The 55,609-nt window shown below is 72.2% G+C and carries 50 protein-coding genes (1 of these 50 cut by a window edge); 27 read left to right on the top strand and 23 right to left on the bottom strand.

Annotated elements, in window-relative coordinates; genetic code table 11:
• A protein-coding gene (gene paaB / locus ABZ951_RS05685; RefSeq protein WP_344085222.1) for a 1,2-phenylacetyl-CoA epoxidase subunit PaaB crosses the window boundary here: on the bottom strand, window positions 1-101 show its start. 187 nt of this gene lie to the left of the window's left edge; 101 of the gene's 288 nt are visible here — the first part of the coding sequence; its start codon is at window positions 99-101; its stop codon lies off the left edge, out of view.
• The gene (gene paaA, locus ABZ951_RS05680; RefSeq protein ID WP_344085225.1) at window positions 98-1,060 is read right to left on the bottom strand and encodes a 1,2-phenylacetyl-CoA epoxidase subunit PaaA; all 963 of its coding nucleotides are present in this window, start codon (window positions 1,058-1,060) and stop codon (window positions 98-100) included. Before paaA ends, paaB begins: the two co-directional genes overlap by 4 nt.
• A gap of 208 nt (window positions 1,061-1,268) precedes the next feature.
• Here paaA and ABZ951_RS05675 point away from each other — a divergent pair, with 208 nt between their 5' ends.
• From ABZ951_RS05675 to ABZ951_RS05665, 3 genes are read left to right on the top strand one after another with little or no spacing between them, the layout of a single operon-like run.
• Window positions 1,269-2,012, top strand: a complete 744-nt coding sequence (locus ABZ951_RS05675; RefSeq protein ID WP_344085228.1) for a DUF5819 family protein — start codon at window positions 1,269-1,271, stop codon at window positions 2,010-2,012.
• Window positions 2,013-2,020: 8 nt separating this feature from the next.
• The gene (locus ABZ951_RS05670; RefSeq protein WP_344085312.1) at window positions 2,021-3,244 is read left to right on the top strand and encodes an HTTM domain-containing protein; all 1,224 of its coding nucleotides are present in this window, start codon (window positions 2,021-2,023) and stop codon (window positions 3,242-3,244) included.
• Between the two features lie 4 nt (window positions 3,245-3,248).
• The gene (locus ABZ951_RS05665) at window positions 3,249-4,007 is read left to right on the top strand and encodes a TrmH family RNA methyltransferase (RefSeq protein WP_344085231.1); all 759 of its coding nucleotides are present in this window, start codon (window positions 3,249-3,251) and stop codon (window positions 4,005-4,007) included.
• 19 nt (window positions 4,008-4,026) lie between these two features.
• Here the strand turns inward: ABZ951_RS05665 and paaN are convergent, their stop codons facing one another.
• Complete coding sequence (paaN, locus tag ABZ951_RS05660) at window positions 4,027-5,724, bottom strand: phenylacetic acid degradation protein PaaN (RefSeq protein ID WP_344085234.1); 1,698 nt, start codon at window positions 5,722-5,724, stop codon at window positions 4,027-4,029.
• Between the two features lie 177 nt (window positions 5,725-5,901).
• Between paaN and ABZ951_RS05655 the strand changes: the two genes are divergently transcribed.
• Both ABZ951_RS05655 and ABZ951_RS05650 read left to right on the top strand, forming a co-directional pair.
• Complete coding sequence (locus ABZ951_RS05655; protein WP_344085237.1) at window positions 5,902-7,425, top strand: 3-hydroxyacyl-CoA dehydrogenase; 1,524 nt, start codon at window positions 5,902-5,904, stop codon at window positions 7,423-7,425.
• Between the two features lie 2 nt (window positions 7,426-7,427).
• The gene (locus tag ABZ951_RS05650; RefSeq protein ID WP_344085240.1) at window positions 7,428-8,015 is read left to right on the top strand and encodes a TetR/AcrR family transcriptional regulator; all 588 of its coding nucleotides are present in this window, start codon (window positions 7,428-7,430) and stop codon (window positions 8,013-8,015) included.
• Window positions 8,016-8,060: 45 nt separating this feature from the next.
• On the opposite strand, the gene ABZ951_RS05645 is transcribed toward ABZ951_RS05650, so the two are convergent.
• Entirely contained in the window at window positions 8,061-8,552 is a 492-nt protein-coding gene (locus ABZ951_RS05645) for an Lrp/AsnC family transcriptional regulator (protein ID WP_344085243.1), read from the bottom strand.
• 182 nt (window positions 8,553-8,734) lie between these two features.
• On the opposite strand from ABZ951_RS05645, the gene pdhA (ABZ951_RS05640) reads away from it, so the two are divergent.
• The 5 genes from pdhA (ABZ951_RS05640) to ABZ951_RS05620 all read left to right on the top strand — a co-directional run bounded on the left by pdhA (ABZ951_RS05640) (window position 8,735) and on the right by ABZ951_RS05620 (window position 15,102).
• Window positions 8,735-9,892, top strand: a complete 1,158-nt coding sequence (gene pdhA / locus ABZ951_RS05640; protein WP_344085246.1) for a pyruvate dehydrogenase (acetyl-transferring) E1 component subunit alpha — start codon at window positions 8,735-8,737, stop codon at window positions 9,890-9,892.
• The gene (locus ABZ951_RS05635; protein ID WP_344085249.1) at window positions 9,889-10,935 is read left to right on the top strand and encodes an alpha-ketoacid dehydrogenase subunit beta; all 1,047 of its coding nucleotides are present in this window, start codon (window positions 9,889-9,891) and stop codon (window positions 10,933-10,935) included. Before pdhA (ABZ951_RS05640) ends, ABZ951_RS05635 begins: the two co-directional genes overlap by 4 nt.
• Window positions 10,935-12,257 (top strand): dihydrolipoamide acetyltransferase family protein, encoded by a 1,323-nt coding sequence (locus tag ABZ951_RS05630; protein ID WP_344085252.1) that lies wholly within the window; start codon window positions 10,935-10,937, stop codon window positions 12,255-12,257. Before ABZ951_RS05635 ends, ABZ951_RS05630 begins: the two co-directional genes overlap by 1 nt.
• Before the next feature lie 44 nt (window positions 12,258-12,301).
• Window positions 12,302-13,189 (top strand): NTP transferase domain-containing protein, encoded by an 888-nt coding sequence (locus ABZ951_RS05625; protein WP_344085255.1) that lies wholly within the window; start codon window positions 12,302-12,304, stop codon window positions 13,187-13,189.
• Window positions 13,190-13,632: 443 nt separating this feature from the next.
• A complete protein-coding gene (locus ABZ951_RS05620) occupies window positions 13,633-15,102 on the top strand; it encodes a molybdopterin molybdotransferase MoeA (RefSeq protein WP_344085315.1) in 1,470 nt (489 codons plus the stop codon).
• A gap of 20 nt (window positions 15,103-15,122) precedes the next feature.
• Here the strand turns inward: ABZ951_RS05620 and ABZ951_RS05615 are convergent, their stop codons facing one another.
• The gene (locus ABZ951_RS05615; protein WP_344085258.1) at window positions 15,123-16,223 is read right to left on the bottom strand and encodes a potassium channel family protein; all 1,101 of its coding nucleotides are present in this window, start codon (window positions 16,221-16,223) and stop codon (window positions 15,123-15,125) included.
• A 51-nt stretch (window positions 16,224-16,274) separates the two neighbouring features.
• On the opposite strand from ABZ951_RS05615, the gene ABZ951_RS05610 reads away from it, so the two are divergent.
• The 3 genes from ABZ951_RS05610 (at window position 16,275) to ABZ951_RS05600 (ending at window position 18,606) form a co-directional block, all read left to right on the top strand.
• The gene (locus ABZ951_RS05610; protein WP_344085261.1) at window positions 16,275-17,252 is read left to right on the top strand and encodes an NAD(P)H-quinone oxidoreductase; all 978 of its coding nucleotides are present in this window, start codon (window positions 16,275-16,277) and stop codon (window positions 17,250-17,252) included.
• A gap of 115 nt (window positions 17,253-17,367) precedes the next feature.
• Entirely contained in the window at window positions 17,368-17,952 is a 585-nt protein-coding gene (locus tag ABZ951_RS05605) for a hypothetical protein (RefSeq protein WP_361279094.1), read from the top strand.
• 93 nt (window positions 17,953-18,045) lie between these two features.
• Window positions 18,046-18,606 carry a bacterial proteasome activator family protein gene (locus ABZ951_RS05600; RefSeq protein ID WP_344085267.1) on the top strand — a complete coding sequence of 187 codons (561 nt, stop codon included), beginning with the start codon at window positions 18,046-18,048 and terminating at the stop codon, window positions 18,604-18,606.
• 106 nt (window positions 18,607-18,712) lie between these two features.
• Here the strand turns inward: ABZ951_RS05600 and ABZ951_RS05595 are convergent, their stop codons facing one another.
• Window positions 18,713-20,410: a protein kinase gene (locus ABZ951_RS05595; RefSeq protein WP_344085270.1), complete on the bottom strand. Its 1,698-nt coding sequence runs from the start codon at window positions 20,408-20,410 to the stop codon at window positions 18,713-18,715.
• 299 nt (window positions 20,411-20,709) lie between these two features.
• Between ABZ951_RS05595 and ABZ951_RS05590 the strand changes: the two genes are divergently transcribed.
• Window positions 20,710-22,338 carry a protein kinase gene (locus ABZ951_RS05590; RefSeq protein ID WP_344085273.1) on the top strand — a complete coding sequence of 543 codons (1,629 nt, stop codon included), beginning with the start codon at window positions 20,710-20,712 and terminating at the stop codon, window positions 22,336-22,338.
• 23 nt (window positions 22,339-22,361) lie between these two features.
• On the opposite strand, the gene ABZ951_RS05585 is transcribed toward ABZ951_RS05590, so the two are convergent.
• The 3 genes from ABZ951_RS05585 to ABZ951_RS05575 form a co-directional block, all read right to left on the bottom strand.
• Window positions 22,362-23,396: a phosphotransferase gene (locus ABZ951_RS05585; RefSeq protein ID WP_344085319.1), complete on the bottom strand. Its 1,035-nt coding sequence runs from the start codon at window positions 23,394-23,396 to the stop codon at window positions 22,362-22,364.
• A 72-nt stretch (window positions 23,397-23,468) separates the two neighbouring features.
• On the bottom strand, window positions 23,469-23,921 hold the full coding sequence (locus ABZ951_RS05580; RefSeq protein WP_344085322.1) for a pyridoxamine 5'-phosphate oxidase family protein: 453 nt from the start codon (window positions 23,919-23,921) through the stop codon (window positions 23,469-23,471).
• Window positions 23,922-24,076: 155 nt separating this feature from the next.
• Complete coding sequence (locus ABZ951_RS05575; RefSeq protein WP_344085277.1) at window positions 24,077-24,736, bottom strand: response regulator transcription factor; 660 nt, start codon at window positions 24,734-24,736, stop codon at window positions 24,077-24,079.
• Between the two features lie 364 nt (window positions 24,737-25,100).
• Here ABZ951_RS05575 and pdhA (ABZ951_RS05570) point away from each other — a divergent pair, with 364 nt between their 5' ends.
• The 6 genes from pdhA (ABZ951_RS05570) to ABZ951_RS05545 all read left to right on the top strand — a co-directional run bounded on the left by pdhA (ABZ951_RS05570) (window position 25,101) and on the right by ABZ951_RS05545 (window position 31,930).
• Window positions 25,101-26,252, top strand: a complete 1,152-nt coding sequence (pdhA, locus tag ABZ951_RS05570; RefSeq protein WP_344085280.1) for a pyruvate dehydrogenase (acetyl-transferring) E1 component subunit alpha — start codon at window positions 25,101-25,103, stop codon at window positions 26,250-26,252.
• Complete coding sequence (locus ABZ951_RS05565; RefSeq protein ID WP_344085283.1) at window positions 26,252-27,232, top strand: alpha-ketoacid dehydrogenase subunit beta; 981 nt, start codon at window positions 26,252-26,254, stop codon at window positions 27,230-27,232. Before pdhA (ABZ951_RS05570) ends, ABZ951_RS05565 begins: the two co-directional genes overlap by 1 nt.
• A 21-nt stretch (window positions 27,233-27,253) precedes the next feature.
• Window positions 27,254-28,705, top strand: coding sequence for a dihydrolipoamide acetyltransferase family protein (locus tag ABZ951_RS05560; RefSeq protein ID WP_361279087.1), 1,452 nt, complete (start codon window positions 27,254-27,256; stop codon window positions 28,703-28,705).
• Window positions 28,706-28,982: 277 nt separating this feature from the next.
• Window positions 28,983-29,822: a helix-turn-helix transcriptional regulator gene (locus ABZ951_RS05555; protein WP_344095907.1), complete on the top strand. Its 840-nt coding sequence runs from the start codon at window positions 28,983-28,985 to the stop codon at window positions 29,820-29,822.
• A gap of 138 nt (window positions 29,823-29,960) precedes the next feature.
• Entirely contained in the window at window positions 29,961-30,623 is a 663-nt protein-coding gene (locus tag ABZ951_RS05550; RefSeq protein ID WP_344095909.1) for a GntR family transcriptional regulator, read from the top strand.
• A 59-nt stretch (window positions 30,624-30,682) separates the two neighbouring features.
• Window positions 30,683-31,930 carry an MFS transporter gene (locus ABZ951_RS05545; RefSeq protein WP_344095947.1) on the top strand — a complete coding sequence of 416 codons (1,248 nt, stop codon included), beginning with the start codon at window positions 30,683-30,685 and terminating at the stop codon, window positions 31,928-31,930.
• 99 nt (window positions 31,931-32,029) lie between these two features.
• On the opposite strand, the gene ABZ951_RS05540 is transcribed toward ABZ951_RS05545, so the two are convergent.
• Window positions 32,030-32,860, bottom strand: a complete 831-nt coding sequence (locus ABZ951_RS05540; RefSeq protein ID WP_344095911.1) for a maleylpyruvate isomerase family mycothiol-dependent enzyme — start codon at window positions 32,858-32,860, stop codon at window positions 32,030-32,032.
• Window positions 32,861-33,018: 158 nt separating this feature from the next.
• Between ABZ951_RS05540 and ABZ951_RS05535 the strand changes: the two genes are divergently transcribed.
• Together ABZ951_RS05535 and ABZ951_RS05530 are read left to right on the top strand one after the other, a co-directional pair.
• Window positions 33,019-33,798 carry a carbon-nitrogen family hydrolase gene (locus ABZ951_RS05535; RefSeq protein WP_344095913.1) on the top strand — a complete coding sequence of 260 codons (780 nt, stop codon included), beginning with the start codon at window positions 33,019-33,021 and terminating at the stop codon, window positions 33,796-33,798.
• Between the two features lie 55 nt (window positions 33,799-33,853).
• Window positions 33,854-35,656: an NHL domain-containing thioredoxin family protein gene (locus tag ABZ951_RS05530; protein WP_344095915.1), complete on the top strand. Its 1,803-nt coding sequence runs from the start codon at window positions 33,854-33,856 to the stop codon at window positions 35,654-35,656.
• Window positions 35,657-35,722: 66 nt separating this feature from the next.
• Here the strand turns inward: ABZ951_RS05530 and ABZ951_RS05525 are convergent, their stop codons facing one another.
• The 4 genes from ABZ951_RS05525 to ABZ951_RS05510 form a co-directional block, all read right to left on the bottom strand.
• Entirely contained in the window at window positions 35,723-35,947 is a 225-nt protein-coding gene (locus tag ABZ951_RS05525) for a hypothetical protein (RefSeq protein WP_344095917.1), read from the bottom strand.
• 98 nt (window positions 35,948-36,045) lie between these two features.
• Window positions 36,046-36,708, bottom strand: coding sequence for a DUF4232 domain-containing protein (locus ABZ951_RS05520; protein WP_344095919.1), 663 nt, complete (start codon window positions 36,706-36,708; stop codon window positions 36,046-36,048).
• A 6-nt stretch (window positions 36,709-36,714) separates the two neighbouring features.
• Complete coding sequence (locus ABZ951_RS05515) at window positions 36,715-38,001, bottom strand: M18 family aminopeptidase (protein ID WP_344095921.1); 1,287 nt, start codon at window positions 37,999-38,001, stop codon at window positions 36,715-36,717.
• 89 nt (window positions 38,002-38,090) lie between these two features.
• Complete coding sequence (locus ABZ951_RS05510; RefSeq protein ID WP_344095923.1) at window positions 38,091-39,917, bottom strand: acyl-CoA dehydrogenase; 1,827 nt, start codon at window positions 39,915-39,917, stop codon at window positions 38,091-38,093.
• Window positions 39,918-40,046: 129 nt separating this feature from the next.
• Here ABZ951_RS05510 and ABZ951_RS05505 point away from each other — a divergent pair, with 129 nt between their 5' ends.
• A complete protein-coding gene (locus ABZ951_RS05505; protein ID WP_344095925.1) occupies window positions 40,047-40,499 on the top strand; it encodes an SseB family protein in 453 nt (150 codons plus the stop codon).
• 17 nt (window positions 40,500-40,516) lie between these two features.
• Here the strand turns inward: ABZ951_RS05505 and ABZ951_RS05500 are convergent, their stop codons facing one another.
• A complete protein-coding gene (locus tag ABZ951_RS05500; RefSeq protein WP_344095927.1) occupies window positions 40,517-41,455 on the bottom strand; it encodes a serine protease in 939 nt (312 codons plus the stop codon).
• Between the two features lie 165 nt (window positions 41,456-41,620).
• Between ABZ951_RS05500 and ABZ951_RS05495 the strand changes: the two genes are divergently transcribed.
• Entirely contained in the window at window positions 41,621-42,574 is a 954-nt protein-coding gene (locus tag ABZ951_RS05495) for a pirin family protein (protein WP_344095929.1), read from the top strand.
• A 31-nt stretch (window positions 42,575-42,605) separates the two neighbouring features.
• Here ABZ951_RS05495 and ABZ951_RS05490 read toward each other — a convergent pair whose 3' ends face one another.
• On the bottom strand, window positions 42,606-44,771 hold the full coding sequence (locus ABZ951_RS05490) for a SpoIIE family protein phosphatase (protein ID WP_344095931.1): 2,166 nt from the start codon (window positions 44,769-44,771) through the stop codon (window positions 42,606-42,608).
• A 165-nt stretch (window positions 44,772-44,936) separates the two neighbouring features.
• Here ABZ951_RS05490 and aspS point away from each other — a divergent pair, with 165 nt between their 5' ends.
• Window positions 44,937-46,709, top strand: coding sequence for an aspartate--tRNA ligase (gene aspS, locus ABZ951_RS05485; RefSeq protein WP_344095933.1), 1,773 nt, complete (start codon window positions 44,937-44,939; stop codon window positions 46,707-46,709).
• Between the two features lie 93 nt (window positions 46,710-46,802).
• Here the strand turns inward: aspS and ABZ951_RS05480 are convergent, their stop codons facing one another.
• From ABZ951_RS05480 to ABZ951_RS05465, 4 genes are all read right to left on the bottom strand, one after another.
• Window positions 46,803-47,168, bottom strand: coding sequence for a DNA-binding response regulator (locus ABZ951_RS05480; protein WP_344095935.1), 366 nt, complete (start codon window positions 47,166-47,168; stop codon window positions 46,803-46,805).
• 162 nt (window positions 47,169-47,330) lie between these two features.
• Window positions 47,331-49,046 (bottom strand): methionine--tRNA ligase, encoded by a 1,716-nt coding sequence (gene metG / locus ABZ951_RS05475; protein WP_344095937.1) that lies wholly within the window; start codon window positions 49,044-49,046, stop codon window positions 47,331-47,333.
• A 143-nt stretch (window positions 49,047-49,189) separates the two neighbouring features.
• Window positions 49,190-49,453, bottom strand: a complete 264-nt coding sequence (locus tag ABZ951_RS05470; RefSeq protein ID WP_344095939.1) for a hypothetical protein — start codon at window positions 49,451-49,453, stop codon at window positions 49,190-49,192.
• Entirely contained in the window at window positions 49,441-49,725 is a 285-nt protein-coding gene (locus ABZ951_RS05465; RefSeq protein ID WP_344095941.1) for a hypothetical protein, read from the bottom strand. The genes ABZ951_RS05470 and ABZ951_RS05465 overlap by 13 nt, the downstream gene beginning before the upstream one ends.
• Before the next feature lie 314 nt (window positions 49,726-50,039).
• Here ABZ951_RS05465 and ABZ951_RS05460 point away from each other — a divergent pair, with 314 nt between their 5' ends.
• Complete coding sequence (locus ABZ951_RS05460; protein ID WP_344095943.1) at window positions 50,040-50,243, top strand: hypothetical protein; 204 nt, start codon at window positions 50,040-50,042, stop codon at window positions 50,241-50,243.
• Window positions 50,244-50,368: 125 nt separating this feature from the next.
• On the opposite strand, the gene ABZ951_RS05455 is transcribed toward ABZ951_RS05460, so the two are convergent.
• The 3 genes from ABZ951_RS05455 to ABZ951_RS05445 all read right to left on the bottom strand — a co-directional run bounded on the left by ABZ951_RS05455 (window position 50,369) and on the right by ABZ951_RS05445 (window position 53,917).
• Complete coding sequence (locus ABZ951_RS05455) at window positions 50,369-51,700, bottom strand: VWA domain-containing protein (RefSeq protein WP_361279074.1); 1,332 nt, start codon at window positions 51,698-51,700, stop codon at window positions 50,369-50,371.
• Between the two features lie 185 nt (window positions 51,701-51,885).
• Complete coding sequence (locus ABZ951_RS05450) at window positions 51,886-53,277, bottom strand: carotenoid oxygenase family protein (RefSeq protein WP_344091323.1); 1,392 nt, start codon at window positions 53,275-53,277, stop codon at window positions 51,886-51,888.
• A gap of 85 nt (window positions 53,278-53,362) precedes the next feature.
• The gene (locus ABZ951_RS05445; protein WP_344091326.1) at window positions 53,363-53,917 is read right to left on the bottom strand and encodes a GNAT family N-acetyltransferase; all 555 of its coding nucleotides are present in this window, start codon (window positions 53,915-53,917) and stop codon (window positions 53,363-53,365) included.
• A 268-nt stretch (window positions 53,918-54,185) separates the two neighbouring features.
• On the opposite strand from ABZ951_RS05445, the gene ABZ951_RS05440 reads away from it, so the two are divergent.
• Complete coding sequence (locus ABZ951_RS05440) at window positions 54,186-55,364, top strand: alpha/beta hydrolase-fold protein (RefSeq protein WP_344091328.1); 1,179 nt, start codon at window positions 54,186-54,188, stop codon at window positions 55,362-55,364.
• The last annotated feature ends 245 nt before the right edge of the window (window positions 55,365-55,609 follow it).

Below are 55,609 nucleotides of genomic sequence, written 5' to 3'. Positions count from 1 at the left end.
ATCTCGGCGTCCGGTGCGTGCAGGCTGCCGGCGTGGGTGTGCGACAGCCCGCGCCTGCTGCGCACGAACACCTCCCACAGCGGCCAATCAGCGCTGGTCATGCCCCTGCCTCCCCAAGTGAGTCGCTGTGTTTGCGCGCATACGCCGCAGCGGCCTCGCGCACCCATGTGCCTTCTTCGTGCGCCTGCTTGCGCCGGCTGATCCGCTCTTCGTTGCAGGGGCCGTTGCCGCGCAGGACCTCGTGGAACTCGGACCAGTCGATGGCGCCGAAGTCGTGGTGACCCCGCTCCTCGTTCCACCGGAGGTCCGGGTCGGGGAGCGTCAGGCCGAGTGACGCGGCCTGGGGGACGCAGATGTCGACGAATCGCTGGCGCAGCTCGTCGTTGGAGTGGCGCTTGATCTTCCAGGCCATGGACTGGGCCGAATGGGCGGATTCGTCATCCGGCGGGCCGAACATCATCAGCGAGGGCCACCACCACCGGTCCACGGCGTCCTGCGCCATGGCGTGCTGGGCCTCGGTGCCCCGGCTCAGGGTCTGCAGCAGCTCGTAGCCCTGCCGCTGGTGGAAGGACTCCTCCTTGCAGATGCGGACCATCGCGCGGGCGTAGGGGCCGTACGAACAGCGGCAGAGCGGCACTTGGTTGGTGATGGCCGCGCCGTCCACCAGCCAGCCGATGGCGCCGACGTCAGCCCAGGTCAGGGTGGGGTAATTGAAGATCGAGGAGTACTTCTGGCGGCCGGAGTGCAGCTTGTCGAGCAGCTCCTCGCGGCCGGTGCCCAGGGTCTCGGCGGCGCTGTAGAGATACAGGCCGTGGCCCGCCTCGTCCTGGACCTTGGCCATCAGGATGGCCTTGCGCCGCAGCGAGGGCGCGCGGGTGATCCAGTTGGCCTCGGGCTGCATGCCGATGATCTCGGAATGGGCGTGCTGCGCTATCTGCCGGACGAGGGAGGCGCGGTAGGCGTCGGGCATCCAGTCGCGTGGCTCGATGCGCTCGTCGGCGGCCAGGGCGGCGTCGAACACCGCTTCATGAGCCCCTGTCTCCGGCGCCGTCGTCGTCATGGCAGCCCCCTGCCTCTCTGTTGAACTCCCGACCGACCGATCGTTCGGTTCAATGTTCGCTGTGGGCTCCGGGGGTGTCAAGCCTGTGGATAACTCCTGCCGCGCTGTGCCCTGCCGGACGGCCTGGGTACGGTTCGGGTGCACGGAAACGGACGGCGCGCACGGCGCGCGGACGGCGTACAGGCGGAACGCGGGATCGGGGCGGGGTATGGAGTCGGATGACGGGCGCGACGAGCGGGGCGGTGCCGCTGCCGGACCGGTCGGCCGGGCCGGGGCTCCCGGGCCGGCCGGACTGTCGGAGCTCTCGGGCCTCTCGGGGCTTTCGGCGCTGTCCCTGCCCTCACGCATCGCCGTCGGCGCGGGCCTCGCGGTGGTGACGGTGGCCGCCGCCGTGCACCTGGCCATGGTGTTCCTGCACGTGGCGCCGTCGAACACGGTCAGCAAGCAGCACGCCGAAGCAATTGGCGACTACATCTACCCGGAGTTCGAGCAGAACTGGAAGTTCTTCGCCCCCAATCCGCTCCAGCAGAACGTCGCCGTCCAGGCGCGCGCCCAACTGCTCGGTCCCGGCGGGAAGTACACCCTCACCCCCTGGACCGATCTCTCCGCGCAGGACGGCGACTCCATACGTCACAGCCTCCTCCCCAGCCACACCCAGCAGAACGCGGTGCGGCGGGCCTGGGACTTCTACGCGGGCTCGCACGATGCCCGGGAGCAGCCCAACGGTCTGCGCGGGGAGCTCTCCGAGCAGTACATCCGGCGCATCGCCCTCTTCCGGCTGGGTGCCGAGCACGACGGCCGGCAGGTGGAGCGCGTCCAGGTCCGCACCATGACCACCACGGTCGCGCCACCGCCCTGGAGCGGCGAGAAGGGTGGTGCCGAACCGGCGTACCGCGTGCTGGGCTGGTGGCCGGTCACCGCCGCCGACCTGAAGGAGGCGAAGAACCAGTGAACGCGCCTCTGCCTCCCGCCGGCCCTCGCGCCCCGCTCGCCGGGCTCACCCGTGGGCTCGCCCGGGTGACCGGATCCTCCCTCGGCCGCTACCAGACGGCCGTCGTGCGGATCGGAATCTCTTTCACCTGGCTGTTCTTCCTGCTCCGGGAGTGGCCCAACCGCCATGAGATGTACGGGCCCGAGAGCCCGTGGAGCTGGGAGATGGCCCGGCGGCTGACCGCCGACAACCACGCCTTCACCGCGCTGATCTGGTCCGACAGCAACCTCTGGTTCGAGACCGTCTACGCGTTCTCGATCGTCAGCAGCCTCCTGCTGATGCTCGGGTGGCGGACACGGACCATGGCCGTGCTGTCGATGATCGGGGTGCTCTCGCTGCAGAACCGCAGCGTCTTCCTCGGGGACGGCGGCGACAACGTCATCCACCTGATGGCCCTCTACACCGTTCTCACCCGGTGCGGGCTGGTGTGGTCGCTCGACGCGCGGCGGGCCGCACGCCGGGGCGGTGAGCCGGGGCGGGACCTCACGGGCATCGTGCTGTGGGCACTGTGCGGTGCCGCCCTGGTCCTCGCGCAGAGCGCCGGCCAACCCCGGCCGGCCTGGACGGCCGACGGCCCGCTCCCGGGCATCGGCTGGGCGACCGTGCTGTGGGGTCTGTGGTTCGTCCAGGGCCTGTGGTGGCTGGTGTGCCGCTATGCATCCGGTGAGCCACGAACGGTCCTGGACGTCTTCGCCCACCTGCTGCACAACGCGGCCCTGCTGGTGATCATGGTCGAGGTCTGTCTGATCTACGCCACGGCGGGCTGGTACAAGATCCAGGGTTCCCGCTGGCAGGACGGGACCGCGCTCTACTACCCGCTGCACCTGGACTACTTCTCGCCGTGGCCCGAGCTCTCCCACGCCCTCGCGGCCAACGGGCTGGTCGTGCTGTTGCTGACCTACGGCACGGTGGCCGTGCAGGTCGCCTTCCCCTTCACGCTGCTCAACCGCCGGGTCAAGAACGTCCTGCTCGCCGTGATGATGATCGAGCACCTCGGGATCGCCCTCGTGCTGGGCCTGCCGTTCTTCTCGCTGGCGATGATCGTGGCGGACGCGGTCTTCCTGCCCACCGGTTTCCTGCGCCGCCTCGGCTCCCTGGTGGGCCGCACCCGCGAGAAGGTGCTGCCCGCCCGCCGGGAAGCGGTGCCCGCGCAGCGCGAGGGCGAGGCGGACACCCGCACTCTCGTAGGCTGAGGGCATGACCGAGGACGAAGCCGCGACTGCCGTGCGGCAGTGGGGCGAGACAGCCCCCGACGCCGTACTGCTCGACGGTTTCCACGCCCTGAAACACGCCCTGCGCTTCGGCGCGGACGTGCGGCTCGCCGTCGCCGCGGACAAGCGCGCCGCACTGGCGCTCGCGGCCGGGCTGGCCGACGACCTCACCGGGGTGCTCCAGGAGCGCCTGGTGGAGATCCCCGCGCAGACCTTGCGGGAGCTGCTGCCCAAGGTCCATCCCACCGGTGTGGCCGCGCTGGCGGTGCGGCCCGTTCGCCGGGCCAACCTCGACACGCTGTCCCGGGCGCCCCGGCAGGCGCCCGTCGTGGTCCTGGACAACCCCCGCAACCTCGGCAACGTGGGCGCCGTCGTCCGGCTCGCGGCCGGATTCGGGGCCACCGGCGTGGTCACCACCGGCGACATGGACCCCTGGCACCCCAACGCCGTACGCGCGGGGGCCGGCCTGCACTACGCGACCGCCGTCGAGCACCTCCCCGTCACCGAACTGCCGCCCGGGCCCCTGTACGCGCTGGACCCGGAAGGGGACGACATCAGGTCCGTGCCCCTCCCGGACGATGCCCTGATCGCCTTCGGTTCCGAGCGCCACGGTCTCTCCCCCGACCTGAGGGAAAGGGCGACCCGGCTGGTCGCCCTCCCCATGCGACCCCAGGTGTCGAGCTACAACCTCGCCACGAGCGTCGCCATGGCGCTCTTCCACTGGGGCGGGCCGGCCCCGGCCTAGGAGGGCCGTGGCCCGGGCCTCACGCCTGGCGGCGCACCTCGACCGTGCGGAAGCGGGTGGCGACGAACGCACCGTCGCACAGGGCGGCGTTGGCCGAGGGGTTGCCGCCGGAGCCGTGGAAGTCGGAGAAGGCGGCCGTCTGATTGACGTACACCCCGCCCGTGAGGTTGAGGGAGAGCTGGGCGCACTCCTCCAAGCACGCCTCCTCGACCAGCCGCTCCACCTCCGGCGACGTGGTGTACGCGCCGACGGTCATCGCGCCCTTCTCCCGCACCGTGCGGCGCAGCAGCTCCACCGCGTCGGCGGCCGAGTCGACGGCGACGGCGAAGGCCACCGGACCGAAGCACTCGGAGAGGTACGCGGCCTCGGCGTCGGGCTTGGCGCCGTCCAGCTTCACGATCACGGGCGTGCGGACCGTGGCCCCGGGGAAATCGGGGTTGGTCACCGCGCGGGAGGCGAGCGCGACCTCGCCGAGCTGCGCGGCGGCGTCGATGCGCTCCTTGACCTGGTCGTTGACGATGGCTCCCAGCAGGGCGTTCGCCCGGGCGTCGTCGCCCAGCAGGCTCTCGACCGCGGCGGCCAGATCGGCCACCACCTCGTCGTACGACTTGGGACCGGCGTCGGTGGTGATGCCGCCGCGGGGGATGAGGAAGTTCTGCGGGGTGGTGCACATCTGCCCGCTGTAGAGCGACAGGGAGAAGGCGAGGTTGCCCAGCATGCCCTTGTAGTCGCCGGTGGAATCGATGACCACGGTGTTGACGCCGGCCTTCTCGGTGAAGACCTGTGCCTGGCGGGCGTTGGCCTCCAGCCAGTCTCCGAACGCGGTGGACCCGGTGTAGTCCACGATGCGGATTTCCGGGCGCACGGCCAGGGTCTTGGCGATGCCCTCGCCGTCCCGCTCGGCGGCCAGCGCGACCAGGTCGGGGGAGAAGCCCGACGCGCTCAGCACCTCGCGGGCGATCCGGACGGTCAGGGCCAGCGGCAGCACCGCGCGCGGGTGCGGCTTGACCAGGACGGCGTTGCCGGTGGCGAGGGAGGCGAACAGGCCCGGGTAGCCGTTCCACGTCGGGAAGGTGTTGCAGCCGATCAGCAGCGAGACGCCGCGCGGCACGGGAGTGAACTCCTTGCGCAGCTCCAGCGGATCGCGCTTGCCCTGCGGCTTGGACCACTCGGCCGACACCGGAGTGCGCTCCTGCTCGGCGAAGGCGTAGGCGACCGCCTCCAGACCGCGGTCCTGGGCGTGGGCCCCGCCGGCCTGGAAGGCCATCATGAACGCCTGGCCGCTGGTGTGCATGACCGCGTGCGCGAACTCGTGCGTACGGGCGTTGATCCGGGCGAGGATCTCCAGACAGACCGCGGCGCGCGCTTCGGCGCCCACCTCGCGCCACTCCGGCATCGCCGCGCGCATGGCCGGCAGCAGGGCCCCGATGCCGGCGTGCGGGTACTCGATCCCCAGCTCCGGCCCGAACGGGGACACTTCGGCGCCCACCCAGCCGTCGTTGCCCGGCTGGTCCAGCTCGAAGCGCTTGCCGCGCAGCGCCTCGAAGGCGGCCTGCCCCTCGGCCGCGCTCAGACTGCCGGTGCCCTCCGCCCCGTACGCCTTCGGGTGCTCGGGGTAGGGGGACCAGTAGGCGCGGGTACGGATGGCGTCCAGGGCCTGGTCGAGGGTGGGGCGGTGCTTCTCGATCAACTGGGCGGTGGTGAGTCCGGCGGTCACGGCTGACCAACTCCTTGTCGAGCTGGGCTCGGTTAAGGCGATTGTTGTGTGGGATTGCTGGGACGACAGACTGCGAGGGCCCGAGAGCGTCCCCCGATGGATACAGTAACCGAACGATCGGTCGGGACAAGAGGGCCCGGCGAACCTGTGGACAACTCATCGGGGAGGATCACCGCCATGACCGCAATCGAGCGGGCCCGCACCGTCGCCGTCGTCGGCGCCGGCACCATGGGGCAGGGAATCGCGCAGGTCGCCCTGGCCGCCGGGCATCCCGTACGGCTGTACGACGCGGTGGAGGGCCAGGCCGCCCGCGGCGCGCAGGCGATCACCGCCCGCCTCGACCGCCTCGTGGAAAAGGGCAGGCTCACCGCCGCCGGCCGGGACGCGGCCCGAGCGCGCCTGCGCCCCGCCGCCCGCCCGGCCGAACTCGCCGACTCCGCGCTCGTCATCGAGGCGATCGTGGAGGAACTCGGCGCCAAGCAGAAGATTTTCGCCGAGCTGGAATCCATCGTCCCGGACGACTGCCTGCTCGCCACCAACACCTCCTCCCTCTCGGTGACCGCCGTCGCCGGGGCCCTGCGCCTGCCCGGCCGCTTCGTCGGGCTGCACTTCTTCAACCCCGCACCCCTGCTCCCCCTGGTCGAGGTCGTCCGCGGCTTCGCGACGGACGAGGACGCCGCGGAACGCGCGTACGGCACCGTGGCCGCCTGGGGCAAGGAGCCGGTGCGCTGCGCCGACACCCCGGGCTTCATCGTCAACCGGGTCGCCCGCCCCTTCTACGCCGAGGCCTTCCGCCTCCACGAGGAGCGGGCCGCCGATCCGGCCACCCTCGACGCCGTCCTGCGCGAGGGCGGGGGCTTCGCCATGGGCCCCTTCGAGCTGACCGATCTCATCGGCCAGGACGTGAACGAAGCCGTCACCCGTTCGGTTTACGAGTCTTTCTTCCACGACCCGAAGTTCAGGCCCTCGCTCGCGCAGCGGCGGCTGGTGGAAGCCGGACTCCTGGGGCGCAAGAGCGGGCGGGGCTGGTACGACCACCGCGAGAGCGCCACCCGGCCCGAGCCGCACACGAGCCAGGCGTGCGAGCCGCCGAAGGCCGTCTCCCTCCCCGCGCGGCTGCCCGCCCCCGCCGCCGTCCTGCGGGACCTGATCGAAGAGGCGGGCATCGCCGTCACCCACGTCGGCACCGAAGGGATGCCCGAGGGGGCCGTCCGGCTGCCCGGGGGCGCCTGCCTGGCCCTGACCACGGGCCACCCCGCCACCGGCCACCCTGCCGGTGAGCGGCTCATCCTGTTCGACCTCTCGCTCGACTACCGGGCCGCGACCCGGATCGCCCTCGCGCCCTCCGCCACCGCTTCCCCCGAGGACATACGGGAGGCCGCCGGTCTCTTCCAGGCGCTCGGCAAGCGGGTCAGCGTCGTCGACGACGTCCCCGGCATGATCGTCGCGCGGACCGTCGCCATGATCGTGGACTTCGCGGCCGACGCCGCCGCCCGCGGCGTGGCGAGCCCCGAAGACGTCGACAAAGCCATGCGCCTGGGGGTGAACTACCCCGGCGGCCCGCTGGAATGGGCCGAGCGCCTCGGCGCGCGGTGGCTGTGGGAGCTCCTGGACACCCTGCACCACCAGCTGCCCGGCGGCCGCTACGCGCCGTCCTGGGCGCTGAGGCGCCGTGCGGACACCGGACGGCAGGTGTTGTAATCATGACCATGGCCAAGCGCGACACCTACACGCCCGAATCGCTGCTCGCGGTCGCCGTCGAGGTGTTCAACGAGCGGGGCTACGACGGCACGTCCATGGAGCACCTCTCCAAGGCGGCCGGGATCTCCAAGTCCTCCATCTACCACCATGTGAAGGGCAAGGAAGAGCTGCTGCGGCTCGCGATAAGCCGCGCGCTGGACGAGCTCTTCGCCGTCCTGGACGAGCCCCGGGCCGTCGAGGGGCGGGCGGTCGAACGGCTGGAGCACGTCACCCGCCGCACCGTGGAAGTCCTGATGGCCGAGCTGCCCTACGTGACGCTGCTGCTGCGCGTCCGGGGCAACACGGACACCGAGCGCTGGGCCATGGAGCGCCGGCGCGAGTTCGACCACCAGGTCGCCGCGCTGCTCAAGCAGGCCGCGGCCGACGGCGACCTCCGCGCGGACGTCGACGCGCGGCTGGCCACCCGGCTGCTCTTCGGAATGATCAACTCCGTGGTGGAGTGGTACCGGCCCGAGCGCAGCGGCGCGGTGACCAGCGGCGAGGTGGCCGACGCCGTGGTCCGCACGGCCTTCGCCGGGCTGCGTACGTAGGGTCAGTCGGCGGTACGGGCCGGCCTGGACGGCCGGTGCGTACCGCTACTGCGTCCCTTCCTGGAGGTCCGTCTCCTCGAAAACCAGCAGGGTGCGGGTGCTCAGAACCTCGTCCATGGCCTGGATGCGGGTGAGCACCAGCTCGCGCAGGGCGCGGTTGTCCTTGGTGTGCACGAGCAGCAGCACATCGAAATCCCCGCTGACCAAGGCGATGTGCGCGGCGCCGGGCAGGGCCTGGAGCTTTTCCCGGACCGTGCGCCAGGAGTTCTGGACGATCTTCAGCGTGATGTACGCCGAGGCGCTCTGGCCTGCCCGTTCCTGGTCCACCCGGGCGCTGAAGCCCCGGATGACGCCGTCGTCGATGAGGCGGTTGATCCGGGCGTAGGCGTTGGCGCGCGAGACGTGCACCCGCTCGGCGACGGACCGTATCGAGGCGCGCCCGTCGGACAGCAGCATGCGCAGGATGGAGCGGTCGATGTCGTCGAGCTGCCGTGCGGGCGCCTTGGCGCCTGACAAGGCCATCTGTTCGTCCGGCATACCGCCCCGCCTCCCCCTCATGGACGCCCTGTCCATATCTCAGGCTGTGGAGAACCGTTTGTCCACAGGCTCGGGCCGCATGTAGCCAAAATGTGCCGACGACCGAACAATCGGTAGGGAGGGCGCGCGGCGTCGATCCGCCGTGCGACCGGTCAAGCCCGTTCCCGAAGGAGGTGCTCGTCATGACGGTCCTGGAGCAGCCCGGCTCGTACCGGCCCACCCCGCCCCCTGCCTGGCGGCCCCGCACCGACCCCGCGCCGCTGCTGCCCGACGCGGAGCCCTTCCGCCTCCTGGGCACCGACGCGGTGGACGGCTTCGACCCCGAGCTGCTGAAGCGGCTGTACGGCCAGCTCGTCCGCGGCCGCCGGTACAACACGCAGGCCACCGCGCTCACCCGCCAGGGCCGGCTGGCCGTGTACCCCTCGTCCACCGGGCAGGAGGCGTGCGAGGTCGCCGCCGCCCTCGCCCTGGAGGAGCGGGACTGGCTCTTCCCCAGCTACCGCGACACCCTCGCGGCCGTCGCCCGCGGCCTCGACCCCGTGCAGGCCCTGACGCTCCTGCGGGGCGACTGGCACACCGGCTACGACCCGCACGAGCACCGCGTCGCACCGCTGTGCACCCCCCTGGCCACCCAGCTCCCGCACGCCGTCGGGCTCGCCCACGCCGCGCGCCTCAAGGGGGACGACGTGGTGGCCCTCGCCATGGTCGGTGACGGCGGCACCAGCGAGGGCGACTTCCACGAGGCGCTGAACTTCGCCGCGGTCTGGCAGGCCCCGGTCGTCTTCTTCGTGCAGAACAACGGCTTCGCGATCTCCGTGCCCCTGGCCAAGCAGACCGCCGCGCCCTCCCTCGCCCACAAGGCCGTCGGGTACGGCATGCCCGGCCGGCTGGTCGACGGCAACGACGTCGCCGCGGTCCACCAGGTGCTCTCCGAGGCGGTGCGGCGGGCCCGCGGCGGTGGCGGGCCCACGCTGGTCGAGGCCGTCACCTACCGCATCGAGGCCCACACCAACGCCGACGACGCCACCCGCTACCGCTCCGACTCCGAGGTCGAGACCTGGCGGGCCCACGACCCCATCGACCTCCTCGAACGAGAACTGACCGGCAGGAAGCTGCTGGACGAGGACGCCATACAGGCCGAGCGGGACGCCGCCGAGCGGATGGCCGCCGATCTGCGCGAGCGGATGAACCAGGACCCCGCGCTCGACCCGATGGACCTCTTCACCCACGTCTACGCCGAGCAGACCGCACAGCTGCGGGAGCAGGCACAGCGTCTGCGCGACGAGCTCGAAGCGGCCGGGGAAGGCCACCCGGGCGTTCAGGAAGGGACACAGCGATGACCACCGCGGCTGTCAGGGCCGGCCACAAACCCGTGTCGATGGCACAGGCGCTGGGCCGCGCGATGCGCGACGCCATGGCCGAGGACCCCTCCGTCCACGTCCTCGGCGAGGACGTCGGCGCCCTCGGCGGCGTCTTCCGCGTCACCGACGGCCTGGCCAAGGAGTTCGGCGAGGACCGCTGCACGGACACCCCGCTGGCCGAGGCGGGCATCCTCGGCGCTGCCGTGGGCATGGCCATGTACGGGCTGCGGCCGGTCGTGGAGATGCAGTTCGACGCCTTCGCCTACCCCGCCTTCGAGCAGCTCCTCAGCCACGTCTCCCGCATGCGCAACCGCACCCGCGGGGCCATGCCGATGCCCATCACCGTGCGGGTGCCGTACGGGGGCGGAATCGGCGGCGTCGAGCACCACAGCGACTCCTCCGAGGCGTACTACATGGCCACGCCCGGGCTCCACGTCGTCGCCCCGGCGACCGTCGCCGACGCCTACGGGCTGCTGCGCGCCGCCATCGCCTCCGACGACCCCGTGGTCTTCCTGGAGCCCAAGCGCCTGTACTGGTCCAAGGCCGACTGGGACCTCGAACGGCCCGAGCCGGTACCGGGCATAGGCAACGCCGTGGTCCGCCGGGCGGGCACGTCCGCGACGCTCATCACCTACGGGCCGTCCCTGCCCGTCTGCATGGAGGCCGCCGAGGCGGCCACCGCGGAGGGCTGGGATCTCGAAGTCGTCGACCTCAGATCGCTCGTGCCCTTCGACGAGGAGACCGTCTGCGCGTCCGTGCGGCGTACCGGCCGGGCTGTCGTCGTCCACGAGTCGACCGGCTTCGGCGGCCCGGGCGGCGAGATCGCGGCCCGGATCACCGAGCGGTGCTTCCACCACCTGGAGGCGCCGGTCCTGCGGGTCGCCGGCTTCGACATCCCCTACCCGCCGCCGATGCTCGAACAGCACCATCTGCCCGGCGTCGACCGGGTGCTGGATGCGGTCGCCCGGCTCCAGTGGGAGTCGGAATGGACGTCCCCGGACGCCCGGAACGGAGTGCGCTGATGGCCGAGGTACGGGAATTCACCCTGCCCGACCTGGGCGAAGGACTCACCGAGGCCGAGGTCGTCCGCTGGCTGGTGAAGGTCGGTGACGTGGTCGTCGTCGACCAGCCGGTCGTGGAGGTCGAGACGGCCAAGGCCATGGTCGAAGTGCCCTGCCCCTACGGGGGCGTGGTGACGGCCCGCTTCGGGGAGGAAGGATCGGAGCTGCCCGTGGGGGCGCCGCTGCTGACCGTCGCGGTCGGCGAGCCGCTGCCGGCGGGCGCCGCCGCCCCGCACGCGAAGGACAGCACCTCGGGGGCCCCTGAAGGCCGCGGCGCGGAAGGCTCGGGGAACGTCCTGGTCGGCTACGGCACCCAGGCCCCCGCCGCCCGGCGCCGGCGGATCCGCACCCCCGCCGGCGGCCCCGCGGTCCCACCGCCCGCCCCCGCCCCCGTTCCAGACCCCGCCACCAGGGCGGTGATCTCCCCCCTCGTCCGCAGGCTCGCCCGCGAGCGCGGGCTCGACCTCGCCGAGGTACGCGGCAGCGGCCCGGACGGGCTGATCACCCGGGCCGACGTCGAGCGGGCCACCGCCCCCGCCGAGCACCGCGCGGCGGAGCCCGCCCCGGGGCGCGGCGGCCTTCAGGACGCCGGGGCGGCCCGGCGCATACCGCTGCGCGGCGTGCGGGGCGCGGTCGCGGAGAAGCTGAGCAGGAGCCGCCGGGAGATCCCGGACGCGACCTGCTGGGTCGACGCCGACGCCACGGAGCTGCTGGCCGCCCGCCGGGCGATGAACGCCGCCGGGGACCCCAAGGTGTCGCTCCTCGCCGTCCTGGCCCGGATCTGCACAGCGGCCCTGGCCGAATACCCCGAGCTCAACGCCACCGTGGACACCGAAGCCCGGGAGATCGTGCGCCTGTCCGGGGTGCACCTGGGGTTCGCCGCGCAGACCGACCGCGGGCTCGTCGTCCCCGTCGTCCGGGACGCCCACCTGCGCAACGCGGCCGAGCTGTCCGAAGAGATCGGCCGGCTCACCGAGGCCGCGCGCACCGGCTCCCTGGCCCCGGCGGAGCTGACCGGCGGCACGTTCACCCTGAACAACTACGGGGTGTTCGGCGTCGACGGCTCCACGCCCATCCTCAACCACCCCGAGGCCGCGATGCTCGGAGTGGGCCGGATAGCACCGAAGCCATGGGTCGTCGACGGGGAGTTGGCGGTGCGACAGGTCGTGCAGCTGTCGTTCACCTTCGACCACCGCGTCTGCGACGGCGGCACCGCGGGGGGCTTCCTGCGGTACGTGGCCGACTGCGTCGAGCGTCCGGCGGTGCTCCTGCGGTCGCTCTGAGCCACCGCGGCCGCGCCGGGCGGGGGCGGGGCCATACTCGACGGATGACTGGTTACGACGCCGTAGTGCTCGCCGGAGGCGCCGCCCGCAGGCTGGGCGGTGCCGACAAGCCCGCCGTGCGCGTGGGCGGGCGCACCCTCCTCGACCGCGTCCTCGGCGCCTGCGCGGACGCCGGTGACACCGTCGTCGTGGGCCCCCGCCGGCCCACCGCCCGCGCCGTGCGGTGGACGCGCGAGCAGCAGCCCGGCGGCGGCCCGCTCGCCGCCCTCGCCGCCGGGCTGAAGCACACGGCCGCCGCCACCACGCTCGTCCTCTCCGCCGACCTGCCCTTCCTGCGGCCGGAGACCGTACGGGCACTGCGCACCGCCCTCGTGGACGGCGGGCCGGAGGTGGAGGCCGTGCTGCTCTGCGACCCCGACGGCCACGACCACCCGCTGATCGCCGTCTACCGCACCGAGCCCCTCGTCCGCGAACTGGCCCTGCTCGCCGCCGAGCACGGCTCCCTGTTCGGGCTGCCCCTGCGCCTCCTCACGGCCGAGCTGGCGCTCACCCGCCTTCCCCACCCCACCGCGTCCTTCGACTGCGACACCTGGGAGGACATCGCCGCGGCCCGCGCGCGCATCAGGGACGATGGGTCCGTGCTGGATGAATGGATCACCGCTGCCAAGGCCGAACTCGGCATCGAGCTCGATGTCGACACGACCGCCCTCCTGGACCTCGCGCGTGACGCCGCGCACGGGGTGGCCCGCCCGGCCGCGCCCCTGACGACCTTCCTCGTGGGCTACGCGGCGGCCCAGCGGGGCGGGGGCCCCGAGGCCGTCGCCGAAGCGACCCGCAAGGCGGTGGCGCTGGCCGAACGGTGGGCGGCGGAGGCCGCCGACGCCGCCGAGGCCGACGGGGCGGCTGTGGCGAAGGCCGAAGAGTCGCCATGACGGACCGGAACGCCGACTCCGCGCTCGACCGCGCCGCCGCGGAGGCGCTGGCACTGCTGGCGGAGGACCGGCGGTCACGCGCGGATCGCCGGGCCTCCGCCGGAGAGGAACTCTCCGGCGGCCTGGGGACGCCCGCCGGCGGGAACGCCGGCGCTCACGACGCCGGGTACGACTTCCTGTTCGCCGACGACACCCGGGACCGGCCGCGGTGTGAGGCCGCCTCCGGCGAGGCACCCCCGGGCGGGCCCGGAGCGGGCGGGTCGGAGGCTGAGCCGTTCTCCGCGGACGGTCTCTCCGGCAAGCCGCACGTGCCCGCGTCGGGGCGGGAGGTCGCTTCCCAGGACGCCGGGTATGACTTCCTGTTCGTCGACGAGACACCCGTCCCGCCGGAGGCTCAGGCGTCCTCCGCCGACATGTCCGCCGAACCTCCGCACGTGCCCGCGTTGGAGCGAAAGGCCGCCCCCCAGCTCCCCGCCTACGACTTCCTGCTCGCCGACTTCGCAGACGGCGCTCCCACCTCCTCGCAGCCCGCGTCGGCCTGCCGCGAAACCCCCGAGGAACCCGGCCCCGGCCCTGGCCCCGCCCCCGCACCTCCCGGATACGACTTCCTCTTCGCCGGCAGCAGTGCGGCCGACGTCTCCCCCGAGCGTGCCGCCCCCCGGCAGGAAGCCGGGCCTCCCGGCGGCACCCCCGCCGCCGATCCCGCCCCCCAGCCCCCGCGGCACGCCGCCACCCCGTGGCCCGGTGCCTGTGGCGCCGCCTCGGGTGCCGGTGAGCGGCTGCCGGCCGTCGTGCGGTCCCTCGACGGTGCTCTCGGGCACGTTCTCGCCGCGCCGCTGGCCGCGCTCACCGATCTGCCGTCGTTCGACACCTCGGCCATGGACGGCTGGGCGGTCGCCGGGCCCGGGCCCTGGCGGCTGCCTCGGGACGGCGGGGGCGTCCTCGCGGGGGACGAGCACACGGAGACCTCGCCCGTCCGCGACGGCCACGCCGTCCGCATCGCCACCGGTGCCCGTGTGCCGCCCGGCGTCACCGGTGTCGTGCGCAGCGAGCACGGCGAGGTGACGGAGCAGGGCGAGCTCTACGCGACCCGGCACGTCACCCACGGCCAGGACATCCGCCCCCGCGGCCAGGAGTGCCGCCGCGGTGATCTCCTGGTGCCGGAGGGCACCCCCGTCACCCCCGCCCTGCTCGGGCTGGCCGCCGCCGCGGGATACGACGAGCTGAGCGTGACGCGCCGGCCCCGCGTCGACGTCCTCGTCCTCGGCGACGAACTGCTGCGCGAGGGCCTGCCGCACGGCGGCCGCATCCGGGACGCGCTCGGCCCCATGCTCGGCCCCTGGCTGTCCGCGCTCGGCACCGAGGTGATCGCGGTCCGGCGGCTCGGCGACGACGCCGACGCGCTGTACGCGGCCCTGACCGCGTCGGACGCCGATGTCGTGATCACCACCGGAGGCACCGCGGCGGGCCCGGTCGACCACGTCCACCCCACCCTGCGACGCCTGGGCGCCGAGCTGCTCGTCGACGGGGTGGCGGTGCGCCCCGGTCACCCGATGCTGCTCGCCCGGCTCGCACCCGGCCGGCATCTCGTCGGCCTGCCGGGCAACCCCCTCGCGGCCGTCTCCGGTCTGCTGACGCTCGCCGAGCCCCTGCTGCGGACACTCGCCGGGCGCCCCGCCCCGGCCCCCTACCGGGCCGTCCTCACCGAGGCGGTCCAGGGGCACCCGGCCGACACCCGGCTGGTCCCCGTCGTCCACCGGCACAGCGAACGGGCCCAGCCGCTCCGCTTCCACGGCCCGGCGATGCTGCGGGGGGTCGCCGCGGCCGACGCGCTGGCCGTCATCCCACCGGGCGGTGCCCCGCAGGGCGCGGCGGTGGACCTCCTGGAACTCCCCTGGGCCGGGTCGGCGTAAGACACGCCCTAGCGAGGCCGTCAGTCCCCCGCCGGCACCGCGGCCTTCTTGATGGTGATGACCCGGTCCGTCGGCTGAAGTTTCGCCGCGTCCGCGTCGGTGAAGTGCAGCAGCCGGTGGCCGCGCACCACCGCCACCACCAGGTCCTCGCAGTCGCGCGGCCCGTGCCCGGCCTCGCGCTTGGTGACGGGCCGTTCGACGACGTCCAGGCCGTTGCCGTACGTCAGCAGGTCCTCCAGCACCGTGCCGACGTTCGGGCTCATCATCGACATGCCGAGCAGCCGCCCCGCCGAGCTGGAGCTGGTCACCACCGTGTTGGCGCCGCTCTGCCGCAGCAGCGGCACGTTCTCGTCCTCCCGCACGGCGACGACGATCGTGGCGTGCTTGTTGATCTGCCGGGCCGTGAGGGTGACCAGGGCCGCGGTGTCGTCCCGCTCGGTGCAGATGACGACCTGGGTGGCCCGCTGAAGTTCGGCGCGCAGCAGCGTGTCGGAGCGGGTGCCGTCGCCCAGGACGGCGACGAGGCCGTCACCGGCCGCCGCGTCCACGACCTTCTTCTGCGGGTCGACCACCACGATCTTGTCCTTGGGCTTTCCCTGCCCGATCAGCGTCTCGATCGCGTGGCGACCCTTGGTGCCGTAGCCGACGACGACGGTGTGATCTCGCATCCGGGACCTCCAGCGGTGGATGCGCACTTGCTGGCGCGTCCGTTCGGTCAGCACTTCCAGGGTGGTACCGACCAGAATGATCAGGAACAACACGCGCAGTGGCGTGACCACGAAGATATTCGTCAGCCGCGCCCCGTCGCTCACGGGCGTGATGTCGCCGTAGCCGGTCGTGGAGAGGGTGACGGTCGCGTAGTACGCGGAATCGAGGAAGTCGACCCGGCCGTCGGAGTTGTCGTTGTACCCCGCGCGGTCGAGGTAGACGAGCAGCGTGGTGACCCCGAGCACCGCCAGTGCCATGACCAGCCGGCGCGTCACCTGCCGCAGGGGTGCCGCCACGTGCTGGACGGGCATGACGATGGCGCGCCCCGCCTCCGTGTCCTCGTCGGCCTCGCTCCGGGTGCGGCGCCAGAGCGAGCGCAGCAGCGAACGGCTGGTCATTTTGCGGGTAGCCATGGGCTCCATGTTCCAAGATGGTGCGGGGCCGCCGGGAGTAGCCTCGCGGGCATGCATGCGATCACCATTCCCGAACCCGGCGGACCGGACGCCCTGGTGTGGGCCGAGGTCCCCGACCCCGTACCCGGCGAGGGGGAGGTCCTGGTCGAGGTCGTGGCCAGCGCCGTCAACCGCGCCGACCTGATGCAGCGCCAGGGATTCTACGACCCGCCGCCCGGCGCGCCCCCCTACCCCGGCCTGGAGTGCTCCGGCCGGATCGCGGCGCTCGGCCCCGGTGTGAGCGGCTGGGCGGTCGGCGACGAGGTGTGCGCCCTGCTGGCGGGCGGCGGGTACGCGGAGAAAGTCTGCGTCCCGGCCGGACAGTTGCTGCCCGTGCCCGACGGGCTGGACGTCGTCACCGCCGCCGCGCTGCCCGAGGTCACCGCGACCGTCTGGTCGAACGTCTTCATGGTCGCCCACCTGCGCCCCGGCGAGACGCTCCTCGTGCACGGCGGCGGCAGCGGCATCGGCACGATGGCCGTGCAGCTGGCGAAGGCCGTCGGCGCCCGGGTGGCGGTGACGGCCGGCAGCCGGGACAAGCTGGAGCGCTGCCGTGAGCTGGGCGCGGACATCCTCATCGACTACCGCGAACAGGATTTCGTGGAGGAGCTGCGCAAGGTGACGGGCGGTGTCGGCGCCGACGTCATCCTGGACATCGTCGGCGCGAAGTACCTGGAGCGCAACGTCGACGCCCTCGCCGTCAACGGACGGCTGGCGATCATCGGCCTGCAGGGCGGCCGCAAGGGCGAGCTGGACCTGGGCAAGCTGCTCACCAAGCGGGCCGCCGTGATGGCGACGTCGCTGCGGGGCCGGCCGCTCGCGGAGAAGGCGGCGATCGTGGCGGCGGTGCGGGAGCACGTCTGGCCGCTGATCGCCGGGGGCCGGGTCCGCGCGGTTGTCGACCGGACGATGCCCCTGCGGGACGCGGCGGCCGCGCACCGGGTCCTGGAGGAGAGCGCGCACGTCGGCAAGGTGCTGCTGACGGCCTGACCCCCCTGGGGGCGCCGCCCCGTCACCCGAACGGCCGCCCGCACGCGCCCCCTCCCGGGGCCCGTGTGACGGTGGGGGTGTTGGCGGGGCGGCGGCTCGTGCGAAGGGCGGCGGCGTGAGCGGTGGAGCGCGGGTGATGTCCCTGGCGGCGCCCCTGGTGGCGGCGGCCGTCCTGATCGCACCCGTCACCCGGGGCCCGGAGCTCCCGAACCCGCCGCCCGCCCGCCCGTCGGCCGGCATATCCCCCGCCGCGTCCCCCTCCGCCACCGGCCTCGTCCGCGAGGGGTCGCCGGCCCCCGCCCCGCTCCTGGCCTCCCCGGCGCCCCCGGACGGCGCCCGGCTCGCCGGGAACGACGCGGGCGCGGGCCGCACCCACCCGGGACGGACCACGGACCCGTCCGCCGCCGCCCCCTCGCCGCCCGGGGCCCGCAACGCCGACGGCACCCACGACGGCAACCCCGCCGACGCCGACGCGCCCGGGCCGCCCGACACGCCCGGCCGGCCGGAACCGGAGCTGCCGCGGGACCCCCTCACGGGCCACTACGAACCCGACCCGGCCTCCACCCGCGACAGCGGCCACCGCGCCCGCGCCACGGGCTACGGGGACCGGGTCCTGCGCGTCCTGCCCCTGGGCACGGGCCTGGCCCTCACCGGACTGGGACTCGGTTTCTTCGCCCTGCGGCTACGGCGCGCGAGGTGAACAGGGGGCGCGCGACGGAGCGCCTGGCACGGTGGATCAGGCGTGTGCGGGGGCATCAACAGGGGGAAATCACCTGTGCGAGAGAATGGCGGCATGGATATGCCGAGGAATGAACGGTCGCAGGAGAGCCCGCACGTCCTGGTCGTAGGCCCGGACGGCATGGCTCTCGGCAACGCCAGCCCCGGCGGCGGGGAGGGCGACGACGAGTCGCGCGAGGTCCCGGTGACGGAGATGGTCGAACAGCCCGCCAAGGTCATGCGCATCGGCAGCATGATCAAGCAACTGCTGGAGGAAGTCCGGGCCGCTCCTCTGGACGAGGCGAGCAGGGTCCGGCTCAAGGAGATTCACCACAGCTCCGTCAAGGAGCTGGAGGACGGCCTCGCCCCCGAGCTGGTGGAGGAGCTGGAGCGCCTGTCGCTCCCCTTCACCGACGAGACGATCCCCACCGAGGCCGAGCTGCGCATCGCGCAGGCGCAGTTGGTCGGCTGGCTGGAGGGGTTGTTCCACGGCATCCAGACCGCGCTGTTCGCCCAGCAGATGGCGGCGCGGGCGCAGTTGGAGCAGATGCGCAGGGCACTCCCGCCGGGCGTCCTCGGTGAGGACGACGGCGAAGGCCCCCAGCACGGCGGAGCCCGCTCGGGCCCCTACCTGTAGGCGCGCCCGGAAATCGAAAATCGGTCAGCCGCTGACCGTGACACGCCGGTGCCCGGTACCTCCGCAAGGAGGTACCGGGCACCGGCGTGTCAGCGGGCGCCGGGAGCTACGACGCGGGGTCACCCGTCGAGACGGTCAGCACGAACTGGTCGGACGACGACTTGGGGTCGAACGGATCGCCGTACTTCGGGGTCTGGCTGAGCACGGTGCCCTGGCCCCAGACGTTCTCGTTCTGGTTGTCGATGCGGTACTTCCAGCCGGCCGCCTGGAGGCACGCCTTCACCGAGTCCACGTGGAGGTAGGCGAAGTTGGGCGCCGACTTCTTCGACTTGTCGCTGTAGTACTCGTAGGCGTCCGTGCACTTCTTCTTGTCGATGGTCTTCGACTTGTCGCCGTCCTTGTGCTTGGACTGCGTGCCGTTCGCACCGCCCGTGGCACCACCGGACAGGTTGCCGCCGGTGCCCGCCGGAGGAGCCGACGCCGAGGACGACGGGCCGTCGGCCACGTTGCCCTTCTCTTCGCCCTTGCCGCCGTTCAGGGCGATCGCCGCGATCACGCCGATGACCGCGAGGACGGCCACGGCCGCCGAGCCGATCAGCACCGGCTTGTTGTTCTTGCCGCCGCCGGGCGCCGGCGCCGGACTCTGGGCCGGGTTGATCGTGTACGGCGGAGGGGTGTGCAGGCCGCCCTGCCCGCCCTGGAAGGGCTGGGCGGGGGTCTGGTAGCCCTGGTTGACCGGCGGCGGCGTGGAGGGCCCGTACGCGCCGTACGGGCTCTGCTGCGGCGGCTGGTACGGCGTCTGGACGCTCTGCGGGCCCGGCGCCGGTGCCTGCTGGTCGACGGGCGGGAAGACCGCGGAACCCACGCCGGCGCCGCTGCGCGCCGGGGGCCCGCCGGCGATGATGATCGGCGAGGCCGCCGCCTGCGCCGTGCCCAGCACGCGCGCGCACTCGTCGCGCATGGACTCGGCGCTCGGGAAGCGCTCGTTCGGGTTCTTCTTCAGCGCGCGGGCCACCAGCGCGTCAACGGCCGGCGGGATCGACCGGTTGATCGTCGACGGCGCGACCGGCTCCTCCTGGACGTGCGCGTAGGCGATGGCCAGCGGGGAGTCCGCGTCGAAGGGCAGCCGCCCGGTCAGCAGCTCGAAGAGCATGATGCCGACCGAATACAGGTCGGAACGGGCGTCGACGCCGCGCCCCAGCGCCTGCTCGGGCGAGAGGTACTGCGGGGTGCCGACGACCATGCCGGTCTGCGTCATCGAGGTGACACCGGACTGCATGGCGCGGGCGATGCCGAAGTCCATGACCTTGACCACGTTGCGCTTGGTCATCATCACGTTGCCCGGCTTGATGTCCCGGTGGACCAGACCCATCTCGTGGCTGACCTCCAGGGCGGCCAGCACATCGGCGGTGATCTTCAGCGCCTTCTCGGTCGGCATCGCGCCGTACTGCCGGACGTCCGCGTCGAGGACGGAGCGCAGCGGCTGCCCCTCCACGTACTCCATGACGATGTACGGCATGGTCGACCCGTCGAGGTCGTCCTCGCCCGTATCGAATACCGAGACGATGTTGGTGTGTGTGAGCTTGGCGACGGCCTGGGCCTCGCGGCGGAACCGCTCGCGGAAGGACGCCTCGCGCCCGAGCTCGGTGTGCAGGGTCTTGATGGCCACCTGGCGGTCCAGGACCGAGTCGTACGCCAGGTGCACGGAGGCCATGCCGCCCTCGCCGAGGAGGTCGCGCAGCTGATACCGGCCACCTCCGACAGACCGGCCCGTGTAGCGGCCTTGTGCGCCGTCCTGGCTCATTGTTCTGCTTCCCCCTTGGGCGCACTGCTCGGCGTACGGGTCCGGCCCCGGCCGGATCATCGATATATCTCGGCCAAGTCTGCCCGAGGCAACGGGCACGTCAAGCCGCGTGCCCGTTCCGTGACGGGATGCGCGACAAGCCGTCACGAGATTTGCCTTGCTCAGGCTCGTACAGGTTTGATAGCGCGTCCATCCGGGACCGGTGTGCGGCGCGGAGCCTGTAGCGTGCCTTAGCGGAAGACCGTTTTCCCCGCGCAGCGCCTCCCACGCGCAGCGGCCAGACACGACGGCGAGGACTGATGGCACAGACGCAGAGCGCCCAGGGTCCATCCGACCCTGACGCCAACGGGGGCGGTATGCCCGATGTGCCTGAAATGTGGGGTAACAACGGCCTCGTCGGCGACGGCCGCTACCGCCTCACCCACCGGCTCGGCCGGGGCGGCATGGCCGAGGTGTTCGCCGCCGAGGACGTACGCCTCGGCCGCACGGTCGCGGTGAAGCTGCTCCGCGCCGACCTCGCCGAGGACCCCGTCTCCAAGGCGCGCTTCACCCGCGAGGCACAGTCGGTCGCCGGGCTCAACCACCACGCGGTCGTCGCGGTGTACGACTCCGGCGAGGACACCGTCGGCCGCAACGTCGTGCCGTACATCGTCATGGAGTTGGTTGAAGGCCGCACCATTCGGGAGCTGTTGCTCAACTCCGAGGCACCCCCGCCGGAGCAGGGCCTGCTCATCGTCTCGGGCGTGCTGGAAGCGCTGGCCTACAGCCACCAGCACGGCATCGTGCACCGTGACATCAAGCCCGCCAACGTGATCATCACGCACACCGGCGCGGTCAAGGTCATGGACTTCGGCATCGCCCGCGCCCTGCACGGCGCGGCCTCCACGATGACCCAGACCGGCATGGTCATGGGCACGCCGCAGTACCTCTCGCCCGAGCAGGCGCTCGGCAAGACGGTCGACGCCCGCTCGGACCTCTACGCCACCGGCTGCCTCCTCTACGAACTTCTCGCGCTGCGCCCGCCGTTCACCGGCGAGACCCCGCTCTCGGTGGTCTACCAGCACGTTCAGGACAATCCGATCCCGCCGTCGCAGGTCCTGCCCAGCCTGCCGCCGGAGCTGGACGGGCTCGTCATGCGCTCCCTCGCCAAGGACCCGGACGACCGGTTCCAGAGCGCGGAGGAGATGCGCGGGTTGGTCCAGTACGCGCTCCAGATGCTGAACGACGGCGCCGGCCACACCGGTGGCTGGGACACCGGCCCGGTCGCGCACGCCACCGCCTCCACCCAGGCGCTCGGCATGGGCGGCACCACCGCCATGCAGCACCCGCCGCACGGCGACACCTCGCAGCAGCCGCTCATCCCCTCCCGCAACGGCGGGGACGACGGTGGCTACGACGGGTACAACGGCGGCCGCGGCGGTTCCGGTGGCGGCGGCAAGGGCAAGATGGTGCTGCTCGCCGCGCTCGCGGTGATCGTGGTGGCGGCCGGTGTGGTCTTCGCGATGAAGCTCAACGGCAAGTCGGAGGGCAGGACGGAGCAGCCGACGAAGCCCAAGTCCTCCGTCTCCCAGTCGGCCTCCCCATCCGCCAAGGAGAGCCCCGGCAAGCACAGCCCGTCGCCTTCGCGGAACGACGGCGGTGCCGTGGGCGGCACCGACTGGAACGACCGGACGCCCGACAGGGACGACGAGTCGGACGACACCCAGACGAGCACCGGCGGCGGCCACCACTCGGGCAAGCCGACCCCCGACGCGTCGACCGGTACGTCGGGCAAGCCGACACCGCCCGTCGAGTCCCCTCCGCCCTCCGGTGACAACAAGCCGCCCGTATCCCCGGACCCGGGCGGTGCGGGCGGCGGTCAGGGCGGTACCGGCACCAGCGCGGGCACCGGCGCCGCCCAGGGCGTCGTCCAGGGCGCCGGCGGCTGAGACCGGGGCGGCCCCGGCCGCCCTCAGTCCGTGAACGCGTCGCGTACGGCCTCGTACGCGCGCGTCCACCACACCGACAGCGCCGCCGACGCCGGGAAACCGGGATCGGCGCGGTGGTCTCCCAGCTGGTAGCGCCAGCTGAGCATCCAGAAGTCGTTCAGCCGCTCCCACCACACCCGGTGGACGGCCGCCGCCAGCTCCGCCGGGCCCGCGCCGCTCGCCCGCCGGTACGCGCGCGCGTAGGAGCGTATTTTCGCCAGGTCCAGCGTGCCGTCGGGCCGCAGGAAGAAGATCACCGCCGCCCGGACGGCCTCCTCGGCACGCGGCTGGACGCCGAGCCGGTCCCAGTCGACGATCGCGGCGGGCTCGCCGCCCCGGTAGAGCAGGTTCAGCGGGTGGAAGTCGCCGTGCACCCAGCCGCGGGCCGGCGCGGCGCCCGGCCGCCGGTGGGCGTGCCGTTCCAGCAGGGCGCGGCGCTCGATCAGGCGGTGCTCGGCCAGCTCGTCGAAGGAATCCCTCGGTCTGCGCCGCACGAGCGCGAGAAGCTCCTCGATGAGCGCGTACGTGTCCTGCGGGTCCGCCGAGGCGTCCGGTCCCTGCCCGGCCGGTCCGGCCCCTCCTGGGCCCGTCCAGGGCCCCTCACGGCCCTCCCAGGCCCCGCCCCGGGTCTCCTCCCGGCAGATCGTCTCCAGGCAGGTGTGCACCCGGCCCAGCAGCGTGCCGAGGCGGCGGGACTGCGCGCGGGTCAGCTCGCCGCCGCCGCGGTGGCGGCCCTCGACCCACGGGTGCAGGGCGTAGCAGCGGCCGTCGAGGACGGTGACCGTGGAGCCCTCCTCGTCGGCGACGGGCGGGGCGACGGGCAGGCCGAGGGCCGCGAGCCGCAGGGTGACGCCGTGCCGGCGGGCGATGGCGGCGTGATCGCCGTCGAGGTGGTGCTTGAGGAAGAAGCGCCCGCGGGTGGTGGTGAGGCGGTAGCCGCGGTTGAGGAGGCCCTCGGTCAGCGGCACGCAGGCCAGCGGTTCACCGGTGTGGCCGTAGCGGCGCAGGAGGGTGTGCAGCGTGCGGCTGTCGGGCCCGGGGGAGACGACCGGAGGGGAGACAAGTGAGCGCGGCACGCTCCAAATGTTAGTTCACAGCGAGTGGGCGACCTGTCGCGCGGGGACCCCTTCGAGGCGATGCACGGTGATGAACTGCGGTTCGATGCACAGGTATTCGGGATCGAAGGGCGCATCGTCCGCGGTGCGGGGCGGCCGGCCGAAGCGGTCGATCTCGGCGGGGCCGGGGGCGAAGAGCCGGGCGGTGCCGACGAATTGCACGGTCCAGACGTCCTCGTCGCCCTCGCGGCGGTCGCTGAGGTTGTCGGCGCCGTAGGCGACGACGTTGCCGTCGCAGGCCGGGGCGTAGCCGAAGCCGCCGTGCAGCCGGAGCAGGACGTGGCCGTCGGCGACGATGTGCCGGGCGACGGTGACGAACGGCAGCGCGCGCATGCTCACCGAGACCCTGCCGTAGGGCGTGCGGCTGAGCAGTTCGAGCGCGCGGTAGCGGTCGTATCCGTCGGAGGGCCCCGAGGGCGCGGAGAGCATGGGCACCATGCTGCCTTCTGTGGCGCATGGGGCCGTAGGGGCACCTGGCCCTGTCCCTCGGGACGTTGGTCCCGAATGGGCGTTTCCCGGGTGTTCCCGGGCGCCGCCGGTCCGCCGCGCGCCGGCCGGGTGCGCCGGGCGGCCGCCGGGGCGGCTCAGCGCTTCTCCGCCTGGAGCCGGGCCACGTACGCGGCGGCCTGGGAGCGGCGCTCCATGCCCAGCTTGGAGAGCAGGCTGGAGACGTAGTTCTTGATGGTCTTCTCGGCCAGGTGCAGCCGTTCGCCGATGGCCCGGTTGGTCATGCCCTCGCCGATCAGGTCGAGGATCCGGCGCTCCTGGTCGGTCAGGCTCGCGAGCCGGTCGTCGCCCTTGGGGTCCTTGCCGTCGCGCAGCCGCTCCAGCACCCGGGCGGTCGCCACCGGGTCGAGGAGGGATTTCCCAGCCGCAACGTCCCGCACGGCCGAGAGGAGCTCATTGCCACGGATCGCTTTCAGAACGTAACCGGACGCGCCGGCCACGATCGCGTCGAAGAGTGCCTCGTCGTCCGCGAAGGAGGTGAGCATCAAGCATTTGATGTTCTCGTCCTGCGAGCGGATTTCCCGGCATACTTCGACACCGCTGCCATCCGGAAGGCGAACGTCCAGAACAGCGACATCGGGCCGGGTGGCGGGAATGCGCACCAAGGCGTCCGCGGCCGTACCGGCCTCCCCGACGACCTCGATGTCCTCCTCCACGGAGAGCATCTCGTGGACGCCGCGCCGGACGACCTCGTGGTCGTCAAGTAGAAATACCGTGATTTTTCGTTGTTCGGACACGGTGCCAGTCTCACACACCAACTCTTCCCCTGCTCTTGTTCTCCGGGATAACGTGCGGACGTTCCGGCGGCCCGTACGGCCGTGCTCACAAGGACGTGACCTGGAGCGTTGCCCCGCTTTCTCGATTTACTTGGAAATCCAAGCAAAATCGCAGGTCAGTAGGGGTTTCGCAGTAATGCGGCCTTCTGGGTAACGTGCTTATTGCAGGCCATTCGCCGGGGCAACCTGTCACGCCCGGTTTCCGGCCTCGGCACACCCACCCCGTGTGCCGTCGGGGATCGAGCGGGCCTTCCCCTGTCTCACGGCGGGGGGACCCCCTCCGGCCACCGGCGACCCCGGGGGCCGGACAGACGGAGGAGCACACGTGACTGTGGACAGCACTGCCGCGCGCAAGCCGCGCCGTGGCAGCAGCAAGCGGGCGGGCGCCAAGAAGGACGCCGCCGTGGGCGAGCCCGAGCTCGTACAGCTGCTGACCCCGGAGGGCGAGCGGGTCGAGCACCCCGACTACTCCATCGACCTGTCGTCCGAGGAACTGCGCGGCCTGTACCGGGACATGGTGCTGACCCGCAAGTTCGACGCGGAGGCCACCACCCTGCAGCGCCAGGGCGAACTGGGCCTGTGGGCCTCGCTCCTGGGCCAGGAGGCCGCGCAGATCGGCTCCGGCCGGGCGACGCGCCCCGACGACTACGTCTTCCCGACCTACCGCGAGCACGGCGTCGCCTGGTGCCGCGGGGTCGACCCCACCAACCTGCTGGGCATGTTCCGCGGCGTCAACCACGGCGGCTGGGACCCCAACGAGAACAACTTCCACCTCTACACGATCGTCATCGGCTCGCAGGCGCTGCACGCGACCGGTTACGCCATGGGGGTGGCCAAGGACGGCGCCGACTCCGCCGTCATCGCCTACTTCGGCGACGGCGCGTCCAGCCAGGGCGACGTCGCCGAGGCGTTCACCTTCTCGGCCGTCTACAACGCCCCCGTCGTCTTCTTCTGCCAGAACAACCAGTGGGCCATCTCCGAGCCCACCGAGCGACAGACCCGCGTCCCGCTGTACCAGCGCGCCCAGGGCTACGGCTTCCCCGGCGTGCGGGTCGACGGCAACGACGTCCTCGCCGTGCTCGCCGTGACCAGGGCCGCGCTGGAGCGCGCCCGCACCGGCCAGGGCCCGATGCTCATCGAGGCGTTCACCTACCGCATGGGCGCCCACACCACCTCCGACGACCCGACGAAGTACCGCCGGGACGAGGAGCGCGAGCTGTGGGAGGCCAAGGACCCGATCCTGCGCCTGCGCACGTACCTGGAGCGCGAGGGCCACGCCGACGAGGCGTTCTTCGCCGGCCTGGAGACCGAGTCCGAGGCGCTCGCCAAGCGGGTGCGCGACGCGGTCCGCACCATGCCGGACCCCGACAACATGGCGATCTTCGAGAACATCTACGCCGACGGCCACGCGCTCGTCGACGAAGAGCGCGCCCAATTCGCCGCATACCAGGCGTCCTTCGCAGAGGAGAGCAACTGATGGCCGCCGAGAAGCTCTCCATCGTCAAGGCGATCAACGCCTCGCTGCGCACCGCCCTGGAGAACGACCCCAAGGTCCTGATCATGGGTGAGGACGTCGGCAAGCTCGGCGGCGTCTTCCGCGTCACCGACGGCCTGCAGAAGGACTTCGGCGAGGAGCGGGTCATCGACACCCCGCTCGCCGAGTCCGGCATCGTCGGCACCGCCATCGGCCTCGCGCTGCGCGGCTACCGGCCGGTCGTCGAGATCCAGTTCGACGGGTTCGTCTTCCCCGCGTACGACCAGATCGTCACCCAGCTCGCCAAGATGCACGCCCGCGCGCTCGGCAAGATCAAGCTGCCGGTCGTCATCCGCATCCCCTACGGCGGCGCGATCGGCGCCGTCGAGCACCACAGCGAGTCGCCCGAGGCGCTCTTCGCCCACGTGGCGGGCCTCAAGTGCGTCTCCCCGTCGAACGCCTCGGACGCCTACTGGATGCTCCAGCAGGCCATCCAGAGCGACGACCCGGTCATCTACTTCGAGCCCAAGCGCCGCTACCACGACAAGTCCGAGCTGGACACCGAGGCGATCCCCGGGCCGCTGCACGGCGCCCGCACGGTGCGCGAGGGCGGTGACCTGACCCTCGTCGCCTACGGGCCGATGGTGAAGACCTGTCTGGAGGCCGCCGCGGCGGCCGCGGAGGAGGGCAAGTCCCTGGAGGTCCTGGACCTGCGGTCGATGTCGCCGATCGACTTCGACGCGATCCAGGCGTCCGTGGAGAAGACCGGCCGGCTGGTCGTCGTGCACGAGGCCCCGGTCTTCCTGGGCACCGGCTCGGAGATCGCCGCCCGGATCACCGAACGCTGCTTCTACCACCTGGAGGCGCCGGTCCTGCGGGTCGGCGGCTACCACGCCCCCTACCCGCCGTCCCGGCTCGAGGACGAGTACCTGCCCGGTCTGGACCGGGTGCTCGACGCCGTAGACCGCGCGCTGGCGTACTGAGGGCCGAGGAGAGTCGTGACGATGACTGCAAGCACTGCCAACGACCAGCGCTTCCGCGAGTTCAAGATGCCCGACGTGGGCGAGGGGCTCACCGAGGCCGAGATCCTCAAGTGGTACGTGGCCGTCGGGGACACCGTCTCCGACGGGCAGGTGGTCTGCGAGGTGGAGACCGCCAAGGCGGCCGTGGAGCTGCCGATCCCCTTCGACGGCGTGGTGCACGAGCTGCGCTTCGCCGAGGGCACGACCGTCGACGTCGGCCAGGTGATCATCTCCGTGGACACCCGGCCGGGCGCCGGGCCGGTCCCGGCCGCCGCGCCCGCCCCCGAGGACGTTCCCGCCGCCCCGGCGGCCGAGCCGGAGGCCCCGGGCCGCCAGGCCGTCCTCGTCGGCTACGGGGCCGCCCCCTCGTCCACCAAGCGCCGGGCGCGCAAGCCGCAGCCGGGGGCGCAGTCCCCGGTGGCCGCCGCCGTCCAGGCCGAGCTCAACGGCCGTGCGGCGCCCGCGCCGGCCCCCGCCCCCGCGGCGCCGGCCCCCGCCGAGCCCGCCGCCCGGCCGCTCGCCAAGCCGCCCGTCCGCAAGCTGGCCAAGGACCTCGGCATCGACCTCGCCGCGGTCACCCCGACCGGCGCGGACGGCGTGGTGACGCGCGAGGACGTGCACGCGGCGGCCACCGCCGGCCCCGCATCCGCTCAGGTCGCCGCCCCCGGTGCCGTGGCGGAGGCGGCACCGAGTCCGGCCGGGCCCGCTCAGGGCGCCCCGGAGGGCTTCGCGGCCCGCGAGACGCGGATCCCGGTCAAGGGGGTCCGCAAGGCCACCGCGCAGGCGATGGTCGCGAGCGCCTTCACCGCGCCGCACGTCACGGAGTTCATCACCGTCGACGTGACCCGCACGATGAAGCTCGTCCAGAAGCTCAAGACCGACCCCGACATGGCCGGCCTGCGCGTCAACCCGCTGCTGCTCGTCGCGAAGGCGCTGCTCGTCGCGATCAAGCGGAACCCGGACGTCAACGCGTCCTGGGACGAGGCCAACCAGGAGATCGTCCGCAAGGACTACGTCAACCTGGGCATCGCGGCCGCCACGCCGCGCGGTCTGATCGTCCCCAACATCAAGGACGCGGGGGCCAAGACGCTCCCGGAGCTCTCCGCGGCCCTCGGCGAGCTCGTCAGCACCGCCCGTGAGGGGAAGACCGGCCCGGCGGCCATGTCCGGCGGCACGGTGACCATCACCAACGTGGGCGTCTTCGGCGTCGACACCGGCACGCCCATCCTCAACCCGGGCGAGTCGGCGATCCTGGCCTTCGGCGCGGTCAAGCTCCAGCCGTGGGTCCACAAGGGCAAGGTCAAGCCGCGGCAGGTGACGACCCTGGCGCTGTCCTTCGACCACCGCGTGGTCGACGGCGAGCTCGGCTCGAAGGTCCTCGCGGACACCGCGGCCGTCCTGGAGAACCCGCAGCGCCTGATCACCTGGGGCTGAACGGAAAGACGGCCGGTGGCGACCCCCGTGGCGCCACCGGCCGCCTGGCCGGAAGTCGGGGCCGAAAAAGAACCCCGAAAAAGTTCAGTTTTGGACTAAAGGGCCCGGGCGTCTCTCTCCTCACCCCCCTCCAGCGAGGACAGAGAGCGGTGCCCGGGCCCTTCCGTCTTCGAGCAGAGCGGCCTAGGGAATTCCGCCGGTCAGCCGGTGGAATAGCCCACGCTCCGAAATTTACTTAACATTGACCAACACTTGCAGTGTCGGATTGGGAGGACGCGTGGACGGCGGCGACCGCGTGGAGGACGACGACCGCGCGGACGGCGAATCCATCAGCCGCCTGCTCCGCGCCTGGCGGGCCCGCATCGACGCCCGCACCGTCCCCGAGCTGCGCTACACCCAGCCCCGGCCCGGCCGGCGGCTCTCCCAGGCGCAGGCCGCCCGGCTGACCGGAGTGAGCGAGGGCTGGTACCGCGCCCTGGAGGCCGGCCGCCGCCAGGACTTCTCCGAGAGTTTCCTGCTGCGGGTCGCGAAAGCGCTCCGGCTGAGCGAAGCCGAGACCCTCACCCTCTTCCTCGCGGTCTGCGGCCGCCGCCCGCCCGGCGACCCCGCCGGCGCCCAGAAGGATTTGCCCCACGGCGTGAAAGCCCTGCTCGAACAGCAGGTTTCCTACCCGGCCTATCTCTCCGACGGCGGCTGGAATGTCGTGGCGTCGAATTCCCTCATGGGCGAATGGTTTCCCTGGGTCCTGCGCCCCGCCCCCAACCTCATGCGCTGGGCCCTGCTCCACCCCGAGGCCCGCGAGCAGATGCTCGACTGGGAGGACAGCTGCGCCCGCACCTACCTCGCCATGCTCCGCGTCGCCGCCAACAGCGCGCCGGCCGACACCGAACTGCGCGCGCTCGTCCGCGAGATCCTCGACGCGGACGCCGACTGCCGCCGCATATGGGCCCAGGAGCACGACGTCGTCGAACACCGCGACGGCCACGTCTTCCGGCTGCGCCTGCCGTACCACGGGAACGCGGAGATCCGGGTGACCACCCACGTCCTGCTGCCCATACAGCGCCCGGACCTCCGGTTCGTGTTCATCACGCCGATGGACGGCTGGGCCGGCGTCTAGGACCGCCGCCCGCGCCCCCTGAACGGCAGCTGCACCGGCAGCTGAACAGTCAGCTGACCGGGCAGCTGACCAGTGCCTTTCCGTCCGGATCGCGGACAGGGACTCCTCACGCATACCTGATGTATCTAAGCTGTGCGCATGCCAAGCGTCCCCGCCCTCACCGTCAAACAGCCCCCCGCGGCCGAACGCGTCTACACCCACATCAAGGAAGGCGTGCTGCACCGCCGTTACGAGGGCGGCACCCTGCTCACCGAGGGCGACCTCGCCGACGCCGTGGGGGTCTCCCGCACCCCCGTCCGCGAAGCACTGCTGCGCCTGGAAGCCGAAGGGCTGATCAAGCTCTACCCCAAGAAGGGCGCCCTCGTCCTCGCCGTCTCCGCCCAGGAGATCGCCGACGTCGTCGAGACCCGGCTGCTCGTCGAGAAGTACGCCGCCGCCAAGGCCGTCCCCGCCTCCCGGCAGCTCATCGCCCGCCTCGAAGAGCTGCTCGACGACATGAGCCGCGCGGCCGCCGCCGGCGACCTCGCCGCGGTCTCCGTCAGCGACCGGGCCTTCCACGCCGAGATCGTCCGCAGCGCCGGCAACCAGATCCTCTCCCGCCTCTACGACCAGCTCCGGGACCGCCAGCTGCGGATGGGCGTGGCCGTCATGCACGCCCACCCCGACCGGATCGCCAAGAACCACGCCGAACACACCGAGATCCTCCAGGCGCTGCGCGCCGGCGACGCCCCGGCGGCCGTCGCGGTCATCGACCAGCACGTGAGCTGGGTGCGCCACCTCGCCAGCGGAGAGCTCCGGTGAAGGGGCCGGACCGGGCCGCGCCCGCCCTCCCCGGCGACCCGCCCGGCGGCCGCCGGGCCATGGCCGTGTGGGGCCTGGGCGTCGGCGTCTACTTCGTCGCCATCGTCTTCCGGACGAGCCTGGGCGTGGCCGGCATCGACGCCGCCGAACGCTTCCACGTGGGCGCCTCCGCCCTGTCCACGTTCTCCATACTGCAACTGCTCGTCTACGCCGGCATGCAGATACCCGTCGGCCTGATGGTCGACCGCTACGGCACCCGCAAGGTGCTCGCCCTCGGCGTCGTCCTCTTCACCGCCGGCCAGTTCGCCTTCGCCCTGTCCCACACCTACGGCACCGCCCTCGCCAGCCGCGCCCTCCTCGGCTGCGGCGACGCCATGACGTTCATCAGCGTCCTGCGGCTCGGCGCCCGCTGGTTCCCCGCCCGCCGCGGGCCGATGATCGCCCAGGTCGCCGCCCTGTTCGGCATGGCGGGCAACCTCGTCTCCACGGTCGTCCTCGCCCGGCTCCTGCACAGCGCGGGCTGGACGCAGACCTTCGCGGGCAGCGCGGCCGCCGGAGTCGTCGCCCTCGTCCTCCTGCTGCTTTTCCTCAAGGACCACCCCGAGGGCCACGAGCCCGCCCCCGAGGCGCACCCCGCCACCGGCTTCGTCCGCCGCCGGATCGTCCACGCCTGGCGGGAACCGGGCACCCGGCTGGGCATGTGGGTGCACTTCACCACCCAGTTCCCGGCCATGGTCTTCCTGCTGCTGTGGGGGATGCCGTTCCTCGTCGAACAGGAAGGGCTCTCCCGCGGGACCGCCGGGACGCTCCTGACCACCGTCGTCCTGTCGAACATGGCCGTCGGCCTCGTCTACGGCCAGGTCATCGGCCGCCACCACGCCGCCCGGCTGCCCCTCGCCCTCGGCACCGTCGCGGCCACGGCCCTGCTGTGGGCCGCCGTCATCGCCTGGCCCGCCGGCCACGCCCCCCTGTGGCTGCTGGTCACCGAGTGCGTCGTCCTGGGCGCCTGCGGCCCGGCCTCGATGATCGGCTTCGACTTCGCCCGCCCCGCCAACCCGCCCGAGCGCCAGGGAACGGCCTCCGGCATCGTCAACATGGGCGGGTTCGTCGCCTCGATGGCCACCCTGCTGGCCGTGGGCCTCCTGCTGGACGCGACCGGGGACGACTACCGGATCGCCTTCTGCTCCGTCTTCGTCCTCCAGGCGCTGGGCCTCTCCCAGATCCTCCGCCTGCGCCACCGCGCCCACCGCCGCGAACGCGAGCGGATCGTGGCGTCGAGGGTGGCGACGGTCCACGTACCGGTCTGACGACGAACACGGCCGTACCCGCTGCCTCACGGGTACGGCCGTCAGTAAGTACTGCGCGCGGAAAGCCTCCTGCCGGACGCCCGGGCTACGGCGTGACGGCTACGGCGTGATCGCGAACTCGCGCAGGATCGCCCGCGCGAGCGCCGGATCCCCCTCGACCTTGATCCGGTCCGCCGCCGCCTCCGGCCGCACCCGGCCGCACGCCAGCCGGGCGTACGTCTCCCAGTCCAGCGCCAGCGTCACCGTCGGGCCCAGCGAGACACTGCTGTCGATCTTCCCCCGCCCCTGCTCGTTGACCCGGACCGTGCGCAGGAACTCCAGCGGACCGTGCACGTCGAAGACCACCGCCGCACCGGGTGGCGCGCCCGCGTCCTTCGCGACGACCTTCGGCAGCGCGTCCAGCAGGAAGTCACGGCTGATGGCGGCCGCGGGGGAGTCCAGATTGCCCGGCACGCCGAGCGCCCGCCGCAGGTCCTGCTCATGGGTCCACACGTCGAACGTCCGCCTGATCAGCGTGCGTTCGAGGGACTGCTCATTGGCCGTGCCCAGCGGCCAGCGGATCGGCGTCTGCGGGCCGCGGTGCTCGTTGCGCAATTGCCGGCACCGTCTGATGATCGTGAGATCCAGCTCCGAGGTCATCTCCAGGGCCGTGTGGCAGCGCCGCACGTCGACCTGCACCTCGATGTACCGGGAGAATTCATCGGTCACGTGGTAGAGATCGCGCGGCAGCGAATGGATCGGCCGTGGCTCGCCCAGCATTTCGTTCTCGACACCGATGACATGCGAGACCACGTCGCGCACGGACCACCCCGGGCACTCGGTGGCCCGGTTCCAGTCGCTCTCGGCGAGTGGTTTCACCAACTCGTGGATCGCTTCGATGGAGTGGGTCCAGGCGTCGATGGTGGGCTGAAGGCTGGGGTGGACGGTCACGGAATCCCTCGGGCGGTGCGTACGTGCGCGGACTGGCTGCCAGGACGTGCGTCGGGTGCTTCGGCTGCGGGGCAAGTGCTGTCTGGATGCTCAGCAGTTAAGTTACGCTGCACATGGCCGACCCGGCAGTGGTTTCGGACGCTGAAAGCGGTGGTACTGTGCGCGCTTCCTTGATCCAGATCGGGGTGGACCCGGACGAGACGGTCGCCGCCCGCCGGGCCCGCGCCGCCCGCCTGGTACGCGAACAGCACGGCAGTGACCTGGTGGTACTGCCCGAACTGTGGACCGTCGGCGCCTTCGCCTACGAGTCCTTCGCCTCGGGCGCCGAACCCCTGGAAGGCCCCACCGCCGAAGCCATGGCGGACGCCGCGCGCGACGCGGGTGTCTGGCTGCACGCCGGCTCGATCGCCGAACGTGACCCACAGGGACCGCTCTTCAACACCTCCCTCGTCTTCTCTCCCTCCGGCGCCCTCGTCCGCACCTACCGCAAGATCCACCGCTTCGGCTTCGACCAGGGCGAGGCCGTCCTGATGAGCGCCGGCACCGACCTCGTCACCGTGCCCCTGCCGCAGACCACCCTCGGCCTCGCGACCTGCTACGACCTGCGCTTCCCCGAGCTCTTCCGGGCCCTGGTCGACGCCGGCGCCCAGACCCTCGTGATCCCCGCCGGCTGGCCCGACAAGCGCCGCGAGCACTGGACCCTGCTCGCCAGGGCCCGCGCGGTCGAGAACCAGTCCTACGTCCTGGCCTGCGGCACCGCCGGCACCCACGCGGGCGTCCGCCAGGCCGGCCACAGCATCGCCGTCGACCCCTGGGGCGAAACCCTCGCCGAAGCCGGCCACGACGAGGAGATCCTCACCGTGGACCTCGACCCCGCCCGCGTCACCGCCACCCGCGAGGACTTCCCCGCCCTGAAGGACCGCGTACTGGGCAGGTGAGTCCCACGTTCCGGACGCCGGAATGCGGGCACCGGGCCCGATGTTCCAATGGACTATGGCTTCCCGAGCACGCGTCCGCGCCCCCGAACTGATCGGCAAAGGCGGTTGGCTGAACACCGGCGACACCGCCCTCACCCTGGCTGACCTGCGAGGGCGCGTTGTCATCCTCGATTTTTGGACCTTTTGCTGTGTGAACTGCCTGCACGTCCTGGACGAGCTGCGGGAGCTGGAGGAGAAGCACCGCGACACCGTCGTGATCATCGGTGTGCACTCGCCCAAGTTCGTCCACGAGGCCGAGCACCAAGCCGTCGTCGACGCCGTCGAGCGCTACGGGGTCCACCACCCCGTCCTCGACGACCCCGAGCTCGCCACCTGGAAGCAGTACGCCGTCCGCGCCTGGCCCACGCTCGTCGTCATCGACCCCGAGGGCTACATCGTCGCCCAGCACGCCGGCGAGGGCCACGCCCACGCCCTGGAGAAGCTCGTCGAGGAGCTGGAGGCCGAGCACGCCGCCAAGGGCACCCTGCGGCGCGGCGACGGGCCCTACGTGGCCCCCGAGCCCGTCGCGACCGACCTGCGCTTCCCCGGCAAGGCCGTGCTGCTGCCCTCCGGCAACTACCTCGTCTCCGACTCCACCCGGCACCAGCTCGTCGAGCTCGCGGCCGACGGCGAGAGCGTCGTCGCACGCGTCGGCTCCGGCGAGCGCGGCTTCGGCCCCGACGGCTTCAGCGAACCGCAGGGCCTGGCGCTGCTCCCCGACGGCACGGTCGCCGTCGCCGACACGGTCAACCACGCCCTGCGCGCGTACGACCCCGCCACCGGCGCCGTCACCACCCTCGCCGGCACCGGCCGCCAGTGGATGCAGGGCCGCCCCACCTCCGGCCCCGCCCGCGAGGTCGACCTCTCCTCCCCCTGGGACGTGGCCTGGTTCGCCGGCCGGCTCTGGATCGCCATGGCGGGCGTGCACCAGCTGTGGACGTACGACCCCGCCACCGGCACCGTCGAGGCCGCCGCCGGCACGACGAACGAGGGGCTGGTCGACGGACCGGCGTCCGAGGCGTGGTTCGCCCAGCCCTCCGGCCTCGCCGCCACCGAGGACCGGCTGTGGATCGCCGACTCCGAGACGTCCGCCCTGCGCTACGTCGAACGCGACGGCGAGGGCTTCGCCGTCCGCACCGCCGTCGGCACCGGCCTCTTCGACTTCGGCCATCGCGACGGCGACGCCGCCCAGGCCCTCTTCCAGCACCCCCTCGGCGTCACCGCCCTCCCCGACGGCTCCGTGGCGGTCTGCGACACCTACAACCACGCCCTGCGCCGCTACGACCCCACAACGGGCCAGGTCACCACGCTCGCGACCGACCTCAGGGAGCCCTCCGGCGCCGTGCTCGCCGGTGACGACATCGTCGTCGTCGAGTCCGCCCGCCACCGCCTGACCCGGCTGCGCCTGCCGGAGGAGGCCGTGCGCGTCGAGTCCGTCGCCCACCGCACCCGGCGGGCGGCCACCGACATCGCCCCCGGGCGGCTGCGGCTGGACATCGTCTTCCAGGCGCCCTCCGGCCAGAAGCTCGACACCCGCTACGGGCCCTCGACCCGGCTGCTCGTCAGCTCCACCCCGCCGGAGCTCCTCGCGGAGGGCTCGGGCACGGGCACGGACCTCAGCCGCGAACTGACCCTGGCGGACGGAGTGACCGAGGGCGTCTTGCACGTCTCGGCCATGGCCGCGTCCTGCGACGACGACCCGGAGAACGAGTACCCCGCCTGCCACATGCACCAGCAGGACTGGGGCGTCCCGGTCAGGGTCGTCACCGAAGGCGGCGCGGACCGGCTGCCGCTGGTCCTGGCGGGCCTGGACGCCTGACCGGCGCGAGAAGGGGCCTGCCGGGCCGCGTCCGCGGCCCGGCAGGCCCCTCGGGGCGTCATCACGTCATCGGATGTAGCGGCGGTCCTCCTCGACCACCGGGGCGGCCGGGGACGGCGGCTGTACCTGGCGGCGCTTGAACACGCTCACGTAGGCGCAGGTGCCGATGGTGCCGACCACCATGAGGATGAGACCGACCAGGTGGACGTTCATGCCGTCCACCTGCCAGTCGACGGCGAACGTGAGGATCGCTCCCACCGCGATCAGACCGATGCACCAGCCCATGCCCATGGATACCGCCTCCGCACTCGATCGGGCGTTCCGGTTGGCTTCAGATCGCCTACCCCGGACCGGAACGCCCAATCAACACCCCCGTCAGCGCCGGGCCTTCACCACCTGAGCGCGGTGGCCGAGCTGCCCACCCAGTACGTGGTCCGGGCCGAGTCGTCCACGGCCACCGTGCCGCCCGGCAGCGCCACCGCGGCCTGCGCGCCGACGCTGCGCTCGCCGTCCTTCGCCTGGAAGGCGACGGACAGCTTCCCGGCCTTGCGGACGGTACCGCCCGAGCCGTCGGCGGCCGAGGTGATCACCGCCGCGTAGGCGGACTTCCCCGGGGCGAGCCGGACCGTCTCCTTCGGGCGGCTCTCCTCCACGGCGCTCGCCGTGGCCTGGTCGGCGTCGAAGCGCAGGAAAGGGAACCCGAAGGCGTCGCACGGCGAGCCGGACGTGTTGGTGGCCACCAGCAGCAGGTGGTTGACCGGTGACGCGACGGCCTGGGCGACGACCTTCACGCTTCCGGCGGCGCAGGCCGAACCCGGCACGGGCATGACCTCGTCCGTACTGCCGTCCTTGCCGCCGTTCTCGCCGTTCTTGGCGTCCTCCGTGGTGGCGTCCGGGCCGCCCGGCGCCCGGCTCCCGGCACCGGCCGCCGTGCTCTTCCCACCGCCGTCAGCGCCGTCACCGTCACCGCCGCCGCACGCGGCCAGGGCCAGGACGGCCCCGGCGGTGAGCGCCGCGGCGGCGATCCGCAAGGTGCCGCGGGTAGGCGTCATGGTCGCTCAGCCCTCCAGGAAGGCGGTCAGCGCCGCCGCCAGCAGGTACGGGTCGTCCGCGCCGCACAGCTCGCGCGCGGAGTGCATGGACAGGCACGCGACGCCGATGTCCACGGTGGCGATGCCGTGCCGGGCCGCGGTGATCGGCCCGATCGTCGTGCCGCACGGCATGCCGTTGTGGGAGACGAAGTGCTGCCAGGGCACGCCCGCCCGCTCGCACGCGGCGGCGAAGACGGCCCGGCCGCTGCCGTCGGTCGCGTACCGCTGATTGACGTTGATCTTCAGGATCGGGCCGCCGTTGGGCATCGGGTGGTGGCCGGGCTCGTGGTGCTCCGCGTAGTTGGGGTGCACGGCGTGACCGGTGTCGGAGGAGAGGCAGATGGTGCCGGCGAGGGCCCGCGCCTTGTCCTCGTACGTCCCGCCGCGGGCGAAGACGGAGCGCTCCAGCACGTTGCCGAGCAGCGGGCCCTCGGCACCGGTGTCGGACTGGCTGCCGTTCTCCTCGTGGTCGAAGGCCGCGAGCACCGGGATGAACGACAGCTCCCCGCCGGTCGCCGCAGTCAGCGCGGCCGTTCCGGCGTGCACCGACAGCAGGTTGTCCAGGCGCGGCCCGGCGAGCAGCTCCTCGTCCCGGCCGAGGTAGGCGGGCGCCTCGACGCTGTGGACCATCAGATCCCAGCCGGTGACGTACTCCGCCGCGACACCGGCCTCCTGCGCAACGAACCGGATCAGGTCGCCCTCGCGCGGCTCGCCCAGGCCCCAGATGGGCGTCATGTGCCGCTGCTTGTCCAGCTTGAGGCCCTCGTTGACCCCGCGGTCGAGGTGGATGGCCAGCTGCGGAACGCGCAGCAGCGGGCGGTCCACGTTGACCAGGTGGTGGCTGCCGTCTCGCAGGGTGACCCGGCCGGAGAGGCCGAGGTCGCGGTCGAGCCAGGTGTTGAGCAGCGTGCCGCCGTAGAGCTCGACGGCCACCTGCCGCCAGCCGTGCGCCCCGGTGTCGGGCAGCGGCTTGACCCGCAGGTTGGGGGAGTCGGTGTGCGCGCCGATGACGCGGAACGGGGTGGCGGGGTCGGCGCCTTCCGGCACGTACCAGGCGATGATCGCGCCGCCGCGCGTCACGTACTTGCCGCCGGTCGACGCGTCCCACGCGTCGGTCTCCTCGATCCGGCGGAAGCCCGCTTTCTCCAGCCGCTCGGCGGTGTTGGCCACCGCATGGTACGGGGAGGGGCTGGCGGCGAGGAAGGTCATCAGGTCGTCGGTGTGGCCGCGGTCGAAGCGGTGCGCAGGGCTCATGGGCTCAGGATAAGGACAAGGGGCCCGCTCTCCCGGGGAGGGAGAGCGGGCCCCTTCGCTCCGTGCGCTTCGCCGGAGGTGAGGCGGTATTAGAACACCGACTCGTCAAGCTCCATCAGGGAGTTGTCGACGGTCTCGGCGAGCGCGCGCTCGACGGAGACGGTCGGCAGGATGGTGTGGGCGAAGAACTTCGCCGCCGCGATCTTGCCCTCGTAGAACGCCTTGTCCTTGGCGGAGGCGCCGGACAGCTTCTCGGCCGCCACGGCCGCGCCCTTGAGCAGCAGGTAGCCGACGACGACGTCGCCGGAGACCATCAGCAGGCGGGTGGTGTTCAGGCCCACCTTGTAGATGTTCTTGACGTCCTCGCCGGTGGCGGTGAGGTCCGCGATCATCTTGCCGACGATCGCCTCCAGGTCGACGGCGGCCTTGGCGAGCGCGCCGCGGGCGGCGGCCAGGTCCTCGCCGCCGGTCTCGGCGGCCAGGAACTTCTTGATCTCCTCGGCCAGGGCGTTCAGGGACTGGCCCTGGTCACGGACGATCTTGCGGAAGAAGAAGTCCTGGCCCTGGATCGCGGTCGTGCCCTCGTAGAGGGTGTCGATCTTCGCGTCGCGGATGTACTGCTCGATCGGGTACTCCTGGAGGTACCCGGAGCCGCCGAAGGTCTGGAGCGACTGGGCGAGCTGTTCGTAGGACTTCTCGGAGCCGTAGCCCTTGACGATCGGCAGGAGCAGGTCGTTGAGGCCGTGCAGCGCCTTGGTGTCCTCGCCCGCGTGCTCCTTGACCAGGATGTCGTCCTGGACGGAGGCGGTGTAGAGGACCAGGGCGCGCATGCCCTCCGCGTACGCCTTCTGCGTCATCAGCGAGCGGCGGACGTCGGGGTGGTGGGTGATGGTGACCTTGGGCGCGGTCTTGTCCATGAAGTTGGCCAGGTCCGGGCCCTGCACGCGCTCCTTGGCGTACTCCAGCGCGTTGAGGTAGCCGGTGGAGAGGGTGGCGATGGCCTTCGTGCCGACCATCATCCGGGCGAACTCGATGATCATGAACATCTGGCGGATGCCGTCGTGCTTCTCGCCGACGAGCCAGCCCTTGGCGGGGTGCTTGTCGCCGAAGGTCATCTCGCAGGTGTTGGACGCCTTGAGGCCCATCTTGTGCTCGACGTTGGTGGCGTAGACGCCGTTGCGCTCGCCCAGCTCGCCGGTCTCGAAGTCGAACTCGTACTTCGGGACGAGGAAGAGCGACAGGCCCTTGGTGCCCGGGCCGTGGCCCTCGGGGCGGGCGAGCACGTAGTGGAGGATGTTGTCGGCCATGTCGTGCTCACCGGAGGTGATGAAGCGCTTCACGCCCTCGATGTGCCAGGAGCCGTCCTCCTGCTTGACCGCCTTGGTGCGCCCGGCACCGACGTCCGAGCCGGCGTCGGGCTCGGTCAGCACCATGGTGGAGCCCCAGCCCTTGTCCACCGCGATCTTCGCTATGTGCTTCTGCTGCTCGGTGCCCTCCTCGAAGAGCACACCCGCGAAGGCGGGACCGGAGGAGTACATCCACACCGCCGGGTTCGAACCCAGGATCGTCTCCGCGAAGCCCCACAGGAGGGAGCGCGGGGCGGTGGTGCCGCCGATCTCCTCCGGGATGCCCAGCCGCCACCACTCGGCGTCCATGAACGCCTGGTAGCTCTTCTTGAAGGTGTCCGGCACCGGAGCCGTGTTGGTCTCGGGGTCGAAGACCGGCGGGTTGCGGTCGGCGTCGGCGTAGGACTCCGCCAGCTCGTTCTCCGAGAGGCGGGTGATCTCCGTCAGGATGTCCCTGGCGGTCTCGATGTCCATCTCCGCGAACGGGCCGGTGCCGTACAGCTTGTCGCGGCCGAGAACCTCGAAGAGGTTGAACTCGATGTCGCGGAGATTCGACTTGTAGTGGCCCATGACAACGGCTCCGTAAGGCTGGGAGGTAGATCCTCGAATACGTACCGGGCAGTAATTTCCATGATGCTACCCACGGGTAATAAGGCGCAACCCCTGATCGCCCGAGTGTGACTGAGTAGGCTTTGGGCCATGTACGGCTACGACCAGAACGTGGGCACGCAGGGTTACGCACCGCCGCAGCAGCCGGGTGGCTACGGCGAGCAGCCGCTCTACCCCGAGCCGTCCCCGCCGTCGCTGGGCGACGCGGTACGGGCCTTCACCACCGGGTCGATGTCCGCCGAGGACTTCCAGGTGGTCTTCTCCAGCTCGAAGGTCTACTGCCCGCGCGGGGACAATCCGGGCTTCCTCGCGCTGCACAACACCCAGCACCCGGTGATCCCCATGTTCACCACGCTCAAGGAGCTGCGGCGGTACGCGGGCAAGGAGTCCAAGTACTTCGTGATCACGGGCGCCGAGGTCATAGACCTCCTGCCGACCGGCTACGGCTTCGTCCTCGACATGGAGGGCGACCACCGCATGGTCTTCGACGCGAAGGCCGTCGAGCAGATGGTCGACTTCGCGATGCGCCGGATGTACGGCTAGAACCCGCCACGGCCGGATTACCGGCCGGCCGCACGGCGGTACAGCGCCTCGATCCGGTCGCCGAAGTACGGGCTGTACGACGTTTCCTCGTCGCCGCCCTCCTGGTGGCCGCCGACGACCCCGTTGACCGTGCCCAGGCCCGTCGCCGCGTCGATGTCGGTCAGGAGCGGGCCGCCGCTGGTGCCGTTGGGCAGGTCGCGGCAGTCGAAGCGCAGCTGGGTCGGGCTGAGCACGCCGATGCTGTTCTGGCAGGCGACCGGCCGCTCGCCGAAGGCGGGGTAGCCGATCACCCGGGCCGGGCGGTGCGCCGCCGGGCGGAACGCGATCTTCTGGGCACCCGTGACGCGCTCGACGGGCGTCGGGTCGCCCACTCTGCGGACCCGCAGGAACGCCACGTCGTGATCCGGGTCCCGGCGCGTGGCCCAGGCCGGGTCGACGTCGATGCTGGTGGGCACCCACACCCCGTAGGGCGCCACCCCGTCGCGGTAGCCGGGCGCGAAGGCGATGTCGGTGCGGAAGCCGTTCATGTGCACGCAGTGCGCCGCGGTGACGATCAGGTCGCCCCGGGGGCTGTGGACGACGCTCGCCGTGCAGCCGTGGCCCGGCGTGCCCTGCCCGGTGTGGAAGAGCGGGCCGACCGCGGGCGAGGGCTCGGCGCCGGTGGCCTCCAGGGGGTCCGAGGCGGGCAGCGGCTCCGTGCGGGCCGCCCGGGCGTCCGGGGCCGAGGGCGGCCGCGGCGCCGGGCCCGTCCGCACCACCGAGGCCATCTGGTCGGCGGCCGCGTCGCCCTGTGCCTCCGGCTGGGTGAAGTGGCCCGTGCTGTCGCCGTCCGCCAGGGGCGCGTCCGTCGCCGCTCCCCGGCCGGCCGCCATGAGGGCGGCGACGGCCAGGGCCAGGACCGCGGCGACGAGGACCGCGAGCGCGGCGGCGCGGGTACCGCTGACGTTCAGACGCATTGATCCAGTGTCCCTGGTCGGCCGGCGAGCGGGCGGGGGGCCGCCCCCGCATCGCCCGGAGGACCGCCCGCAGGAGCGCCCGGACACCGCCGGGGAATGACGCAGTCCTTGCAGGTTGTTCATTCTTCAACTAACTTGAAGGCGTAACCAACCGAGGAGGCTGTCATGCCGGCTGTGACCGTTGAGAACCCGCTGACTCTGCCGCGCGTCACCGCTCCGGCGGACGGCCGGCAGCGCCCGGTGCTGCACGTGGCCACCGCGCCGACCGGCGTCGAGGGCGAGGGATTCCCCGTCCGCAGGGCCTTCGCGGGGATCAACTACAAGTACCTCGACCCGTTCATCATGATGGACCAGATGGGCGAGGTGGAGTACGCGCCGGGCGAGCCGAAGGGCACCCCCTGGCACCCGCACCGCGGCTTCGAGACCGTCACCTACATCATCGACGGCACCTTCAACCACCGGGACTCGCACGGTGGCGGCGGCACCATCACCGACGGCGACACCCAGTGGATGACGGCCGGCTCCGGGCTGCTGCACATCGAGGCCCCGCCGGAGTCGCTGGTCGTCACCGGAGGGCTCTTCCACGGCCTCCAGCTGTGGGTGAACCTGCCGAAGTCGGACAAGATGATGGCCCCCCGCTACCAGGACATCCGCGGCGGCCAGGTCAAGCTGCTGACGTCCGCCGACGGCGGTGCGCTGCTGCGGCTGATCGCGGGTGACATCGCCGGGCACGAGGGGCCGGGCATCACCCACACGCCCATCACGATGACGCACGTGACCCTGAACCCGGGCGCGGAGCTGACGCTGCCGTGGCGCCCCGACTTCAACGCCCTCGCCTACGGGCTCGCCGGGCGCGGTTTCGCCGGCGCCGAGAAGCGGCCCTTCCGGATGGGCGAGTCCGTCGTCTTCGGCACCGGCGACTCGATCACGATCCGGGCGGACGAGTCCCAGGAGTCCCGCAGCCCGAACTTCGAGGTCGTCCTGCTCGGCGGGCAGCCGATCCGCGAGCCGATGATGCACTACGGCCCGTTCGTGATGAACACCCACGCGGAGCTGGCCCAGGCCTTTGAGGACTTCCAGGCCGGGCGGCTGGGGACCATCCCCGCCGACGCGCTCTGACGCCTGCGCGCTCTGACGCCGGCGTCCCCGGTCACGTCGGGTCGATCATCGAGACCATGGCCCGGCCCGCCTCGTTCGTCTCCCCCTCGCCGTCCGCCTCGTACAGCTCGAACCAGATGTTCTTGCCGTCCCCGCGCGGGTCCACGCCCCACGCCCCGGCGAGCAGCTCCATCAGCACCAGACCGCGCCCGGAGGACGCCATCTCCCCCGGGTGGCGCCGGTGCGGCAGCTCGTCGCTGGCGTCGGCCACGTCCACGCGCACGCAGCGCGACCCGCGCTCGCCGGAGACCTGGGCGCTGAGCACCGCGTCGCCGTCCGTGTGCACCAGCACGTTGGTGACCATCTCGGAGACCATCAGGACCGCCGAGTCGACCTGGTCCTCGTCCGGCCAGTCGTGCAGCAGGACGCGCAGCTGCTGCCGGGCCTCCGCGATGCGCTCCGGCTCGGCCTGGGCGATGGTCAGGACCGTGCGGCGCACGGGGCGCGGCGCGCTCTGGGGGGCGGCGCCGCAGGGGGCGCCGTCGCGGGCGAGCAGGAGGACGGCGATGTCGTCCTCGCGCCGGTCGACGAGCGGCCCGGTGGTGTAGTGGGAGGACGGGCCGTGCACGGCCTGGACGAGCGCGTCGGCGAGCTCCTCCAGGGTGCCCCCGCCCTCCTCGCCGCCGGACGGGTGGTCCTCGATGATCTGGCGCAGCCGGGCCCAGCCGGTCTCCAGGTCGTGGCCGCCGGTCTCGATGAGGCCGTCCGTGCAGACCATCATCGTCTCGCCGGGTTCGAGGACGAGCTGCGTCGTGGGGTAATCGGTGTCGGGGTCGATGCCGAGCGGCAGGCCGCCCGCCGTGGGGCGGACGAGCATGGTGCCGTCGCTGAGCCGGATCGCGGGGTCGGGGTGGCCCGCCCGGGCGATGGTCAGGCGCCCGGTGGGGGGCTCGACCTCGATGTACAGGCAGGTGGCGAAGCGCGGCTCGGTGTCGTCGCCCTCGGTCTCGTTCATGTTGATGCCGGCGAGGAAGCGGGAGGCCCGGGAGAGGACCGCGTCGGGGTGGTGGCCCTCGGAGGCGTAGGCGCGCAGGGCGATCCGCAGCTGCCCCATCAGCCCGGCGGCCCGGACGTCGTGGCCCTGGACGTCGCCGATGACCAGGGCGATCTTCCCGGAGGGCAGCGGGATCATGTCGTACCAGTCCCCGCCGACGTCCAGCCCGCCGCCGGTGGGGATGTACCGGGCGGCCACGGACATGCCGGGGATGTCCGGCTGGAGCGTGGGCATCATCGAGCGCTGGAGGCCGACGGTCAGCTCGCGCTCGGACTCGTGGACGCTGGCGCGGCTGAGGGCCTGGGCGAGCATCCGGGCGACGGTGGTCAGGACCGAGCGCTCGTCGGGGCTGAAGGAGACCGGGACGCTGAAGCCGGCCATCCAGGCGCCGACGGACTGCCCCGCGTTGATCAGCGGCAGGAAGGCCCAGGACCGGCGGCCGAAGTGCTCGACGAGCCGGTACGCCTCGGGAAAGCGGCGCCGGTAGTCGTCGGGGTCGGGCAGGTAGATGGCCCGGCCGGTGCGGATGACCTCGGCGGCCGGGTAGGCGGCCGCCAGCGGCAGGTCGAGGAAGGGGGCGGCCTCGCCGGGCGCGTAGCCGTGGTGGCCGATGACCTTCACCCGGCTGCCGTCGCTGCTGAAGACGGCGAGGGCGGAGGGCTCGAATCCGGGCATCGACAGGCCGGCGGCCACCCGCAGCACCTCGGCGGTGGAGCGGGCCTCGGCGAGGGCCCGGCCCGCGTCCAGCAGAAACGCTTCTCTGTTGCGCCGCCAGTCGCCGGTGACCTGGGCCCGGACCGCGGAGGTGCCCGGCTGGGCCTCGGGGACCTCCTGCACCGTCCCGACCAGCAGGTAATCCGCGCCGCCGCGGACCGGCCGGGAGCGACTGCGCACGGTCCGCAGCACCCGGCCCGCCTCGTCGACCACGCGCAGCCGGGCCTCGGCGAGGGTGTTCTCGGCGACGGCCAGGTTGATGATGCCCATGATCTCGACCCAGTCCACCGCGTGGAAGCGGGCCCGGGCGGCGGATTCGCTCAGTTCGACGCGCTCCGCGGGTAGGCCCAGGAGGCGGGCGGCCTCGGCGTCGAAGACGGCGCTGCGCGAGGCGTTGTCCCACTGCCACAGTCCGGTAGCTACGGCGGCCAGTACGTCCTCGGTGCGCATTGCCCCACTTTATGCGGGTAAGCCGGATAGATACCACCGATGCTGTCCGGAGCAGTAGGTAGGCTTGCACAAGCGCTGCTGCGACGCTAACCCAGCGCGAACCGCCTCGATCAGCGAGTTCGATCAACGACCTCGATCACACCTCGACCACGACTTGGATGAACGATGCATCGGTACCGGTCCCACACCTGCGGCGAGCTCCGTGCGGCTGACGTCGACACCGACGTGCGACTGAGTGGCTGGCTGCACAATCGGCGCGACCTGGGTGGCATCCTCTTCATCGACCTCCGCGACCACCACGGCCTGGTCCAGCTCGTCGCCCGCCCCGGCACCGCCGCCAACGAGGCCCTGAGCCACCTGACCAAGGAGACCGTCGTCCGCGTGGACGGCAAGGTCCTCGGCCGCGGCGCGGACAACGTCAACCCCGACCTGCCCACCGGCGAGATCGAGGTCGAGGTCACCGCGGTGGAGGTGCTGGGCGCCGCCGACCCGCTGCCCTTCACGATCAACACCGACGACGGGGTGAACGAGGAGCGGCGTCTGGAGTACCGCTTCCTCGACCTGCGCCGCGAGCGCATGCACCGCAACATCCTGCTGCGCACCGCCGTCATCCGCGCCATCCGCGAGAAGATGACCGGCCTCGGCTTCAACGAGATGGCCACCCCGATCCTGTCCGCCACCTCCCCCGAGGGCGCGCGTGACTTCCTGGTGCCGTCCCGCCTGCACGCCGGCAAGTTCTACGCCCTGCCGCAGGCGCCGCAGCAGTTCAAGCAGCTGCTGATGATCGCGGGCTTCGACCGCTACTTCCAGATCGCGCCCTGCTTCCGCGACGAGGACGCCCGCGCGGACCGCTCGCCGGGTGAGTTCTACCAGCTCGACGTCGAGATGAGCTTCGTCGAGCAGGAGGACGTCTTCCAGGTCATCGAGAAGGTCATGACCGACCTCTTCGAGGAGTTCGGCAACGGCCGCCACGTCACCTCCCCCTTCCCGCGGATCCCCTTCCGCGAGGCGATGCTGAAGTACGGCTCCGACAAGCCGGACCTGCGCGCCAAGCTGGAGCTGGTCGACGTCTCCGGCATCTTCGAAGGCAGCGGTTTCAAGGCGTTCGCCGGCAAGCACGTGCGCGCGCTGGCCGTGCCGGACACCGCCGCGCAGTCCCGCAAGTTCTTCGACGGCCTCGGCGAGTACGCGGTCGAGCAGGGCGCCAAGGGCCTGGCCTGGGTCCGCGTGGGCGAGGGCGGCGAGCTGTCCGGCCCGATCGCGAAGTTCCTCACCGAGGAGGACGTGAAGGCCCTCACCGAGGCCCTGGGCCTGGCCCCCGGCCACGCCGTCTTCTTCGGCGCCGGTGAGTTCGACGAGGTCTCCAAGATCATGGGCGCCGTGCGCGTCGAGGCCGCCAAGCGCGCCGGCCACTTCGAGGAGAACGTCTTCCGGTTCTGCTGGATCGTCGACTTCCCGATGTTCGAGAAGGACGAGGAGACCGGCAAGATCGAGTTCTCCCACAACCCCTTCTCCATGCCCCAGGGCGGCCTGGAGGCCCTGGAGACGATGGACCCGCTGGACATCCTCGCCTGGCAGTACGACATCGTCTGCAACGGCACCGAGCTGTCCTCCGGCGCCATCCGCAACCACGAGCCCGACGTCATGTACAAGGCGTTCGAGATCGCCGGTTACTCCAAGGAAGAGGTCGAGAAGGAGTTCGGCGGCATGCTGCGCGCCTTCAAGTTCGGCGCCCCGCCGCACGGCGGCATCGCCCCCGGCGTCGACCGCATCGTCATGCTGCTCGCCGACGAGCCGAACATCCGCGAGACCATCGCGTTCCCGCTCAACGGCAACGCGCAGGACCTCCTGATGGGCGCCCCGAGCGAGGTCGACGAGTCCCGCCTGAAGGAGCTGCACCTGTCGCTGCGCAAGCCGCAGGTCAAGCCGGGCCAGTAAGCCCGCCGCACCAGTGAGCACCCGAGGGGCCCGGAACCGCCGATAAGGTTCCGGGCCCCTCGCGTTGCCATGCGTCACTTTTAGCGCAGCACGTCACATCAGCGCCGTCACCAGGGGGAGCCGGGGGCAGCAGCCCGCCGCGGCGTGCACCGCGCGGGCCAGCCGCGCCAGCGTGAGCCTGCGGCGCCACAGCACGGATCGCACCCCGTACTCCGCCACCGCCATCAGCTCCGTCTCGCCCAGCTCGTCCGCGACCAGCACCACCGGTGCCCCGTCCCTGGTCAGCCTGCGCAGCTCGCCCGCGGCCGCGTCGTCGTCGGCCTCCATCAGCAGGAAGTCGACGGCCGCCCCCCGCCGGACGACCCGCACCTCGGGCAGGAGCCGCAGCTGGCGGACGAAGCGGGCCCGGTTGAGCTCGTCGCTGGCGTGGACATTGACCGTGATGCGTTTGTCGAACACTGCTTTCCCCGTCTTCCCGGCTTCCCCGTCGTGCCCCCGTGGATCAACTCGTCCCAGAGTCCTCGGGCGGGCTCAACGATCGATGAGCGATCGATCAACGCAGATAAATGGGGCCCGGAACCGCACCGGTTCCGGGCCCCACGTACGTCCTGCCGACATGCCCTACGAGTCGGCGCCGCCGCCGAAGCGCTCGCGGTAGCTGTCCAGGTCCTCTTCGGTGATCTTCGCGAAGAGCACCGGCGGGACCGTGAAGGGCGTGCCCGCGGGGATGAACGACAGCGACTTCGCCTCGTCCGACGTCACCCAGGTCGCCGTGTCCTCAGGGAGAGCGAAGGCGGACCGCATCGCGGCGGCCGAAGCCGGGATGAACGGCTCGGAGACCACCGCGTAGAGGTGGATGAGGTTCATCGCGGTGCGCAGCGTCAGCGCCGCGCCCTCGGGGTTGGTCTTGATCTCCAGCCAGGGGGCCTTGGTCTCCAGGTAGGAGTTGCCCGCGCTCCACAGCGCGCGCAGCGCCTGCCCGGCCTTGCGGAACTGGAGGTCCTCCATGTGGCGCTCGTACTCCGCGAGCAGCTCCGCGATCTCCCGGCCGAGGTTCGTCTCGGCCTCGCCGGCCTCGCTGCCCGCGGGGACGTCGTCACCGAAGCGCTTGCGGGAGAACGACAGGACGCGGTTGACGAAGTTGCCCAGGGTGTCGGCGAGGTCCTTGTTGACCGAGGCCGAGAAGACCTCCCAGGTGAACGACGTGTCGTCCGACTCCGGGGCGTTGGCCATGAGGAAGTAGCGCCAGTAGTCCGCGGGCAGCAGCTCCAGGGCGGCGTCGGTGAAAATGCCGCGCTTCTGGGACGTGGAGAACTTGCCGCCGTAGTACGTCAGCCAGTTGAACGCCTTGACGTAGTCGACCTTCTTCCAGGGCTCCCGGGTGCCGAGCTCGGTCGCCGGGAACATCACGGTGTGGAAGGGGACGTTGTCCTTCGCCATGAACTGCGTGTAGCGGACGTCGTCGGCCTCGTACCACCAGGACTTCCAGTCGCGGTCCGCCGCGTCCTGGGCGGCCCACTCCTTCGTCGCGCCGATGTACTCGACGGGCGCGTCGAACCACACGTAGAAGACCTTGCCCTCGGCCGCCAGCTCCGGCCAGGTGTCCGCGGGGACCGGGACGCCCCAGTCCAGGTCGCGGGTGATCGCCCGGTCGTGCAGGCCCTCGGTCAGCCACTTGCGGGCGATGGAGGACGCCAGCACCGGCCAGTCGCCGCCGTGCTCGTCGATCCACGCCTCGACCTCGCCCGCCAGCTTCGACTGGAGCAGGAAGAGGTGCTTGGTCTCGCGGACCTCCAGGTCGCTGCTGCCGCTGATCGCCGAGCGGGCGTCGATCAGGTCCGTCGGGTCCAGGACGCGGGTGCAGTTCTCGCACTGGTCGCCGCGCGCCTTGTCGTAGCCGCAGTGCGGGCACGTGCCGACGATGTAGCGGTCCGGCAGGAAGCGGTCGTCGGCGATCGAGAAGACCTGGCGGATCGCCCGCTCCTCGATGAAGCCGTTCTCCTTGAGCTTCCGCGCGAAATGCTGGGTGATCTCGATGTTCTCGGCCGAGGAACTCCGGCCGAAGTAGTCGAACGAGAGGTGGAAACCGTCGTAAACGGCCTTCTGCGCGGCGTGCTGCTGGGCGCAGAATTCCGAGACTGGCAGACCGGCTTCCTTCGCCGCCAGCTCGGCGGGGGTGCCGTGCTCGTCGGTGGCGCAGATGTAGAGCGTCTCGCGGCCGGTCTGGCGGAGGTACCTGGCGTACACATCCGCCGGGAGCATGGACCCCACCATGTTGCCCAGGTGCTTGATCCCGTTGATGTACGGAAGGGCGCTGGTGATGAGGTGTCGAGCCATTTCCGGCTGCTCCCTGGTCGCGGTTTACAGAGGCCATTAGCGTATCCGAGCACCAGGGGGTGCCCGCGCGGCGATTTCCGTCCGGCGGGTCCCCCCGGGGGCCGGTGTGCCGGCCGCTGCCCTGTCGGCGGGGGCAGCGGCGGTCAGACTCCGGTGAGGGGCGGCTCGGCCATCCACGCCCGCCAGGGCCTGGTGATCAGCTCGCGGTAGGTGTGGTGGGAGGGGTTGCGCCCCGCGTGGCGGAACGTCCAGCCCTGTGCGTCCGAGGGGTCCTCCACGGTGGCCGAGTGTTCCTCGCACACGGCGCACTGCATCGCGTAGGTGACGGGCTCGGCGTCGGGCTCCCGGTCCGGCTGCAGCGTCCACGTGCCGAACCGGAAGTGCTTGCGGGTGCTCAAAATCCCCACCTGCTCTCCGCATTCAGCCGGGCCACCCGGGCGCGCAGCGTCTCGGCCTCGGAGGCGGGGCGGGTGTGCTCGGGCGGGCAGTCCCACTCGACGCCGCCCTGCGGGGGGCGCAGCTGCAGGTATCCGGCGTGCCGGTCCATGACTTGGCCGAGGCGGCCGGTGCGGGTGTCCACCACGTAGCTGACGGGCGGGGGCCCGGCGGAACGGGCCCGGGGGGCGGGCGGGGGCGCGGTCGGCCGGGCGGGGAGCGCGGGGGGGTTTTCTTTGCTCACCCTCTTACGATGCCCACGGAAACCCGTCCTGATCAGTCACCGGTCGAGTACGGAGGGTGATATTCGCGGCGGCGTGTGCGGGATTACCGCTGAGGGGTGGTGGCGCGGTCCCGCGGTGGCTCGTGCGAGGTCGCGTGCGCCCCAGTCAACTCGCCCTGACCCGACAGCACTTCAGGCGGTTTGCGCCGCTCCCTCCGGCGCTTCGCGCGCTCTGCGAACGCCTCGGCGCGCCCCCTTCCGGTGGTGACGGTGGGGTGATCTAACGACTACGTTAGGTAGTCGTCGGGTCACACTCCGAATCCGAGGGGGGCTTCATGGCCATATCCGGCGCGGACGCGCAAGCACTGAAGGCCGCGATCTCGGCGGCGGAGGCCGACACCAAGACCTGGCACGCGCTGACCTTCGCGACGCTCGACGACGCCGTGAACTTCGTCAACCTGGAGCCTGCCCAGGTGGCGGGCGAGTTCGGCTTCTCGAACCGGCCGGACGGTCAGGTGGACGCCGTCTACTTCCTCTGAGCCATCTGAGGGGGAGGGGAGCTCGGGTGACGGGAGTGACGGGAGGGTCTGCTCCCGTCACCCGGGTGCAAATGTTTCGGAGCCGGAGCCGGAGCCCGGCCGGAGGGCGCGAAGGTGGGTAGGGGTCAGCTGACGATGCCCGCCGCCCGGGCCTCCGCCAGCCACTCCGGGAACTCCACCATCAGCTCCGCGTAGAGGCGCGCGTCCGTGAGGGACTTGGGGTCGCGGCCCGCGTGGAAGAAGCCGGCGTTGTCGATGACGCGCTTCTCCGGGACCGCCAGGTCGTCCAGCTTGCGGAGGAAGTCGAAGCCCTTGCCCTCCGGGTCGCCGAAGCCCACGAACTGCCAGAAGATCGGCAGCTTGGCCGCCTCGCACAGCGCGCGCTCGGCGGCGGGCTTGCTGTAGGGGCCGCCGTCGGTCTGGAAGATGACGAACGCGGGGTCGGTGGCGCCGGACTTCTCGTAGTGCTCGATCACCGCCTGCATCGCCCAGTGGTAATTGGTACGGCCCATGTGGCCCATGGAGGAGTGGAGTTCCTCGATCCGGCCCTCGTGGCCCGCGAGGTCCAGCTCGGCCACGCCGTCGACGTCGGTGGAGAAGAAGACGACGGGCACGGTGCCGTCGTCGTCGAGGTTCGCGGCGAGGCCGAGGGCCTGCTCGGCCAGGTGCTGGACGCTGCCGTTCTTGTAGAACTCGCGCATCGAGCCCGAGCGGTCGAGGACCAGGTAGACGGCGGCGCGCTGCCCGGTGAGGCCCTGCTTCTCCAGACAGGCGCCCGCGGCCTTGTAGAGGCTGACGAGGGCGGGCGCGGTCCGCTTCACCTTCTCCAGGCTGACCGCGGCCCCTCTCGGGGGCATCGCGGGAGCGGGCTCCGGTGACGGGCCGGGCGCCGGTTCCGGCATGGGGTGCGGCCGGGGGGTGGGCTCGGGCTCCGGCAGCGGCTCCGGGCTCGGCGCGGGCACCGGGTCCGGCTCCGGGACGGGCTTGGGGGCCGGCATCGGCGTCGGCTCGGGCTCCGGCTGGGGGAGCGGGTCCGGCTTGGGCACCGGGCCGGGCGTGGGGCCGAGCGGGCCCGGGTCGGGGACGCGCTCGCCGAGCCGGTCGCCCGTGGGCTGGGCGGGCAGCGGCGTCCGCCCGGGCTCCGCGCCCGCCTCGTCGGCGGCGGGCCGCGGCCGGGTGACGACCGGCTCGGCCGCGCCCGCCTCGCTCGCCGCGGCCGCCGCGACGGACCCGGGCTCCGCCGAGGGCGCCGGCACCGTGGCCGTCACGGGGCTCGCGGGATCGCCGGGGCCCGCGGGGTTCTCCTTCTGGGGGGCGGACGCGGAACCGGCGGCCGGTTCCTTGCGCTCGACGCCCGCCGGGCCTGCGTTCTGCTGAGGCAGGCCGGCTTCGTCGCGCTCGGCTGTCGCTGTCCTGGACCGGCCGAACGCGTTCCGCAGCAGACTCCGAATGCCCATGTGGAGAAGTCCTTCACGTGTCTCGGGAGCTATGAAATGTCCGGAATGTTGGGGAAAGTCCATTGTCCGGACGGCTACGTAAGGCTAGCCGTCGCACCCGTCCCATCGCGCTCAGGACCCTCTTAAGCCACTCCCCACGACACCGTTGGGGGAAGGCCCCCGCATCCACTCGCACTCGTGTGCCCTCAGTCGGCGTCGGGAATCCAGTTTCCGTGGAACCCGATGGGCACCCGCACCGGCAGGTGCACCCGGGCGACCGGCCCGGCCGCGAAGTCCTGGGCGGCCAGCACCAGCAGGTCCGTCGCCGCGCGCCCGGGGTCGTAGGCGAAGGCCAGCACCCAGCCGTCGTCCTCCGCCGCGCCCGGGGCGGCGGGGACGAACACCCCCTCGCCGACGTCGCCATGAGGGGGGACCAGGAAGGTCTCGCTCGTCCCGCGCTCCAGGTCGTACTTGACCAGCCCCGCCCCCAGCCGCCGGACGCCTCCGCCCTCCGTGACGTGCGCGCCCGCCGAACCGGCCTCGCCCGAGGGCTCCAGCATCGCGTAGCCGTAGCGGTGGCGGACCGTCAGCCGGCGCGGATCGGCCCGGGGGAATTCCACCGCGCGGTCGTCCAGCCGGTGGCGCCGAACGGTCCCGGCCGCCGGGTCGACCGTCCACCGTTCCATCCGGGCCGGGGCCGGTTTCGCACCCGGCCCGGAGTCGAACATCCGGTCGTAGCGGACGAGGTGAACGGTGATCGTCCCGTCGTGCTCGTAGGCGTTCATCGGGTGGAAGACGAAGCACGGGTCGATGTCCAGCCAGCGCACCTCGGCGGCACCGCCGTCGCGCGGCAGCAGGCCCAGCCGGGCCGGGCGCTCGGGGTCCCAGTACGGCGTGGGCTCGCCGTCCGGCTCCGTGGGCGGGGCGTAGACCCCCGGCAGGTCGTACAGCAGGACGTGGCGTGCGGTCAGGGAGAAGTCGTGCATCATCGGGTGCCCCTCGACGGGGATGTCCACCCGGTGCCGCACGCACCCGTCCGTCCCCGCGACGAGGTACTGCACGTACGGCCAGGCCAGGCAGTACGCGACCGTGTGCAGTTCGCCGGTGCCCGGGTCGATGACGGTGTGCGCGGCCAGCCCGCCGGGGAGCGTGCCGTGGAAGTCGAACGGGCCGATCGTGCGGAGCTCGTCGTCCAGCTCGTACGGGAGGGAGCCGCCCTCCACCAGGGCGAGGAGGTGCCCGGCGAAGCGCTGGACGTGAGTGTTGGGGGCGAAGTCCAGGCCCAGGTGGCGCGGCCCGTGCAGGAGTTTCTCGCCGAGCTGCCCGGCGACGTCGTCCGAGCGCACCCAGCGGTTGCGGTACCACTCGGCGGCCCCGTCGCGCAGCCGCACGCCGTGCACCATGCCCTCGCCGCTGAACCACCCGTAGGCGGCCGGATCCGGGAAGCCCACGGGGTTGGGGCCGTTGCGCAGGTAGCGGCCGCGCAGGGACTCCGGCAGCCGGCCCGTCACCGGCAGGTCCACCGCCGTGGTCTCCTCGCGCACCGGTGCGAAGAGACCGCTGAGATAGGGGTTCGCGGTCGTGCCGTTCTCCGTCATGTTCCCCTCCCGCCCGCCCCGCGGCCGCGGGGCCGTCCCACCCACCATCCACCGGCAAGGGGCAGCGCGGCCAGAGCGGGGAGCGTCACCTGCGCAGGGGACGGGTGAACACCTCGGCCCCCGGACCGCCGCCCGCGCCCGGCCGGAACCGCCCCGCGGGCGTCCAGCCCCAGGCGCGCAGCGCCGCCCGGGCAGCACCGCCGTCCGTGCCGGGCGTGGCCAGGGCCAGGGCGCCCAGGGCCGCGCCGCTCCCCGCGAGCAGCTGGTCGTGCAGGCGGCGGCCGATGCCCTGGCGGCGGTGGCGGGGCAGCACCGTCACCTCCGCGACGGTGAAGACCTTCCCGGCGGCCGTCAGCTCCTCCAGCTCCTCGGGCACCGCGCCGGTCAGCCCGCGCCACCAGCCGCTGTCGCGGGCCAGCGGGTAGCCGTACGCGCAGCCGACCGGTCCGCCGCCGTCGGCGATCACGAGGTCGAAGCCGGGCCGCCCGGAGTCCTCGGCCAGCCGTTCCAGGAACCGGGCGCGGTCGAGGGTGACCTCGCCAGGGGGATTCTCGTACGCCGCCACGTGCAGGTCCGCGAGCTGGTCGCGGTACTGCTCTGCCTGCCAACGGCTCAACCTGCGCAAGAAGACGTCGCCCATGGGCCCTTCCTGCCCAGTGCGGCTCCCGGCCACCCCCCGCGGCGGGCGCGAACCGGCCGCATTCCCGCCCCGGCCCGAGCGGGCGCCGTCCGCCGCGTCCGGTTGCGCGCCCGGAAACGGGAGCGGTCCCCCAGGACACGGAGAGCCCAAGAGCAAGGGAAGAAATGGGTGCAGGGCAACCCTCTCCGCCCATTCCGGCCTCTTTACCGGTGAACATCGCTCACCCGAACATGAGTACCCACGACGGGGGCAGGGAGTTGAGAGGCGCATGGGCCTGACCAGCAGGTCGCTCTTGTACACGGTGGTGCTGGTGGCCGTGTTGTGCGTGGTGCTCACCGTATGGCTCTGGCCGCGGATGGCGGGCCGCGGCGTGCTGCCCGTCCTCGGCCGGCTCGGCGCGATCCTGGTGACACAGCTGACGATCTTGTCCTCGCTGCTCCTCGCGGTGAACTCCGCCAACAGCTTCTACGGCACGTGGGGCGAGCTCGTCGGCAAGTACGACCGGGCGCCGGGCCGGATCACGCCGGTGACCGGCGGCGGGGGCGCCGGCACCGTCGACGCCGGCCAGGGCGGCCTGGTGCGGCCCGCCGGGACCGAGGGCCAGGGCGGGATGAACTTCCCCAAGGGCCCCAAGGAGAAGGTCGGCGCGGTGGAGTCCGTCCGCCTCGTCGGGCGCCGCTCGGGCGTCGTCGAACCCGCGCTCGTCTACCTGCCGCCGCAGTACTTCCAGGAGCAGTACAAGCGCCACCGCTTCCCGGTGATCGTGGCCATCAGCGGCTACCCGGGCGGCGTCGACAGCCTCTCCAAGCACCTCCAGGTGCCGAAGACGGCGAGCGATCTGCTGGCCGAGAAGAAGATGCAGCCGACCGTCATCGTGATGCTCCGGCCGACCATCCAGCCCCCGCGCGACACCGAGTGCGTGGACGTCCCCGACGGCCCGCAGGCCCAGACCTACTTCACCCACGACGTGCCCGAGGCCCTCCGCAGCGCCTACCGCGTCGGCCACCAGGCCAGCGCCTGGGCGGCCCTCGGCTACTCCTCCGGCGGCACCTGCGCGCTGGAACTCGCCCTGCGCCAGCCGAAGGTCTACCCGGTGGCGGCGGCGCTCTCCCCCGACTACCGGATCCACAACGACGCCACCACGGGCAACCTCTTCGGCGGCGGCGAGGAGGGCAAGCAGCGCAAGCGCGAGCACGACCTCTTCTGGCGCCTGGAGAACCTGCCGGTGCCGCGCGTCTCCCTGCTCGTCACCAGCAGCAAGCAGGGCGAGAAGAACTTCAAGGACACCGAGAAGTTCGTCAGGGCCGCCAAGGACAAGCCCCTGACCGTGGCGCAGATGATCCTGGAGTCGGGCAGCCACAACTTCACCACCTGGCGGCGCGAGATCGGCCCGGCCCTGGAGTGGACGAGCAAGCAGCTGGTCTTCCCCCAGGACGTCCAGAACTGACCGCTTCCGGCCCCCGGGGGGGGGCCTCCTGAACAGGCGGCCGCGGCGCACGCGCCGCGGCCGGTGCGGCGGCCGGGCCGAAGGGGGCCGCCGCACCGGCCGGGGTGGCCTAGCGGCGGCCGGGGGCGGGGGTGGGGCCGGCGCCGATGGGGCGACGCGTCCGGTGCGCGCGGGGTCGCCGGGGAGGAAGGCCGCCCGGCAGCGGGTGAGCAGGGAGACCTCGGAGGGTGTTGCGGCAGGGGGCG

Origin of the sequence: Streptomyces sp. NPDC046215 (assembly GCF_040646215.1) — a bacterium.
GTDB lineage: Bacteria > Actinomycetota > Actinomycetes > Streptomycetales > Streptomycetaceae > Streptomyces > Streptomyces stramineus.
This window is presented reverse-complemented; position numbering and strand designations above follow the sequence as displayed.

What these genes read in the sequence shown, in the direction of transcription:
- ABZ951_RS05500 (WP_344095927.1), bottom strand. Translation starts at nt 41,455, where the DNA reads ATGCGTCTGAACGTCAGCGGTACCCGCGCCGCCGCGCTCGCGGTCCTC.
- ABZ951_RS05675 (WP_344085228.1), top strand. Translation starts at nt 1,269, where the DNA reads ATGGAGTCGGATGACGGGCGCGACGAGCGGGGCGGTGCCGCTGCCGGA.
- ABZ951_RS05445 (WP_344091326.1), bottom strand. Translation starts at nt 53,917, where the DNA reads ATGGGCGACGTCTTCTTGCGCAGGTTGAGCCGTTGGCAGGCAGAGCAG.
- ABZ951_RS05455 (WP_361279074.1), bottom strand. Translation starts at nt 51,700, where the DNA reads ATGGGCATTCGGAGTCTGCTGCGGAACGCGTTCGGCCGGTCCAGGACA.
- ABZ951_RS05630 (WP_344085252.1), top strand. Translation starts at nt 10,935, where the DNA reads ATGGCCGAGGTACGGGAATTCACCCTGCCCGACCTGGGCGAAGGACTC.
- ABZ951_RS05510 (WP_344095923.1), bottom strand. Translation starts at nt 39,917, where the DNA reads ATGGGCCACTACAAGTCGAATCTCCGCGACATCGAGTTCAACCTCTTC.
- ABZ951_RS05625 (WP_344085255.1), top strand. Translation starts at nt 12,302, where the DNA reads ATGACTGGTTACGACGCCGTAGTGCTCGCCGGAGGCGCCGCCCGCAGG.
- ABZ951_RS05545 (WP_344095947.1), top strand. Translation starts at nt 30,683, where the DNA reads ATGGCCGTGTGGGGCCTGGGCGTCGGCGTCTACTTCGTCGCCATCGTC.
- ABZ951_RS05635 (WP_344085249.1), top strand. Translation starts at nt 9,889, where the DNA reads ATGACCACCGCGGCTGTCAGGGCCGGCCACAAACCCGTGTCGATGGCA.
- ABZ951_RS05645 (WP_344085243.1), bottom strand. Translation starts at nt 8,552, where the DNA reads ATGCCGGACGAACAGATGGCCTTGTCAGGCGCCAAGGCGCCCGCACGG.
- ABZ951_RS05515 (WP_344095921.1), bottom strand. Translation starts at nt 38,001, where the DNA reads ATGAGCCCTGCGCACCGCTTCGACCGCGGCCACACCGACGACCTGATG.
- ABZ951_RS05550 (WP_344095909.1), top strand. Translation starts at nt 29,961, where the DNA reads ATGCCAAGCGTCCCCGCCCTCACCGTCAAACAGCCCCCCGCGGCCGAA.
- ABZ951_RS05590 (WP_344085273.1), top strand. Translation starts at nt 20,710, where the DNA reads ATGGCACAGACGCAGAGCGCCCAGGGTCCATCCGACCCTGACGCCAAC.
- ABZ951_RS05525 (WP_344095917.1), bottom strand. Translation starts at nt 35,947, where the DNA reads ATGGGCATGGGCTGGTGCATCGGTCTGATCGCGGTGGGAGCGATCCTC.
- ABZ951_RS05520 (WP_344095919.1), bottom strand. Translation starts at nt 36,708, where the DNA reads ATGACGCCTACCCGCGGCACCTTGCGGATCGCCGCCGCGGCGCTCACC.
- ABZ951_RS05595 (WP_344085270.1), bottom strand. Translation starts at nt 20,410, where the DNA reads ATGAGCCAGGACGGCGCACAAGGCCGCTACACGGGCCGGTCTGTCGGA.
- ABZ951_RS05560 (WP_361279087.1), top strand. Translation starts at nt 27,254, where the DNA reads ATGACTGCAAGCACTGCCAACGACCAGCGCTTCCGCGAGTTCAAGATG.
- ABZ951_RS05600 (WP_344085267.1), top strand. Translation starts at nt 18,046, where the DNA reads ATGGATATGCCGAGGAATGAACGGTCGCAGGAGAGCCCGCACGTCCTG.
- ABZ951_RS05450 (WP_344091323.1), bottom strand. Translation starts at nt 53,277, where the DNA reads ATGACGGAGAACGGCACGACCGCGAACCCCTATCTCAGCGGTCTCTTC.
- ABZ951_RS05565 (WP_344085283.1), top strand. Translation starts at nt 26,252, where the DNA reads ATGGCCGCCGAGAAGCTCTCCATCGTCAAGGCGATCAACGCCTCGCTG.
- ABZ951_RS05580 (WP_344085322.1), bottom strand. Translation starts at nt 23,921, where the DNA reads ATGCTCTCCGCGCCCTCGGGGCCCTCCGACGGATACGACCGCTACCGC.
- aspS (WP_344095933.1), top strand. Translation starts at nt 44,937, where the DNA reads ATGCATCGGTACCGGTCCCACACCTGCGGCGAGCTCCGTGCGGCTGAC.
- pdhA (WP_344085246.1), top strand. Translation starts at nt 8,735, where the DNA reads ATGACGGTCCTGGAGCAGCCCGGCTCGTACCGGCCCACCCCGCCCCCT.
- ABZ951_RS05650 (WP_344085240.1), top strand. Translation starts at nt 7,428, where the DNA reads ATGACCATGGCCAAGCGCGACACCTACACGCCCGAATCGCTGCTCGCG.
- ABZ951_RS05505 (WP_344095925.1), top strand. Translation starts at nt 40,047, where the DNA reads ATGTACGGCTACGACCAGAACGTGGGCACGCAGGGTTACGCACCGCCG.
- ABZ951_RS05610 (WP_344085261.1), top strand. Translation starts at nt 16,275, where the DNA reads ATGCATGCGATCACCATTCCCGAACCCGGCGGACCGGACGCCCTGGTG.
- ABZ951_RS05615 (WP_344085258.1), bottom strand. Translation starts at nt 16,223, where the DNA reads ATGGCTACCCGCAAAATGACCAGCCGTTCGCTGCTGCGCTCGCTCTGG.
- paaA (WP_344085225.1), bottom strand. Translation starts at nt 1,060, where the DNA reads ATGACGACGACGGCGCCGGAGACAGGGGCTCATGAAGCGGTGTTCGAC.
- metG (WP_344095937.1), bottom strand. Translation starts at nt 49,046, where the DNA reads ATGGCTCGACACCTCATCACCAGCGCCCTTCCGTACATCAACGGGATC.
- ABZ951_RS05460 (WP_344095943.1), top strand. Translation starts at nt 50,040, where the DNA reads ATGGCCATATCCGGCGCGGACGCGCAAGCACTGAAGGCCGCGATCTCG.
- ABZ951_RS05665 (WP_344085231.1), top strand. Translation starts at nt 3,249, where the DNA reads ATGACCGAGGACGAAGCCGCGACTGCCGTGCGGCAGTGGGGCGAGACA.
- ABZ951_RS05495 (WP_344095929.1), top strand. Translation starts at nt 41,621, where the DNA reads ATGCCGGCTGTGACCGTTGAGAACCCGCTGACTCTGCCGCGCGTCACC.
- ABZ951_RS05440 (WP_344091328.1), top strand. Translation starts at nt 54,186, where the DNA reads ATGGGCCTGACCAGCAGGTCGCTCTTGTACACGGTGGTGCTGGTGGCC.
- ABZ951_RS05490 (WP_344095931.1), bottom strand. Translation starts at nt 44,771, where the DNA reads ATGCGCACCGAGGACGTACTGGCCGCCGTAGCTACCGGACTGTGGCAG.
- ABZ951_RS05530 (WP_344095915.1), top strand. Translation starts at nt 33,854, where the DNA reads ATGGCTTCCCGAGCACGCGTCCGCGCCCCCGAACTGATCGGCAAAGGC.
- ABZ951_RS05655 (WP_344085237.1), top strand. Translation starts at nt 5,902, where the DNA reads ATGACCGCAATCGAGCGGGCCCGCACCGTCGCCGTCGTCGGCGCCGGC.